The following is a 57,671-nucleotide window of genomic DNA, read 5'->3' as shown; positions in this document are numbered from 1 at the left end:
CCGGCCGGCGGTCCAAACCCGCGGACCGCCGGCCACCGATCCATCACCGTTGGTTGCTTCGAGCCGTTGGTCGACGAGCTTACGGAAAAGGCGAAAAGCCATCCGGCAGTAGCAACTCTCGTCGGCGAGCTTGAGGTTCTAGTCGCGTCTGGTTGTCTGCGCGATCTTTGCCGCACTGCACTAAGCTCCTGAAAGAAAATCTCGGGATTGAGGCGCGCACCCAGAGATATCGCTTACTATTTTCGACTCCAAAAGCCCTGCATTCATTAGCAACTCACGGCGGGTTCGCTCTCGCGGTTGGATGTTGCACGGCTTGTCAGCCTGTATGTGGGTACGAAGTGAGAGAGTGCGCCTTGTGCGACAACGATCCGTGCTCCGCTGTCGCAATAATGACAGTTTACCGTCAGGCGCTAGCAGCTCTATCAGATTGTCTATGGCGCGGATGTAAGTCGGAGGAGACGCCTCATTTTGGGGCGACCGGCAAGAGCGCCGGCGCTGGTCGGGAGGAATGTCAGCGCATACATGATCTTGCCGCCAATGCTTTGAAATGTCGACCCCATGAAGTCGACACTGGCACAGCATCCTTACAACCGCGCCGACAACGTCGGTGAGGATATATCGGAAAGAGACGTGACGCCAAACGGCGTGGGGTCAACTAATTACGTGCTCGTGTGCCGATTCTGGGGAGGCATGAAACGCGCACTCAACACATCGGAGGAGATATGAACAAGTTTAGCAAGATTGCGCTGCCATTGCTGCTGTCGTCGACCCTGGCGACTACCGCGATGGCGGGCTCGGATAACTTCTACACTGGCGCACCGCGCACTTACCTCTACAACCCGGCTGTCGATATCTGCTTCAAGGACACCAGCCAATACAAGAAGGAAGGCCCGTACACCATCGGCTTCTCGAACGCCGGCCTTGGTGACAGCTGGCGCGTCGTTGGTCTGCATTCGCTGATGAAGGCGGCAGCCGAGAACAAGGACAAGATCGCGCATCTCTACATCACCGATGCCGGTCATGACGACGCCAAGCAGGTCGCCGACATCCAGGATCTGGTTTCGCGCGGCATCGATCTGCTGCTCGTTTCCGCCAACACCGCCCAGGCCCTTGATCCGGCTGTGAGCCGCGTCATGGAGCAGGGCATCCCGGTTGTCATGGTCGACCGTCGCATCGAGTCTGACAACTTCGTCACCTTCGTGACGGCGTCGGATGCGATCTCGGGCCGCATCTACGCCCAGTGGATCGCCGAAAAGCTCCATGGCAAAGGCAATGTCATCATGCTGGCCGGTCAGGCCGGTTCCAGCCCGTCGGTGAATCGTGAGATTCCGGCTGAGGCCGTGTTCAAGCAGTATCCGGGCATCAAAGTGCTCGAGAAGGTCTATGCCGACTGGAGCCCAGTGAAGGCCAAGCAGATCATGCAGTCCATGATCCAGAAATACGGCAAGGATATCGACGCCGTATGGTCTGCCCACGGCCTGATGACCCCCGGCTCGATCGAAGCTTTCGTTGAGGCCGGCTGGGCCAACGGCGAAATTCCCCCGCACACCAACGCCGACGTCAATGGCGGTATGCAGCTTGCAATCAAGCACAAGGTCCCGCTTCTCGAAGTAGGCTATCCGCCGGCCATGATGGGCGAGTCGATCAAAACGGTTCTTTCGGTTCTCGCTGGCGCTCCGGTGCCCTGCATTTCCGAGATCAACAGCCAGATAGCGGTGACCGAAGGCGACAACACGCCGTCTGTGGACACCCGGCTGCGCATCACTGATTTGGTCCAGCTGGACGGGGCGCCGGATGCCCTGGTGACCGGTGGAATGGGTCCCGACTACGATCCCAAGAGCTACTCGGTCGACTACCCAAAGTGATCGCGAACTAGGTAGGCGCGCCGGGGGAGTTTACGCCCCGGCGGTCTCTCGGGGGAATTCATGCTGACGATTACAAATCTTTCGAAGGGCTTCCCTGGCGTTAAGGCGCTCGCAGGAGTGCAGTTCCAGGTTCAGGCCGGCGAGATTCATGCGCTTGTCGGGGAAAACGGCGCCGGAAAGTCAACCCTGACCAAGGTCATTGCCGGAGTCTACCAGCCCGACGAAGGCCAGATCGAATTCGACGGCGAGATCGTCCACTGGACCTCTCCCGCCGCTGCGAAGGTGGCCGGCATCCATGTCATCTACCAAGAATTTGTTCTCTTTCCGCATCTGTCGGTCGCCGAGAACATCTTCATCGGCCATGAGCGCCGAGGTGCGCTCGGATTGCTCGATCATCGCAAGACGCGTCAGGACGCAGTTGAGCTACTGAAGCGGCTTGGAGTTGAAATCGATCCGGATGCACGCGTCGCCGAGTTGAGCGTCGCCGACCAGCAGATGGTTGAGATCGCCAAGGCGTTGGTGCACAAGGTCAAGCTGCTTATCCTCGACGAGCCCACAGCTGTGATCGCCGGTAAGGAAGTCAATCTGCTCTTCGGTCGCCTCAGGGCGCTCAAGAAAGAAGGTGTGGCAATCATTTATATCTCGCACCGTCTGGAGGAGATCTTCGATCTGTGCGATCGCGTTACCGTGTTCAAGGACGGCCAGTTCGTTACCTCCAGACCAGTCAGCGAGGTTAATCGCGAACGCCTTGTTTCCTTCATGGTCGGACGCGACATGAGCGAGCTTTTCCCGACCAAGGCTGTAGCAGGGACCGATCGCCCGGTCGTGCTCAAGGCAACAAACGTGTCGGTCGTGGATCGCGTGAAAAATGCAAACCTTGAGCTGCGCGGCGGCGAGGTCACCGCTTTGGCCGGCATGGTTGGCGCCGGGCGCACTGAACTGGCGCTGGCTCTGTTCGGCGGCCTGCCTATGACGTCCGGTGAAATTTCGATCGGTGGGAATACGCATCGCAAGATGGTGCCTGCGCTGGCCATCAGTGAAGGGATCGGATTGCTGACCGAGGACCGCAAGGGTCAGGGTTTGGCGATGCTCATGGACGTCGCGGCCAATATCAGCGCCTCCGATTTGGCGTCCGTTAGCCGCTCAGGCCTGCTCGACCACGGTCGTGAGCACGAGATCGCGATATCCGAAATCGAAGCCTACCACATCGCCTGCCGCGGTCCTCAAGGCCCGGTCCTGACCATGTCGGGCGGCAACCAGCAGAAGGTGCTTGTGGCGCGCTGGGCGCGAACCTCGCGCAAGGTCATCATTATGGATGAACCGACACGTGGCGTTGACGTCGGCGCCAAGGCGGAAATCTACCGCATCATGCGCGGGTTGGCGGACAAAGGTCTCGCCGTTCTCATGATCAGTTCCGAAACCTCCGAGGTCATCGGTCTTGCCGACCGCGTTGTCGTGATGCGTGAGGGTGTGATCACCGGAGAATTGACGGGCGATCAGATCAATGAGCAACGGATCATCGAGCTCGCGACCCAAAAGCAGGCTGCCTGAGGAACCTGGTCATGACTGCAATCGCGAAATCCACATTCTTTTACCTGACGAAGCGCCAGGGTGGGCTGTTTACCGTGATCGGGCTGATGGTGGCTCTCGCCATCTTCGGGCTCATCGTCTCCGACCGTTTCGGTACGATCTCGAACGCTTCGAATATTCTGGAACAGTCGACCGCGCTCGCGCTGGTCAGCCTGGGTCAGACACTGGTGATCCTAACCGGCGGCATCGATCTGTCGGTAGGCTCGATGATCAGTCTCGCCAGCGTATTGCTTTCGGGCATCGCGAACGGCGATCCTGCCATGATGTATGTGGCCTTAGCCGTGGTAATAGGACTCGGGATCTTTGTCGGCCTCGTCAATGCCGGGCTCACCATCGGGCTTGGCGTGCATCCCCTGATCGTCACATTGGGAATGGGGGCCGCACTGCAGGGAATAACGCTGCTCTATACCCAGGGGCCAGCAGGCAAGATGCCGCTCGGCTTCGACTATCTGGCCTACGGTCGCCTCCTGGGAATACCGATCGGTGCCCTGTTCACCGTGGTGCTGTTTCTCATCATGGCGTGGTTCCTGCGCAAGGTGCCGTTTGGCCGCTACATCTTTGCCATTGGCGATGACGCAGTCGGCGCCAAGCTAATGGGTCTGCCGTGCAGATCAGTGTTATTCTTCGTCTACGCCTTCTGCGGTTTCACGGCCTCGCTCGCGGCGATCTTTCTCGTCGCACGGCTCGGCGTCGGTCAGCCCTATTTCGGGCAGAACTACACGCTCACCTCAATCACGCCGGTCGTGGTGGGCGGAACGCTGCTGAGCGGCGGCCGCGGCGGCGTCATCGGGACGCTCATGGGCGTCTATCTGGTCTCGCTTCTTAACAATCTGCTCAACTTCCTCGACCTATCGACCCACTACCAGCTGATCATTCAGGGTCTTATCGTGATCATCGCGGTATCGGTTTATGTCGAGAACAAGAGGAAAGTCTGATGTCACAGACGGTCGACGCAACCTCAATGACACCGGTTCGCTGGACTGAAAGAGCGCAGGAGATCATCCGCAACTACGGCATTCACATTGCCCTGGTCGTGCTTATCATCGTCTCGGCGTTGCTGTCGCCGCAGTTCCTCAGCAGCCGCAATATCTCCAACATGCTGCTGCAGGCCGCGCCCCTGGGGATAGTAGTGATCGGACAGGTGCTAGTCATCCTGGTGCGTGGGCTCGACCTGTCTGTGGCGTCCGTAATGGCGACCGCCGCTGTGGTCGCCACGAGCTTCAACGGACAAGACAGCGACGCGCTCGTGGTCTTCGCTGTCGCCATGGCAATCGGCCTGGCCACCGGGTGGGTCAACGGCCTTTTGATTACCAAGCGCAACGTGTCGCCGTTCCTTGCGACGCTTGCCACCATGATTGTGCTTCAAGGCATGCGCTTCGCCTACACGCAGGGTGCACCTTCAGGCAACGTGCCACCCTTCTACCGGATCCTGGGGTCGCAGACTTTCTACGGCGTGCCCTACAATCTGCTGATGCTGATCGTCCTGGCCGCCGTTTTCTCGATCGTGCTGCATCGCACAACATTCGGCCGCAGGATCTACATCACGGGTGGAAATCCAGTGGCAGCACGCCTGGTCGGCATCAATGCCGATCGCGTGACGATTGCCTGCTACGTGATTTCGGGAGGCCTTGCCGCGCTCGCGGGTCTCATCCTGTCGGGCTTTGTAGGCATCGTCGACAACTGGGTGGGTCGCGGTTTCGAGCTCGACTCGATCGTTGCTGCAGTCATGGGCGGCGTCGCCCTGTCCGGTGGCCGCGGGTCGATCGTTGGCGGACTCGTCGGCGCCGCCATCCTGGTGGTGGTGTTCAACGCCGTGCTGATGATTGGATTTCCGATCCAGTTCCAAATCATCATCAAGGGCCTGGTAATCGTGGTCGCCGCGGCGTTCTACGTGAGGCGGGTACAGTAATGCGCCCGACAAAAATCTCGGCGCGGGTATAGGTTTTCCGCGCCTGAACCGAAACGGGAAGGAGGGGTTCCCGTCGCAAACGCGAAGCAGCCGGATCTATTTTTCGGCAGCGTGTTTGGATTGACTGCGCTCTCCGATCCCAGTGTTCGAGAGCGCCCCCAAAAACGTGCCGTGCATAACGTCCAAGGCAGACCGTGCAGGAAACTGGAGCGGCTGCCATAACGGTTCAAGGGAGATCATCGATATGCTCAGACGCATAGCATCACTCGCACTCGCCGCCGGCCTAGTGGCCGCATCGGCATCTGCGCTTCTCGCGCAGGAAGCAAAGACAGGATATCAGGGTGCGTCCCGCACCCTGCTTTGGAGCACTACCAACATCCCGTTTGTCGATACGACAAAGTTCAAGAAAGATGGTCCATACGTCGTCGGGTTCTCAAACGCCTCCATCTCGAACAGTTGGCGCGTTGGCATGCTCCATTCGATCCAGCAGGCCGCGGCCGACAACAAAAACAAGATCAAGCAGCTATTGATTACTGATGCGAATGACGACCCGGCAAAGCAGGTTTCTGACGTCCAGGATCTCCTGGAGCGGGGCGTCGACATTCTGATCGTCTCTGCAGCGACGTCTGACGCCCTCAATGCGATTGTGACCAGGGCGACAGAACAGGGCGTTCCCGTGGTGATGGTTGACCGCCGCGTCACCAGTGACAACTTTGTCACCTTCGTCACTGCGTCCGATAACGTCTACGGTCACATGAGCGCGCAGTGGTTGACCGAAAAGCTCGGCGGCAAAGGCAATATCGTCATGCTGCCCGGCATGGCCGGCGTGAGCGTGGCCGAGACGCGTATCGCCACGGCCAGGCAAATCTTTGCAAACTATCCCGATATCAAGATACTCGATTTGCAATATACCGACTGGAGCCCGGCCAAGGGCAAGCAAGTGATGGCTGCGCTGTTGCAAAAGTACGGCGATCAGATCAACGGGGTGTGGGCAGACCACGGCCTGCAGGGTTCGGGTGCTCTGGAAGCCTTCGTCGAAGCCGGCTGGGCCAAGGGTACGATCCCGCCGATTACCTGCGCCGACCTCAATGGCTGCGTGAAGCTCGCCGTCGAGAACGAGGTTCCGGTATTCAACTACGACTATCCACCGGCCATGGGTGGTGTCGCGGTCAATGTTGCACTGGATGTGCTCGCTGGAAAGCCCGTGCCGCATCAGTATGAGATGAGCGTGGACATCGCCATAACCAAGGGTGATGAAACACCCTCCGTGAAGGCCGACAAATGGGTCCAGGACTATGCGCGCCTCGACAAACCGAACGATCTGATCTTGTCGACGGGTATTCTGGACTACGATCCGAACACCTTCAACGTCGACTATCCGAAGTGAAATACAGGCGCCGCAGCCAATGGCTGCGGCGCCTACTCGACGGCGAGCTTCTTGCAAACTCCGCCAGATTGTCAAATCCGGTGATCGCGCTCCTTGCCAAGTTCAGCCACCTTGATAAGGCCATAATGCAATATCGCGTCGACCGTCTCGTCCTTGAAACAATCAATGACGCCCGCACCGCCGCCCGCACCGACCATAGAAGATAGGCCGCCCCAAAAGGACAGCTGTAACCCTGGGATAAAGCCTAGACGCCATCGGTTCCGCGGCGGAGACACCATTGTCCAGGATCAAGGGCACACCGCCCTTCACCTCAGCAATCGACTAATAATCGTGTTACTCAAACACTCAAAGGCTGTGCTATGAGCCGGGCTACTCGTTGTTGGAGTAAGGCCGGAGGCCCCGACAGTACTGTGGCTAATCCAAAGATCGTGTCGCTTACTTCTTTACCGCTTCGACATCGATATCGAGCACAATGTCGGGACCAAGACCAAAGTCGGGCATCTTTACGATTCCGAAAGCGGGTCCGCTGAAGGAGCCGGTAGCGAAGAATCCGGTCTTGATCGTATTCGCATCCCAGGGAAGCGGCGACTCTCCATTCCATACGACGTCCAGGATTACAGGCTTGGTCGTGCCGAGCAAGGTCAGGTCGCCCGTCACCTTGGCAGTCTGATCGCCGGTCTTTTCAATTGCGGTACTTTTGAAGGTGATCTGCGGAAATTCCTCGGCATTCAGAAAATCCGGGCTCTTCAGATGCGTGTTGCGCTTTTCGTCATTCGTATCGATGCTCGCTGCCTCGATCGTGATCTCGACAGTGCTTTTCGTGACATCTTCCTTATCGAACAAGATGCTGCCGGATACGGTCTTGAACGCGCCGTGCGCTTTCGCCCAGCTTGCATGGTCGGTCTTGAAGCCAACCCATGCGTGCGTCGGATCGATATCGTAACTGTCAGCTGCGAAGACAGAACCGGTCATGGCTAGGCCGATCAGGGCAGTCGTAAGGCTCAAGAATTTCATGGATTCTCCTTTTGTTGATCCCGAACGGGAGGGGGGTCCGGAAGTCCGGACAGATAGCGGCCTCACGCTTGTACAATGGCCGCAATTAGAACAGCTACGGCTGCAGGAACCGCAACGAGTACGCCTGATGTCAAAGGTCGCAGGAAGCGTGGCTGGTGCGCGAAGGTGATTTGTCGCCAGGAAAGGACGGTGGACACTGCAATCGGTAGGACGGAAAGGACAAGTGTGGCCGGCACCGCACTTGGCGTAAAAAGCACTGTCATCGCAACAGCGATTGCCGCGGTCCAGACGAAGGCAAAGGCCGCCATGCCCTGCAGAGCAAAAGCATTATCTTTGCCACGCAAGTAGGCGATGTACCCGACAAGGAGCCAGCCGCCAAACAGGGCGGCAAGTGCTCCGCTCATCTGCGCCATTCCTATGTACCCGCCCAGGATAGCGGAAAGAGCGGTCGCGATTGCTGTTGCCATCAAGGATGCAGGCAACGCCGCTGACGGCAATCTTTGTGAACGGCCGCTCGAAACCAACGATTGCGCAATAGCTGCGAGCATCAGCACGACGCCGAGAGTGGTTGCTTTCGTCGAGTTGGCAATGATGATGTTACGTCCGAGCCACCATACGGGAACGGCAAGGGAGATGACACTGATGAGAATAGAAACGCCACGCTCAAGCGGCTGCTTGAGCCCCAGAGCAAGAAGCATGAAAACGATACCACCGCTGAGCAACAAAACCGGCAGTTTCTGTTTTGCAGCAATGGGAGGAAGCGTGGGAAATCCCTCTATCGATACGCTTGCGATAGCGGCGGCAATGGGGATGAGAAGCGCAGTCAACGCTATGCTTCTGGTGGAATTTTCCTTGCCGGCCACGGCGATCAAAATGCCGAGAATGAGCGGCAGCACGATCGTTGTCAGAAGTATGTGAGTAAGCATGATGTTAGGATCCCAAACGTTCACCGAATGGTAAAATGTGATCTTCACCCGACAATCGGGCGCTGGCTATTCAAGCCCGTATCGGCGCGATCTCTTTCGAAGCAGCGGTTCAAAATCGAGGGTTGGCCCGACAGGCACAATCCCTGTCGGATTCAAGCTCTGGATTGAGTAGTAACCACATTTGATATGATCGATATTGACCGTTTCGGCGATACCCGGAACGGACAACATCCGATGAAGGTACGCAGAAAGGTTCGGGTAATCTGCGATCCGGCGGAGATTACATTTGAAAAGGCCGTGATAGGCTGCGTCGAACCGGACAAGCGTCACAAACAGCCGGATATCGGTTTCCGTCAGTCGCTCCCCAAACAGGAAGGCACTTCCATCGAGCAGGATCTCCAACTTATCGAGCATCCCGAATACACCGGCGAAAGCCTCCTCATAGGCTTCCGGTGTGGTTGCAAAACCGGCACGGTAGACACCATTGTTGAGGCTTGGGTAAATTTCGTCGTTGAGTGCGTCTATGCGTGAACGCAAATCTTCCGGGTAGAGGTCGAAACTTTCATCAGCAAGTGAGCCGAAGCCACTGTTGAACATACGCACGATATCGGCCGACTCATTGTTGACGATCGAGCATCTCTTCTTGTCCCAGAGGACCGGTACCGTTGCGCGGCCAGTGATCTTAGGGTCAACCCGTGTGTAAATCTCGTGCAAGTACCGGGCACCGTTCACCTCATCCCGATCAGAGCCGGGATAGCTACCAAACCGCCAGCCTTCCTTTGTGAGCGCGGGCTCAACCGCTGCCAACGAGATCAGACCTTCAAGCTTCTTCAGTTTGCGTACAATCAGGGTCCGTGACGCCCATGGGCAGATCAGGGCGACATAGAGATGATAGCGCCCGGCCTCGGCTTCGAAGCCACCTTCGCCGGTTGGCCCGGCGCTTCCGTCGGGGGTAATCCAGTTTCGAAAGCTGGACGTCTGTCGTACAAATCCGCCCTTTGCATCTTTCGCCTGGACCGGTTGCCAGTCCGCTGTCCATTTGCCATTTACGAGCATCACGCTCTCCTTAACTGTTGAACTTCATGGCTGCGCGAGGCTGGGGTGACCAACGCGGCGGCAATAAAGCGCTGCGCCAAAAGAACACCCTCGCTTGAGATCGAGTGCCCGAGGGCCGGGAGGAGCCTAGCTTCGGTTTCATAACCTGAATCTTGCAAAGCCTTTTGTGCCCTGGATGTCTCATCGACCGGCACAACAGTGTCACTTGTTCCGTGGAGAAGCAGAAGTTTCGTTCCACTCGATGGTTGGAATGGCTGAGGAGACGCAAGACGGCCCGAGAATGCGACGCCAGCCGCGACGGGCCACCGCCCCGATGTCACGGCGTCGAGAAGCATCATCGAGCCTTGCGAAAAACCGACAAGAACGACTCGGTCCAGCCTGTCTGCAAAGCCGTGTCGCCGCAACTCGGCGCTGAGTACGGCATCGAAGGCGGGCCGCGCCTGGACTATTCTTTCAGGACGGTTTTCGGTCGTTACGCCAGCAACACTGAACCACTCCCTACCGCCAAAGTCCGAAGGAAACGGTGCGTCAGGTGCCACGAAAACCACATTCGAGAGTAAGCTGCGCCAGGCATCTGCGAGTCCCATCATATTGCGACCGTCGCTTCCGACGCCATGCAGCAGGACGATAAGGGTTTCTTGATCCGGTAGCGTTTTCATCAGTCTTTCGATCCTTTTTGGTAGTCCCGCCGGCGCTTCATCGCGCCGGCGAAACGCAGTGGTTACTTCACGATACCGAAGGGATCCGGCACGCTATGCTGGTTTGCATTATTCCAGAAGTTCTGGAGCACGAAGCCGTATTCGGACAGATTGCTGGTGAAGGGGGCCAACATCGCATTCGCCGTCGGCCGCTTCCAGTCAGCCTGAAGTTCGCAGGCAAGCGCAAAGGTGCTGACCAGCTCCGCGCCGGCGTTGCTCATGCGCGACATGGCTGCTTCTGCCTCGTAGCGATTCCAGGCGCCGCATGCATCGATGACAGGGAAAACCTTGTAGCCGTCGTTCAATAGGGAGAGCGTGGGGAACACGCAGCACGTCCCGATTGTCACACCGGCAAGGATAATGTGTCGGCGGCCCGTGGACTCGACCAGATCTTCGAACGCCTTACGGAAAGTCGGGTCCTCATACGCGTTGATGATCCCGGTTCGACGGTAAATCGGCTCTTGCGGAAAGAGTTCCTTGATCTCGGGTAGAGTGTCACCGTTTTGCCACTGCGCATTCGACGTGGTAATCAAGACCGGAATTTCGAGCGCCTTTGCAGCGCGTGCGAGGCCCACCACGTTGCTCTTGAACTCGGCCAGCGAGGTGAAGTCGCGAACACCCGTCATCAGGCCTATCTGGTGATCGATAAGCAGCACGATGCTGTTTTCCGGCGTCGGTTTGTCATGACCGAACCGACCGGCGGCGCGGGCTTCTTCGGCGGTAACCTTGTTCGGAAGAATGGCGTCGGCGGTCGGGCTGACAATGTCGGTCGGACGGGAGGTGTTGATCATGCGGTTCTCCTTGCTTAATATCTAGAGGGAAGTCAGCGCGCGGGCGGTGCCCACAAGCGTGGCGCACAGAAACTGCGCGGTATGTGCAGTAGTGCGATGCCTCAAGTGGATCGTAACTGCCGATCGCCTAGTAGCCCTGGTAATCGAGTTGCGGCCAGACCATCTCAGGAAGCTGCCTTGTCACGTCGGATAATCTCGGCCGCCCGATAGCCAATAAAGACGGATGGAGCCATAGTGTGCCCCCGGATCACTGTGGGCATAACCGAAGCATCAGCGACCCGTAGCCCCTCCACGCCTCTCACGCGCAATTCGGAATCTACGACAGCGTTTGCATCGTCGGCTGAGCCCATACGTGCGGTGCCCACTGGATGAAAGACCGTACCGACGTCTGCTCTGATATGCGCTGCCAGTTCCTCATCGGACGCATCCGGCGATGGATATATAGTCTCCGCCCAGGATGCGAGAACTGAGGAGGCCACCATCCGATGGGCAATGCGCAACCCGGAGACAAGTGTTTCCACATCTGCCTGCTCGCTCAAGTAGGAGGGGTCAATCAAGGGCTTTGCGAAAGGGTCTGCGGATGCCAGGCGAACGCTACCCCGGCTTCGCGGCTGCAGCAGAACCACGCCGATCGTAACGCCTGAGCGCTTGTCTGCGTCTGGGAACTGCGGGAAACTGGATGACGTAGTGTTATAGGAAAGGAGGAATTCAAAATCAGGCACCGCGTGGCCGTCCAGAGATGCCCACGCCACACCGTTCTCGGGGAAATAGCTGGCCGGCCCGTTATGCGTCTCCAACCAGCGTTGGACCGCCGCGTCGCCGAGATCTGGAGCGACGGATCCTTTGGCATCAGCGGTCCCTAGCGTATAGACGTGGGCGTATAAATGATCCTGGAGGTTCTGCCCGACACCGGGCAGATCGACGATGACATCCAGGCCAAGTTCCTCGATGTGCTCGCGTGGTCCGACACCCGAGAGCATTAGGATTTGGGGGGTGTTGAAGGCCCCGGCGGAGAGCACGACCTCTCGGCGCGCGCCGATGGTTCGCACCCCGTCGACGTCCCTGATCTCCACTCCGACCGCTTTATTTCCTTCAAAGACTACGCGAGTGACATGAGCGCCTGTCAGGATTGTGAGGTTGGCCCGCGCGCGCACACTTTCATCGAGGAAATCGTCCGCGATAGTGCGACGAACCCCGTCGACGAAGAGCGTTTGAAAGCGTTCTGCAACGAACGGGTCTGAACCGTTCGAATCGCCGCGTTTTCCTAACCCAGCGTTGACGTAGGCATCGAGAATTTTCTCAGACAGATCCGTCGGCGTTGTCAGATCGTTCATCACGACAATGCCGTCGTGACCGCGCGTGTCGGATGGTCCACGATCCGACGCTTCGATCTGCAGGAAAGCATCAACAGCGGTCTTGCCGTTCCAACCCTTCGCGCCCGCGGCCTCCCATGCGTCATAGTCTTCCGGCCGCCCGCGCAACCATGCACCAACGTTCAGCGTAGTCGATCCGCCAACGGCGCGCCCGCGCGGGTGCTGGATTATCCTGCCGTTGAGGAAGGGCTGTGATATGGTTTCATACGCCCAATTCTTGTCAGTGCCCCAAGTCAGAAAAAAAGCACCCTGGCTGCGGCCGATATCGTAAGGGTTCTCCTGCCCGGCCTCGATCAAAAGCACGTTGATATCCGGGTACTCACTCAATCTTGCCGCAAGCGCTGCACCGGCCGCGCCTGCGCCAACCACGACGATATCGTAAATGTTCATCTCAAATCTCCGGAATTGTGACTGAAGGATAGATTTCTCTTATCCAGTTGAAAGCGCCGGCAGCGTATTTTGCTGTGCGAATCTCGATCATCATTGATCACCGATTGCGATCCGCCAGGATAAATGCTTCCTATTCATCGGAAAGATAATCCCATGCTGAATAATATCAGTTCACACCATTAGAGTGAGGTGAGATGTTGGATCGAATCGCAGGCATGGAGGTCTTTGCAAAGGTTGCCACGTTAGGCGGCTTGTCCGCCGCCGCGCGGGCTTTGGGCATGTCGCAAACCATGGCCACAAAGCATATAGGAGCACTCGAGGGCCGGCTCGGGGTGAAGCTTCTCCACCGTACGACTCGTAAGACCACGCTCAGTGAGGCAGGACGACGCTACCTCGAAAGCGTGGAGCGTATTCTTTCCGAACTCGCTGAGGCTGATGCAGTAGCAGTTGCTGAACGGGTGGAGGTTACTGGAACCCTCCGGGTCAATGCGCCGGTCTCCTTCGGCGTACGCGAACTCGTGCCTCATCTGGCGGAGTTCTCCGGGTTGCACCCGGGACTGACTGTGGACCTCGGCCTTAACGATCGCGTTGTCGATCTTGTCGAGGAAGGATGGGACGTTGCCGTTCGGATAGGGCAAATTGAAGACGAGACCTTGATCGCCCGCAAGTTGGCACGTTGCCGGCTATTGGTGGCAGCGTCACCCGCATATCTGGCAAAACGCGGAACGCCCCGCACGATCTCGGACTTGGTTTCCCACGATTGCCTCGGATATACCTTGTCGACTGCTCTCGGCCCAAGTCGATGGTATTTCGGCGTCGATGGTTCTGTTAGTGCCCCCATCACCGGTAGGCTTCACGCGAACAACGGCGATGCACTCGTTGCCGCAGCCTTGGCCGGGCAAGGCTTGATCTATCAGCCGACCTTTCTTATCGGGGACTACATCCGTGCTGGAAAACTCACACCTCTCATGCTCGATCACCCGGCTACGGAATTGCCTGGTGTGTTCGCCATTTACGCAAGCAACCGACGCCCTCCAGCGAAGGTGCGCGCATTCATCGATTTTCTGGTAAGTCGCTTAGGGCCCGAACCGCATTGGGACCGAGAGCTTATGCAGCTTGCCAGCTAATGGACTTTGAAACGAGCATGAGAGCTGAAGGGCCAAAGTCATCATCGGCAGACTCCCTCATGGCGCGGGCGCATCCTTCAAGTCAACTTAAATGGTTATGGTGCAACGATCGAGCGGCGAATAGCAGAGCCTCCTGCCGCGCTCATATCTCGGCATCAGTCACCGAGGCGGTTTTCCTTCGGGAGGAGATTTGCATTTCCCGACGGTCCGAAGCTGGCGACCGAGAAATCTATGAAACTCCTAAGCTTGGGGGTCAAGCGGCGATCTGGGGCGTAGAGAATGTGCAAGGGGCGGGTTGGGACAGAGTAGGCAGGCAAAAGCGCCACAAGTCTCCCGTCAGCAAGGTAGTCTTTCACGAGCTCCATAGGTTGCAGCATGACGCCCAGCCCTTCGAGGGCGGCGCAAAGTAATGGCTCGCCATGATCGACCATGAGCCGGCTCGTCACGGGTACGACTTCCCGCCCGTCGGGCCCGTCAAAGGTCCAGTGCGTCCGCAGCTCGGTATATAAAAAACCAAGGCATTCATGTTTTTGCAGATCCCACGGCGATGCCAACGGATCGCGTTTTTCGAGATATGCAGGCGCGGCGCACAATACGAGGCGGTATGGGGCGAGTTGCCGGGCGATCAGCCCGCTGTCTGACAATTCCCCCACACGGAATACGGCATCGTAGCCTTCTTCGATAAGGTCGACGGCGCGATTGGCTAGAGTGAGTTCGACCGACACCTCAGGATACGCTTTCATATATTCAGGTAAGCGAGGAGAAAGGGTTTGCATGCCAAAGCTGACTGGAGCATTGATGCGTAAACGTCCACTTGGCACGGCACGCGTTTCTGCTGCCATGCTCTCCGCAGTTTCTACCTCCGACAGGATGAGCTTGGCTCTTTCGTAGAAAATTCGCCCGAAATCCGTCAGGCTCTGGCGACGAGTGGAGCGGTAAAGCAACTGGACGCCTAGGTGCTGCTCGAGTTTCTGGACATGCTTTCCGACCAGTTGAGACGACATTTGCATTGCCTCGCCCGCGGCACTGAATGAGCCGTACTCGACAGCTCTGACAAATACCTCCATCCCTGTCAGTCGATCCATTTGAAACGTTCCGTTTCAGGTAAAGCGATGCTAACGCGATTTATCTCATTTTATTTCATCGTCAATATCGGAGCTAATCGCAACAGAGGATAAGTCAATGAAAGTCGCAATTATCGGAACAGGAAATATGGGTTCCGGATTTGCTCGGGCATTTGCATCGCAAGGCATCGACATTGTACTTGGCCATCGCGACCCGGCCAAGGCCGCAGCACTGGCTGCTGAACTCGGTCCCAATGTTGAAGGCGGTGGGATCGCCGCAGCTGTAAAGTTCGCCGATGTCGTTTTACTGGCTCTACCATACCAGGCCGTCGCCTCTGTTCTTAGCGAAGCTGGAGACCTGCGCGGCAAAATTTTGATCGATATCAGCAATCCGGCCACCGCAGACTACAAAGAGCTTTTGCTGGGTCACACGACTTCCGCAGCTGAAGAGATCCAAAAAGCGGCGGATGGTGCCAGCGTGGTGAAAGCGTTCAACACGATTTTCGCCGGTCTGATCTCGCCTGAGACCCGTGCTGGCAAGGCTCTGCAAACCTTCATTGCCGGCGATGATGCTAGTGCTATCGCCAAAGTGCGCGAACTCGCGGAAAAACTCTCGTTTGAACCAATCAATGCCGGCCCGCTGAGCAACAGTCGCTTCCTCGAGCCTATTGGAGAGATGAACATCCACTTCGGTTTCTTCCTGGGCATGGGGGCGACGGTGGCGCCGGCCTGGGTTCGCGTTTGACGAAAAAAACGATAGCTAGACCGTGATCTTCGCCGTCCAGCTACGAATGGAGCAACGCATATGAACAACCTCGCACTCAGATCAGCTTGCGCAGCCCTTCTGATCTCATTCTCGTCTCAGGTTTTGGCTGCACCCGCAATCGAGGTGCTCGGCCGTGATTTCACCTTCCCCAACCAGATCGAAGGTGTTCCTGGCAAGCTTTCTGATTTCAGTGGCCTTGAGATCAACAGCTTTGAGACTAACGACGGAGTGAAGCTTTCCTACTGGGAAGCTGGGGAGGGTCGGCCGATCATCTTCGTTCCGGGTTGGGGAGCCAATGGTGCGGAGTACTTCAACGTCATGTCCCTGTTGAGCAAGAAGTATCGCGTTCTTGTGCTGGATCCACGCAATCAAGGTCTATCCGAAAACGTTGACCACGGGACGCGCATCGCGCGTTACGGCATGGACCTGAAAGAGTTTGTCGATCATCTCGGGCTGGAGCAGGCTGATCTCTGTGGATGGTCAATGGGTGCTTCTGTAGTCTGGAGCTACATCGATCTTTTCGGTACAAAGTCCATCCGCAAGGCTGCCTTTATCGATGAGCCGATTTCGATCTATACGCACGCGGACTGGACCGAAGAGGAGCGATTGAATGCCGGAGGAATGACGACGTCGCCGGAGCGAATGATCGCGGCCTTCGCCGGTGCTCCGACCAATAGCCAGATCGTGGATATGAACGTCTTACGCCGCGCTATGGAGAACGGTTCTCAGTACTTCCAGAACTCCGAAGCTTTTGCTCACGAGTTCATCAGAAACGACATGAAATACATGAGTCTCGTGCTGTTCGACCATGCAACCAATGACTGGCGCGACGTCGTGAGCCGCAAGATCGATGTACCGACTGCGATCTTCACTGGCGAGAATAGCAACAATGTGCCGAGCCAAAAGTGGATGCAGTCGCAGATCAAGGGATCGGAGCTCTTTATCTATTCCGCCAAGGACGAGGGCGACCACTTTCTCGCTTTCAAGAACCCTGTGAAATTCACGAACGAGCTCAGTTCGTTCCTGGAACGCTGAGCGCGCGGCGCAACGCGAATGCTCGACCCGAGGTTCTTTCCCAGATCATCATCATGGCGGCAGAAAGCCGCCGAACCCAAGGAGAAACAACATGCCTGTTGTACGCGTAAGCTGGTTCAGCGGCAAGGACACGAAAGCTAAAGCTGCCGTCGCAGCCGAAATCACGGAGAGCATCGTCAAAAATACAGGCACCGACGCCAGCTATATTTATGTGCTTTTTGAGGACATTGAGCCCTCGGACTGGGCCGGTGCTGGCAAGCTCTTCGGGGAGGCAACCGAGAAATCGTAGCCAAGGTGAGGACGGCAAGCATCATAATATGTCAAAAAGCGGGAGGAAGACATTGGATTTGATCCGCGCAATACCCAGAGCTGCCGGTATCGTCTTCGCGGCGGAAGGCCACTCAGCCGGTACGGCATCGGACGTCGCTATCAGCGACTTTCACCTGTCCGGCGTCTCGCTCGAACACAGCACTTACAAAGACGAGCGCGCATTCAAAATGACGATGCCGTCTGAGGCGATTCAGGATGCCCAGAAAGAGAAGCTCTCCGACCGAAATTTCATGGCCTGGCTGCCAATGGATTTCGGTGACGGTGTTGTAGAAGCCGAGATGGCGAGCGAACTTGCGGCTGATGCTCCGGCCTATGCCAGAGGTTTCATTGGCCTAACTTTCCGTATCGATAGCGAAGGTCGGTTTGAAAGCATCTACCTACGTCCGACAAACAGTGTCGCCGACGATCAGGTCCGTCGCAATCACAGCGTTCAGTATGTTGCCTACCCCGACTACAGATTCGACAGGCTCAGAAGCGAATCTCCAGAGAAGTACGAAAGCTATGCGGAGCTGGACCTAGGACGATGGATCCACATGAGGATCGTGGTGTCCGGCCAAAAGGCGGCGCTTTATCTCGACGGCAAGAGTCAACCCGCACTCATTGTAAACGACCTAAAATTTGGAACCAAACAACGTGGTGGTGTTGGTGTCTGGCTGGAATCTGGCACGATTGCATATTTTCGGAATTTGAAGGTGAAGCCCGCCTAGCTGGGCTATGCCTCCGAGGCCGCCTTCAGCAGTGCATTCAAAAAGGCCATGAAAGTAGCTCCTAAGTTTTATCGGGAAAACGTCGTTAAGCAGCAGCGCCAATAAGACGGCCTAACGCGGCTGGTATCTGCTGCTCTTGAATGGAGGTTGTCTCTTCCCGCTCTAGATTTCCGTCCTCGAGCACAGCCAACCAATTGGGAATGGCTTTGCTTCTGTGATGGTTTTGGTCTGTTCAAGTCGTCCTTCGGATCACGGTTTTTTCCGCATTGTAAAAGCCATTGCACAAAACAAAAACTTGTGTAGCGTGGATCCGTCAGTTTGGGAGGAGACGGGCGTAGATGTTGGTTCGACAATTATGCGCTCGTAGGGACTGCACTTCTCGTTGAGACGAGAGGCTTGGTGTACCAGCAGGTCAAGGCACGGAGGAATTTCTTGGACACGTATCTCTACATCGACAATCAAGAACGAAAGTCTGGAACAGGCGCGACGTTCGAACGGCGCAGCCCCGCGTCCGATGTCGTGGTTAGCCGTGGAGCCGCCGCCAACGTCGATGATGCTTTGCATGCGGTCGACTCCGCACAGAAGGCATTTATAGACTGGTCGAAATCCGGCCCCACCCAGCGACGGACGCTTCTGCTAAAAGCGGCAGACGAGATCGAGGCGAGGGCCGAAGACTTCGTAAGGGCAATGAGTCTCGAAGTTGGCGCGAACGAGCTTTGGGCGCGCTTCAATGTAATGCTCGCAGCAAACCTGTTTCGCGAAGCCGCCGGGCTTGCCACTCAATTGCAAGGCGAGACCATTCCGACTGACAAACCCGACACGCTTTCAATGACCATTCGTCAGCCGGTTGGGGTCATTCTCAGCATTGTGCCTTGGAACGGCCCGGTTGTCCTCGCCGCCCGCGCGATCGCATATCCCTTAGTATGCGGGAATACGGTTGTTTTTCGTGCTTCGGAAACCAGCCCGCGCACTCACGAACTCATGGCTCAGGCAGTGCACGCCGCCGGCTTCCCAGCAGGCACACTGAATTTCATCACGAACGATCCAAGCGATGCGCCCGCAGTCATCGACGCATTGATTTCACACCCCGCTGTCCGCCGGATTAACTTTACAGGATCGACCCACGTTGGTCGGATTATCGCGGAGAAGGCAGGCCGGCATCTCAAGCGATGCATCCTGGAACTGGGAGACAAGTCACCGCTCGTGGTCCTCGATGATGCAAATGTCGATGACGCGGTCGCTGCCGGAATATTCGGCGCGTTCCTGTATCAAGGCCAGATCTGCATGTCGACAGAACGCATCATCATCGATGAGAAGATCGCTGACGAGTTCGTTGCGAAATTCGCCGAACGCGCCAAGGCTTTGCCTGTCGGCGATCCCGCCTCTGGCGAATGTGTCCTCGGACCTGTGATCAGCAGGCCCGCGGCGACACGCCTTGCCGACCTTTTGCAAGATGCGATGTCGCAAGGGGCAAAGCTCGTGGCCGGTGGCCACTGGGACGGAACAATGATGCCGGCGACCGTTCTGGATGGCGTGACGCAAAGTATGCGCATCTACGCCGAGGAGACCTTCGGCCCAATCCTTTCGATCATTCGTGCGAAAGATACTGAAGACGCTATTCGCATCGCGAACGATACGGAATATGGCCTCTCTGCCGGCGTGTTTGGCGCAGACATCACCCGTGCGTTGGAGGTCGCCAAACGCATCGACACGGGATCTGTCCATATTAATGGCGCGACGGTGGCCAATGAGGCTCAGGCGCCATACGGAGGTACCAAGGCCAGCGGCTTCGGTCGCTTCGATGGTCGAGCGGTAATCGACGAGTTTACTGAACTGAAGTGGCTGACAATCGAGAATAGCCGCCAGCCATATCCGTTCTGACGCCGTCAATCCGGCGACATTACGGGGCAGTTCCTGGAGGGGTGCTGCTCCGAGGTGCGGTCTTCTTGGCCGCGTCAGCATAGGGAGCCCTCAGCCAGCTACCGTCCTGTTATACAGCTCCGTGTTTCGGACCTTGGTGACAGGTTACATTGCCAAACGGGAGGAACACGATGATACGGAATAGGCCCAAGCAATTCGAGCGACTGGAGCATTCGTTGATCACCGGTCGCATCAATCGTCGAAGATTCCTTCAAGCTGCGGCTGCGACGGGGTTCGTGATCGCAGGAGGCATTGAAGCTCTTGCAGACGAGCTCGATGCCATCCGGGCCAATCAGGACAAACGACGCGCATCCCTCGCAAGGGTTTACGACTACATCATTGTTGGGGCGGGTAGTGCCGGCTGCTCATTGGCAGGGACGCTGGCAAAGGAGACGTCGGCGCGAATCCTTGTTGTCGAGGCTGGCGACTGGGACACGGCCCCCTCGGTACAGGATCCTCGCTTATGGTTTACCAATCTGGGCACGGAGCGCGACTGGGGCGACATCTCGGTACCAAGCGCAAGCGTGAACAATCGCGGGATACCGGAGCACACAGGTCGTGTTGTCGGCGGAGGTAGCAGTATCAACGCCACTATTTGGTCTCGTCCCTTCAAGGCCGATCTCGATCATTGGGCGGATGTCTCGGGCGATCCGGCATGGAACTACGAAAATGGCCTAGAGATCTTCAAGCGTGTTGAAAACTGGCAAGGCAAACCGAACGCAAAGTATCGTGGCACCGGAGGACCTGTCTGGGTTCAGCCGGCTGCCGATCCTCTGCCACTGGCAATGAAAGCCCTCGATGGATGCCGGGAAGTCGGTCTGCCGGTCGTGGACGATTTGAACGGCGATCGTGAGGAGACAGGTAACGGCTTCGGTCTGATGAACCAGATCATCAAGGATGGCAGGCGGCAGAACATGGCACGAGCGTTTCTGTACCCCGTGCTCGCACAGGACAATGTCACACTTCTCGTCAACACCCCGGTCAATCGAGTGGTAATAGAGGGCGACCGTGCAGTCGGGATCGAATGTATCGTAGACGGGAAGCCAGTAACGATCTCGGCTGATCGCGAAATCGTATTGTCAGCCGGCGGCTTTAATACGCCAAAGATCCTTATGCTGAGCGGCATCGGGGATGAGGCAGGGCTCAAAGCAGTGGGAATAGCACCCATTGTGAACTCTCCCGAGGTAGGAAAGAACGTGCAGGATCATATTCTGCATGGCGGTTGTCTCTTCGAAGCGCCGGAGGCATTCGAATATCGGAATAGTGCCGCGAACGTATCGGGCTATTACAAGACGGACTCTTCTTTGGAGTTACCCGACGTAAGTATTGTTCAGATCGAACTGCCATACGCAAGCGAGGTCATCGGAAAGAAATATGCTCCACCACCTACCAGTTGGGCTCTCTGCGGCGGATTGGTCGCGCCAAAGAGCCGTGGAACGGTAAGGCTTAGATCGAACGACCCTACAGATCGCCCTATCGTCGACATGCAGTTTCTTAGCCATCCAGATGATGTGAAAGCATTGTCCAGGAGCGTTGAAATCGCCCGGTCGATTGCAAATTCCAAAGCGATGAAGGATTTCGTGGTTCGGGAAGTCGCACCAGGCAAGAAGCTCGAGGGGGAAGATCTGATAGACTTCGTTCGCGACGGGGCGACCACCTACTTCCATTCTGCTGGCGCCTGCCGCATGGGCAAGGACAACAAGGCAGTTGTTGATTCGAAGCTGCGAGTGAACGGGGTCCGAAACCTGCGCATCGCCGACAGCACGATCATGCCCCGGATAGTGGCGGTGCCGACTATGCCGGCCTGCGTGCTGATTGGTCAAAAGATGGCCATGATTCTCAAGGCCTAGCGCCGGCTTTCAAGCGTGAACGCCGATACTCCATGCGGCGTTCACGTTCGCCATTAGAATGAGTTCGTGCAGCAACGGCACTTTTGGATTTGTGGCGCCACAATTCGACTCACATCTAGGGCAATCGTCGTTTGCTCTAAATTGGTGGCAAGGGATCAGCTACAGCCAAACTTACGGACTTAAGCTGGGCCGGAATGTCAATTTGGCGACCGCCGGCATTTAAGTCTACTGCGCAGCGCCACAATCGACTTGCCCGAATGAACGGCGTTTCTCTTACGAACAGCCGTCGACCGCGATGGTCTTCGAACCAGTTGGTCCAACCCTCTCCGGACAAATCGCGCCATTCAACATTCAGATGGACCTCCGAATGTGCAAACAAGTTACGCAAAGCTTGGGACGGAAGCGTTGCCGCAAATGCTATTTCAGACGACCCTATCGAAAAATCAAAGGGCAGCGGTCGACAGGCATTACTTCGTACAAAGCTAATTGCTTGCGCCAGCATCCTGGCCTGCAGACTTATTGCTGCCACAAGCCAGCGGCGATTCTTGCCTTGCACAGAAGATGCCCCGAGAAGCCCTTCATCACTTAGATTGGTCAGAATTCGCGCGAAGTAAGCGGTTCCACGCCGTGCCAAATCCAATTCTTCTGCCGGGGCCGTGCCCGCATCGTATCGAGCTCCGGCACCTTGGCGCGCACGCAGGGCTGCGCGCGCTTCCTCTTGGCTGGGGCTCACCCGTCTTCCCCCTCTACCAGGGTGCGCGCGAAGTTCAGCCGCTCCATGATCGGGGCGTCAGAAAAGCGAAACAGGTCGAATTGCGTCTCTGCCTGTAGCGACCATTGGATCCAAGAGGGAACTACGAAGATGTCCCCGATATCGAGCTTACGCTCGTTGCCTTCGATGACGACGCTCCCGCGCCCATGGAAAACCTGGAAAATCGTCGAGCCGACCTCGCGCCGTGGCGCTGTAACGGCACCCTCGCGAAGGCGGTGAAATTCACAACGTATCGTCGACATAACGTCGCCGCCAGTTGTTGGATTCATGTACCGGATTGCCGCATGTCCCTGCTCGACGGTGGCGGCCTGGCCTTCTTCCTCGAGCAGAAGCTGCTCTGCCAGGGCTCGGTCGGTATGTTCCCACCGATATGCCCCGACCGGAGAGTTGACCGTATCTTGCAGACCGGATAGCGGGCGCAGGCCCGGATGGCCCCAGAGCCGCTCCGAACGTGAGAACCTTGGGGTAGCATAATCGGTAACACGCTCGGCACCGAACTCGAAGAAGCCAACGTCATTTTGATGGGAGAAGGGAATATCGAGCCCGTCGATCCAAGCCATCGGCTGATCAGTATCGTTATGATGCCCATGGAAGAACCAGCCGGGTGTCAGCAAAAGGTCGCCTCGGCTCATCCGAACAGGGTCACCGTTTACAACCGTCCAGACACCTTCTCCCTCGACGACAAATCTAAAGGCATTTTGCGAGTGCCGATGTTCAGGTGCGGTCTCACGTGGTCCGAGATACTGAATCGCGCACCAGAGAGTGGGGCTTATGTAGGCGTTGCCTCCCAAGCCGGGATTTGCCAACCCCAATGCTCGCCTCTCGCCGCCACGCCCGACTGGAACGAGATCTCCCGCCCTTTGGGCGAGGGGTAAAATATCAGCCCACTTCCAGACATAAGGTACGGCCTTGGACATTGGATGTCGGGGCATCAGGTTCCCGAGTTGCGTCCAAAGTGGCTTGATATGCTGCCGGTCGAAGCCAGCATAGAGTTCTCGAAGCTCGGGAGTGTCCTCGGGCTGCATCGCGTGGGATTTCTTGGTTGCAGTCGCGTTTTCCATAGAATTCTCCTGTTTCGCGAACTCGAGCTGTTAGGACGCGTCTGGCTGAAAAGGTGGCGCGGCTGAATGAAAGGCTGGGATTGCATCAAGAGCGTTGAAGATTCTTGTAATCGTCGGCCAACTCGAAAGGTCGATATCAAACCGCTTGTTATTCCAAACTTGAGCGTAGAGACACACGTCGGCGAGACTCGGCTCGCTGCCATGACAAAAGTCCCCGGTATCTTCGTCGCGTGCGAGAGTTGCTTCCAAGACGTCGAAGGTTTCACTGACCCAGTGAATGAACCACTTCCGCTGAAAGTCTTCGTCCGCCCCAAGACTGTCAGCCAGATATCCGAGCACCCTCAGGTTATTGAGAGGGTGTATCTCGCAAGCAACCATATAGGCCAGTGCACGCACACGAGCCCTGCCATCTGCATCACGGGGCAGGAGGGCTGGCCGCGGATATTCTTCGTCGAGCCATTCGATGATCGCGAGCGATTGGGTCATGGACGTCCCATCCTTTCTTTCAAGGACGGGAACCAGCCCGGCGGGATTCATCTGGAGATACGCCTCAGTGCGATTATCACCTCGACGAAGGACATACGATACGTAGTCATACGACAACCCTTTGAAATTCAAGGCGACGCGTAGCCGCGTTGACGTAGAGGATCGAAAGAAGTTGTGAAGCTTGAACACGGCTACTGCTTCGCTTTCTCAACGCGCGTGGACAACTGGCCAAGACCTTCAATGCTTACGATGCAGACATCGCCCGGCAACAACGGTCCAACACCTGCTGGCGTACCCGTCATGATGATGTCGCCGGGCTTGAGCGCGAACGAATGTGACAGGATGGATATGATCTCTGGCACAGACCAAATGAGATCTTTAAGGTCAGCGTCCTGCTTGGTATCACCGTTCACATTCAGGCTTATCGACCCGCTGCTGAGGTGACCAACAGCCGAAACCGGATGAAGTGGCCCGATCACTGCCGATCGATCAAACGCCTTGCCTTCGTCCCACGGACGTCCTTTGTCGCGAGCTTCCATCTGGATATCTCTCCGCGTGAGATCGTTTCCAATGGCATATCCCCAGACATGCTCCAGTGCCGACTCGACGGGTGTATCGATGGCTTCCTTGCCGATGGCGACCACCAGTTCCGCCTCGTATTGAAAATTGCTGGTACGAGGCGGGTATGTGACCATTTCGCCATCATCGACGACGGCATCTGTTGGCTTCATGAAGAAGAAGGGAAACTCGCGCTCAGGATCTTTGCCCATCTCGCGAGCGTGAGCTGCGTAGTTGCGGCCGACGCAGAATACGCGTCGCACCGGAAAACGCGAAGTTGAACCGGCAACGGCAACGGACGCCTGAGGCGGTGGTGGAAAAACAAAAGTCACGAACTATCTCCTCTCTTCGGCAGTTACTTTGGGCAAGACGCCTGTGTCGACTGGCTGCCTGTCGATGGGTATGGTCAGATCTGAGCCGGCGTCTTCAAAAGCGCTTGCCGGTGGATCTTGCCAGTCCCGGTTTTTGGAATTTCCGCAACATACTCGATGATAAGGGGGCATTTCTGCGGCAGCAGCTTTGACTTGACCAAGCTGCAGAGGATCTTCGATCGTGCTTGTCGCCAGCTATGCACGTCCGAAGCTTCGCCACTGCCCTGCCAGTTTCATTTTCGGCCGAGCTGCGCACAAGAGAATTGAAATCGGCCGTGTAAAAGCCAGCCGGACCGCCTCCAAGGATATGGATGCTGGTAAGTCGTGCCATCTCTCCTCCCTTTAGATCACTTGAGATATGACGCAGGTCAACCTAGTATCTTTTCCAATATGCGCAATCAATTTTTTAATACAGAAAACGCGAAAGTGAACTGATGACCCATATCGAAGTTAGTTTCGGCGATTGCGATCCGGCAGGAATCGCCTTCTATCCTAATATTTTCCGCTGGTTAGATAAGGCATTCCATGACTGGTTGCGTCCGCGGGGAGGGCATGCCCACTTATGTGTAGAGCTTGACGCACTCGGCATCGGCCTGATCGACGCGAAGGCACAGTTCCGTCGGCCGATCGTCGATGGCGACGCCCTCGTGATAGGCCTCACCATCAAGGAATGGAGCCGAAAGACCGTGACGATCGAATACGAAGGCCGAATCGGAAACGCTCTCGCGTTTCAGGCGCAAGAGGTGAGGGGGCTTTTCAAACGGGAGAACGGTGATACGTTCGCTGCGGAGATTACGGCACTCAAGGAACTGGTAGAGACAATTGGCGAAAAGTGAAGTTGGATCACGTCAGAGTAGTGGAATTCAGTCGCTTGACGCGGCGTTACGGGTGCTGAGTAGTGTCGTTGAGTTTCGGGAGCCGGTAACATTGTCCGATCTGGCTAGGAAGTGCCAGATGCCTCCGAGCAAGGTACATCGATATCTTTCTTCCTTTCTGACGGCTGGCTTGATCTCTCAGACCGGCCGCTCGGGCAAGTATCTTCTAGGGCCAGGAGCGTTGCAGCTTGGACTGGCAGCGATTGGCAGACATGACTTCGTGAACTACGCCGCGGACGGCCTGGCAGAACTATGCGCCGATACAGGTATGACTGCCCTTCTTTCGGTCTGGGGAAATGGCGGAGCGACCGTTGTTCGGTGGGAGAGAGCGGAATCCCCTACCGTCACATCGATGGGCCTCGGCACCACTCTTCCATTGCTGAATTCGGCATCAGGGCGCGCCTTCTTGGCGTGGGCACCTGCTGCGGCAACCAAGGCCGCACGCGACGCTGAGCTTCGTCGCGTCAAGAAAAATCCGTCTATTGCGCCTGATCTGACGCCGACGGCCAGCGGAATAGACGAGTTGGTTCGCAAGACCAAGAGTCAGGGGTATGCTTCCGTCGAAGGCAAGTTCATCCCTGGACTCGTTGCGATCGCAGCGCCGGTTCTCGACTGGCAGAGCGAAGCCCAGGCCGTGGTCACTCTGATTGGAACTGACCCCGAAGCCGTCCAACCCGGTTCGAAGCCAGTGCGCCAACTCATCGCTTTTTGCAAAGAAAAATCTGTAGTTTCCAGTTTGTCGAAGACATCTACGTCGCGCAAGGTCTGAGACCGGTCCCGGTGGTGCGTTCGCGGCCAGCGACAGCTAGACACGACGCATAACCGCACGGCACGGTGATGCACGAAACACGCGACCACTCTTCAGAACCGGGCGGTGGTTTCCTAAACTGTCTACAGGCTATTCGCCTTGGGCCGCGAGTTTTCGCCTCATACGCAGTTACGTCGCCAACGTCATTGAAGGTCGATGAAGATCCCCGCCGTTGAACTCTTCGCTTGCCGACTTATGAAGTGAAGTTCTGATCTATCCTGCGGATTGGCCGCCGATAGCAACAACTGTCTCATTTGAGACAGTTGTTTGGCCCTCTCGCGTCTCACAGTCGCTATGGGTCGCTGGCAACAACTGATATAAATGTCGATGACATCTTCATACAAGGATGTCGGGCTAAAACGGAGACGTATAATGGCCGCGAGGCATTTGCCTTTCGACAAGGCGCTTCCAAATTCTCCAGAAAAGTCGGGATGATAGTGCGTGTTACTGCGATGCGCTTTTCATTGCTGGCAAATAGCGACGAGCCCATCTGGCTTGGTAATCACAACCCCTCTGAGAGCATTACTCTCGATGTTAGTGGTGGTCACCAGCTGCTGCACACCTTTTTATTTCCTCATAGATCCTATCCGGGAGCGGCAGCAACAAGCCAACTTTCTGGATCGTTGGATCGCATGAATACGCAGACCAGATCATCTTCAGGGTCGGAACAGTTGATTATGCTGCAAGCAAGACATTGCCCCACGAACTTCTGGGTGGATGGTGGGTCCGTTCGACTAGCCAGACGAAGAATGTTATAAAAAGTTTAAAGAACGAAGCCGTCTCAGTGTTGCTTTGGGAGGAGCAAGATGTTGGAGTATGATTTTTGGGGAGATGACACTTTAGCGCGCGAACCGCTTTTTGACGAAATCGAGCGTTTGCGGAGGTCTCGAGACCATGAGTCGAGTAAGCCTTTGCCCGGCATTGTCGCCGAATCCTGGAAGCGTTGTCTGGCGGACTATAATCTCGCACCTGATAATGTTCCGCGCGCGGAGGTTCTGACCCACTACGAGTTCCGCAGCATCGCACAGGACCACGAGGATCTCCTAGCTGTCGCGGAGGCAGAAGTAGAGAAATTGTTCCTGCGTCTGGTGGACAGCGAGTATCTCGTATCCCTTGCCTCCGCGAATGGTGTGATGATGCTTTTTCGCTGCGATCATCAGTTATTGGGTGACATGTCGAGGCTGGGTGTGTTGCCAGGCTCGGTGTGGGCGGAAGACAGGCAAGGAACAAATGGCGTTGGAACATGTCTTAGGGCAGGGCGGTCTGTCGTCATTGCCGGGAAGCAACACTATGGGCTGGCGACGCAGGCATTGTCGTGCATCACTGCTCCTGTGGTCGGGCGACGGCAGGCCTTGCAAAGTGTTATCAACGTAACCACAGCGCGCGTCAGTGACGATAGGACCAATCGCGTCGTACTCGATATCGTTGAAAGGTCTGCACGGCGAATAGAGAACCGCTACTTTGCCCGACTGCATCGTCATAGCAATCTGCTAAGGCTTTTTCACGATACGGAGAGCACAGACCTCGCTGAAGAGGGGCGTGTGGCTATTGACGACAACGGGCTTGTTGTCGATGCGAGTTCGCAGGTAACAACGCTTACGGGCTTGCCTACCGACGAAATAATAGGGCGGCCCGCCGATGAGGTTTTCTGCATGGACTTGTCGCTCGCCGACATACGCCCTGACAGGGCCTATCCGATTCCTTTTTCTGGTAAGAACCTGCAAGTGGTTTTTAACCAACCCGAGGCTAGAAGGTCACGTTCGGTCACGGCGCATAATGCCGATATGGCAACCAGCATGTTACCAGCCATGTTCGTGTCGCCTCTGCAAGGCTTAGGTCTGGCCGAAAAGGATTTCCGCGTTGACCCAATGATCTCACTTTTGCTTGAGAGAGCGGAAAAGCTGTATAACGCCGGCATGCCGCTGATTGTGGGGGGAGAAACCGGCAGCGGCAAGACTGCCTTTGCGCAGATGATCGCGCGCCGCTGCTTGGAGGGAGAAACGGAAACGCTTTTTATCGACTGTGCGGCAGTGTCCAGCCAACGAGCAGGAGTTGCAGTTTTTTGCTCGCAGCCACTGCTTCGCCGGAAAATTTGCCTTGTACTGGAGCGCCTCGATGAACTCGATGAAAGCGGACAGATCGCTCTCCAGACACTGCTGGAAAACCGCGACCGGCGAGCGACCGAACGCATTGGAATTATTGGACTTATTGGCTCAGATTTCGCCCAATTTGCCAAGAGTGGTAAGCTTAGAAGCGGCCTGTTGCACCGGTTGAATGGTGGAACGGTCTTCCTTCCACCTTTGAGAAGCCACCCAGATCTAGCAGGTGTAGTCAACGATCTTTTCAAACTCGAAAGTCACCACTTAGGACAGCCGGAATTGCGGTTGAGTGACGAGGCCCGGCTCGTGATGCTGAATTATCATTGGCCGGGTAACTTACGAGAGCTTCGCAATGCCCTCCGGCATGCGGTTGTGCTCGCCGAATCTGACAGAATCGGCCTCGAGCATTTACCTGAAGATATAGTGTCGGAGATTGCGCGAACGGATTTGACAGCGCGCTCGAAATCACAAACATCTCGGATCGAAGCTGCGCTCCGCCACAATGGAGGGAACGTTTCACTGACCGCGCGATACTTAGGTGTTTCGCGCGCGACACTCTACAGAAAAATACAGATTCAGAAGTCTCGTGAGAAGACTTCTGAGGTAGAGTCGACTGGACGCGAATCAAAGACGAAAGCTTCAGGATGCGCGCTTTTCGGATGAAAGGACTCGGTTAATGCTATGGTTGGATCTTAGCCCGACTGAGTTCTTTTGCCACTCCTCGTGGTAGAAGACCGCCGCACCTTGCGGCGGTCTCAGTTCAAATGCTTTAAAGCGAGAAACCACCGTCTACTGCGAATGCCTGCCCTGTCACATGTTCCGCCGAAACCAGATATACTACCATTTGGCCCATATCATCGGGGGTTTGAGCAACGCCCTGGGGTAGGAAAAGCTGCTGATGTCGCGTCCAGGACTGCTCCTCGGACTCACCCGGCTGGGCCCACAAAGCCGAAAGCCCTTTTTCGCCTCGCCACATACCTGTTCCCACAATACCCGGGCACAAAGCATTCACCGTAATTCCGTCCTTCGCAACTTCCTTGGCGATTGCGTTGGTCAGGCCGATTACCCCGAACTTCGAAGCGCTGTAGTGCGATAGGTTGGGAAAGCCGACCTTCCCGGCAATTGATGACGTATTGATGATGCGGCCGAATTGGGCCTTTCTCATCAGTTTGATCTCAACCTGACAGCATAGAAACACGCCTCGAAGATTAACATCAATGACTTCATTCCATTGCTCCAGGGTGAGCTCTTCGATCCCACCCAAACTTACCACTCCAGCATTGTTCATCGCGATGTCAAGTCGTCCATACTCTTTCTCGATGGTGTCGACCATTGCGGCAATGCTATCCGGCTTGCGAACATCCACTTGAATAGCCATGGTGCGACGACCAAGCGCGGAGATTGCAGACGCTCCTTCTTCGGCGAGTTCTTTTGTGTAATCCGCGATTAATACGTCGGCGCCGGCTCGAGCGAGGCCGACTGCAATCCCAGCGCCAATGCCGCGACCACCGCCAGTGACCAACGCTACTTTCCCTTCGAGCGAAAAATGCGTATCTCTCATGTGACTCCCTCTTGATTCAAGCTCTCAGCGCCATCGCCGTGACCAGCGAGGGCGTAGCTGAGCATCCGGAGAGGCGTTCAGGCAATTGACTAAGATGCGCCGTCGCAACGCATCGACTTGTCGCGGCTGAGAATACGGTAATGTGGCACAGGCAACTGGGCAGTCTGAACCTCGCTCACCGATCGCTATGCGGGGTCAAGTTTATCGCGACTGGCTCAAGTCGAGCACTTGGCGGTGTCGGGAGCCCGTCGAGCGTGACCTTCGGAGTAGTCCTCACGGACCGACCCAGCTAAGATCTGTGGCGATGCACAAAAATCAAAACTGGAATAGCCGTGTTCGTTTTTGCGGACGGACAAGTCGAAGTTGCGGATCAAGGTCCGGGTATACCCCCGAACCAGCAGGAGTTGGTCTTCGAATCCCTCTATCGTATCACCCCACGAACCACCGCGGCCAGGTTCTGCTTGATAGCGGGACGGCCGGAACGAAGCTGACAATCCAGATTTGATTAATCAGGGAGTGATGGAGCGGTCTGCGCCGTGAGTGTTGTAACCGGCTTCTTGCCGGATTTGTCGGTCCAGGTAGGTGGAGCGCCGAACTTGTCCGCCACCATTCCGGCTATCCCGGGGGATCGCCCGAAAGCCTCACAGGCGGCATATTTCGGTTTGCCGCCAAGCATAGATTTCATTTTCTGACCCGAAGGAATTGATATCTGAAACCCGGAGGCGTCCTTGCCCGTGACAAGCATTTTGGAAAAATCATTCCCGAATGTAGTGGCCAGGCTGTAGGCGTCGCCAACTTCGGAGACCCTGGGATTGTTCGTGATGGAATTCGCTCCACGCGACCAGACGATCGCAGCGCGCTGGATACCGTTACGGTCAAGCGCCTCGGCTTCAACCGCGAGGCCTCCCAGGCCCATCGGCAGGCGAGGGATGCTGACCGGCAATACGGCGCCGCTGCCCAGCGTTACGGCTGTCGAAACGCCTGCCATCGTCTTATCAGTCGGCACCAGGTCGGCAACCACTGCTCGCACGGTCAAGTCGGCGGGCTGCCCCGTTGGCACGACCTGGTACTTATCGCTCAGAGCCACACACATCGCCCGATCCAGAGCATTCGCAACCAATGCCCGGTCTTCCCTCTGCTTTACCCGGGCAAAGGCGCCGGGCGAATATGAAGTCGGTGAAATACTGACAGTTTTCACGCCCGCCAAGGCCGGCCCGTCCACGAAGGAGCGCGACTTGCTGAGCTTGCCTTTGATCGCACCAAGGCTGCCATAGGATGTCAACGTTCCCGCTTCCTTGAGCGGAACTGTGCTGCAACCCGCCACGACCAGCGTCAAAGGCAATGCGATAAACGCGATCTTCAAGTGGGACAGGTGGACGTGCCCGATCGCCAGCTTGCGAGGCTCGGATATTGCGGTGCTACGCATAGGTATAGAGGTTCCTTTGAAAGAGGTGTCCGAAGATAGTGAAGGTGCAACATTGCCGCATCATTACGGGCGAATGGACAGTGCCACGAGATCGTCATGCTTCGCCGCTTCGGTGATGACACCTCCAGTGTCCCGATAGTTTGGCGAGACTGGGACGTTGTTCGGATCAATGATTTTCAAGCTTTTCGGCGAGTAGGTTCCGGCGGCCAGAGCGCTGCAAATTGATTTGCGCTGCCGGCGCTGACATCAAAGCTGCGCCCGCTCCGGGACGTCGTATGCGTCACTCTCAGCCCAAAGACCGGGAACGGCACTTTCCAGTCGGGCAATACGTGAAGTTGCCCACACCTTCAAAATAGATACTAGATGAGGTCTCCCGATCATTCAGCCATAAGGTGGCTCTGCTCCACGATCGACGAAAGCTCGCCATCCTCATATTTCAAAAGAATAATGGCGCCGGGCCCCGCCAGGAGTGAAATAATAAGTATCAGTGAAGAGGCGTATCTTACGAATCTCCCGGTTAGAATATGTAATAGCCGCATCTGAGCATGGCTCCTCGTCCGATTGACCTCATGTCATGGAACATCGGCGGACGTTGAGCCCTCACAATTACCGGAGCATTACGCCTAGACGACTGTTGCCCGCCTCACAGCTCGCCCCTCATGGCTGTGTGCGAGTGTCGCATGGAACGGTGAGAAGAGAACAAAGAGGCGGAAGAAGTTTCACGCTGACTGCGTGTCCAAACGCCTCCCGGTCCTTTTGTCGAACAGGTGAACGTGGGTAACTTCCGGCTCGATTGAGAGGCATTCGCCCGACCTGGCCGAAATGCGCTCGCGAAAGACACCGGCAAGAGGGATGCCTTCGATGGAACCGTAGACCTGGGTTTCGGAGCCGGTTGGCTCAAGAAGATCAATCTTGAGTTGCAAGCGACCGGGCCGCAATGCGATATGCTCCGGCCGAATGCCGTATATCACCGCCTCGTTGTTATGCTCGACCCGACCTGGGATCGGCCATCGCGTCGCTCCCGTGACGAAATCTCCACCTTCAATCTGACCTTCGACGAAATTCATGGAAGGCGAGCCGATGAAGCCGGCAACGAAAAGGTTGATTGGCCGATCGTAGAGTTCCAGCGGCGATCCGATCTGCTCGATTTTGCCTGCGTTCATTACAACAATCTTATCGGCCATGGTCATCGCCTCGATCTGGTCGTGCGTGACATAGATCATGGTGGCACGAAGGCGCTGATGCAAAGACTTGATCTCGGCCCTCATCTGTATGCGCAGCTTTGCATCGAGGTTTGACAGCGGCTCGTCGAACAGGAAAACCTGGGGTGCGCGAACGATCGCTCGCCCCATCGCGACACGTTGGCGCTGGCCGCCCGATAGCTGGCGCGGATAGCGGTCGAGAAGCGGCGTCAGTCCAAGGATATCGGCTGCCCGCCGTACACGCGCGTTGCGCTGCGCCCGCGCTACGCCTGCCAGCCTGAGCGCAAATTCCATATTCTTGGCAACTGTCATGTGCGGATAGAGCGCGTAGTTCTGAAAAACCATCGCGATGTTACGGTTCTTCGGCGCGATTTCGTTGACGACCTTCCCGCCGATCAGAATCTCGCCACCAGTGATCTCCTCAAGCCCTGCCACCATCCGCAGCAGTGTCGACTTTCCACACCCCGACGGTCCGACCAGGATCACGAACTCGCCATCCTCGACGTCGACATTCAGACCGTGGATCACACCAAGCGACCCATAACTCTTCCTCACATCCGAGATAACAACCGAAGCCATGCATAGTCTCCCAAATAGTCGGCAGGAAGGCCCCTGGCCTGCAGGACGCGCGACAAAAACATCATGCCCTTTAACAATGAAGCCGAGCGAACGCCCATAACACTTCACCGGCCCGGCGTAGTCCCGCCTGAGCTGCCGCTGGCCTCAACCAAGACGGTCATTGTTCCTGTTTATTGCCGATCGTTGTAGCAAACTCGCTGAGAACTATCTCAGCGAGCCTCAGAATCTTCGTTTGACCAAATGACTTCGGCAACTAATTGCTGCGCTTCACCGTATGGGGAATGCCTCCGCTTGGAGGCATTCCTAAAGTTGATACGGTCTCCAGCGCTACGACGCTCTTCCTAACCGTTTCTGCATCCAGTCGGATGACTTCTTTCGCGGATGCGGCGGGATATCGAACATCGACTTTACGGACTCGTCATGGGGAATCCCCAGCGTGTCGAAAAGAATCCGGCGATCGTACCGGTCGTTCTCCGCCTCCTGCATGGCGTATTTCAAGACATCGTCGATCAGATCGATCGGAACGACGATCGCACCGTCACCATCCGCCACGACCAGATCGCCGGGTCGGACATGTGCTCCGCCAATCTCGACCGGCGAATTTTCTCCGCCAAACTCAACGCGACCCTGATACATCGGCTGGACGACCCAACGGTGCCATACCGGAATTGCTTTTTGGTAGAGTTGCTCGTCGGTGTCGCGGGCGCCGCCATTGGTCAGAACCCCCTTAACTCCCCTTGCCGCCCACACCATCGAGTCCATGCTGCCAACTGCCGGCGTCTTCTGCCCCATCGTGTCGATCACCAGGAAATCACCTTCACCGATCTGCTCGCGGAAGTCGCCCATATCCCAGAGCTTACCGTACCAGTAGTCGTATGCCCATTTGGTATAGTCTTCCGGGCTTAACTCGGGCACCCGCTGCTTGGTCGGAAGGTGCCTATAGGTTTGAGCAAAACCAGCAGCCTTGGCCCGATAGAGAGGCCTTATCTCTGGATTCACGGTGCCAACGTGGTGCAGGCCCATCCAATCCATCCCGTCACGAATATCTGTTACCCTCAGCTTCGCGACTGTATCCAATATCTGCTTGCGTTTGCCATTATTCATTTTCGTCTCTCCTCTCTATCAAGTGAACTACCATCGTATTTTGCTTGGCAGTTGCGCCGCTTCGGCTAACTGCGCCGAGGCAATGCAACGGCCTCGCGTTCCAGCGCGCTCAGCTTTTCAACCCGACGCCTGAAATGCTCTTCAGTGCTGAACTGGGCCGCCAGGAAAGCGCGGATCACGTCAGCGGCGATTTGTTGCCCAATAATCCAGGCGCCGACGCACAGTACGTTGACGTCATCGTGTTCCACGGCCTGGCGAGCCACATAAGTGTCATGGCAAACTGCAGCACGAATCCCGGGGGACTTGTTTGCAGCGATGCACGCTCCCGCACCAGTACCGCAGACAAGGATCACACGCTCGACCTGCCCCTCGAGAATGAGTGATACAGCGCGCCTTGTGATATCCGGGAAGTCGACTGGCTCGTACGAGTTTGTTCCGACATCAATTACGCGGTCGCAATGTTCTGCAAGGAGACTGGCAACGAACCCCTTGAGCAGAAAGCCTGCATGGTCATTGGCGAGCCCGATAACCGATCGGTGCGGCACGGCAATAGTATTAGGCGAGCGGGCTTCGTCTCTGGTCACAGTGTCAGCCTTTCAATCCAGTGGTTGCGATGCCCTCCACGAGTAGGCGCTGGAAGGCGATAAAGACTCCGATGACGGGCAGGAGCGAGAGGACAGACATCGCGAACAGGGCACCGAAAGCGGATTCGGCTGAAGCATCGCCTATAGCGCGCAGCGCCAGCGGCAGCGTGAAGTTCGCGGTACGGGTGAGGTAGACAAGCGGAGCAAAGAAGTCATTCCAGCTATGTATGAAGGAGAAGATTGCTGCCGTTGCCAGAGCAGGAACCGAGAGTGGCAATATAATCGCACAGAAGATGCGTACGTGCCCGGCGCCGTCAATGCGCGCGGCCTCATCTATCTCGCGTGGAATTGACCGAAAGAACTGCGTGAGTAAGAAGATGAAGAAAGCGTCCGTCGCGAGTAGCTTCGGAATGACGAGTGGCAGGAACGTGTTCAGCCAGCCGAACTCCCGAAACATGAGGTACTGTGGGATGAGCACGGCGTGGTATGGGATCATCAAAGTGATCAGCATCACAGCAAAGAGCGTTTGGCGAAAAGCGAAGTTGATGCGCGCGAACGCATAAGCCGCCATAGCGCAGGAGACCACGTTCCCGATTACTGTCGCGACCGCGACGATAAGGGAATTGAGGAAGAACTTGGCGAAGCCGATTCCCCCCACCCCCTGCCAAGCGCGGACATAGTTTTCGACGGTGAAGTCGCGCCCAGGCCAAAGCGAATAGTTGTTGATCGCCACATCCGGCCGAAGGGATGCGCTCACCATCCATGCAAGAGGGTAAAACATCACCGATGCGAGGCCGATCAGCACCAGATGCTTGAAGAAAGGATGCGCCAAGTTTACGCCTTTTCCCGCCTCTGGACTTTTCCCATACCATGCAGAGGAGGCTATAAGACTGTCCCTGAGGGTCATGCATCCTCTCCATAGTGAATCCATCGCCGCGTGACGATCAGAAGGACTGCGGTGGCGGTGGCAACGACGAGGATTAGAAGCCAGCCGAGCGCCGATGCGTAGCCGAAGTCGAAGTTCACAAAACCCTGCTGGTAGAGATAGAGCGTGAAAAACAGGGTGGAGTCGGCAGGCCCGCCCGAACCGGAGCTTATGATGTAGGCGGAGTTGAATGCTTGGAATGCCCCAATCATCGACATGACGGTGTTGAACAGTATGACGGGGGCCAGCATGGGCAGCGTGACGTAAAAGAACTGCTGAATGCCGTTTGCCCCGTCAATTCTTGCTGCCTCGTAGTAGCTCTGGGGTATCTGACGCAGTCCTGCGAGGAAAATGATCATCGCCGATCCGAATTGCCAGGCCTGTAGGATGACCAAGGTAGAAAGAGCGGTATCCGGCGATCCGATCCAAGAAATCCGGTGATCGATCCCGATTGCCTGAAGCGTGTAGTTGAGAAGCCCTTCCGCGCCAAAGATTTGCCGCCATAGAAGCGCAACTGCCACGCTTCCACCAATAAGCGACGGTATATAGAAGATGGCTCGATAGACCGCCAGAAACTGGATACCTCGATTGAGGAACACCGCCAAGAGAAGCGCAACAACAACAACTGTGGGAACCGCCGTCAGGACATAAGTGGTCGTCACACTTGCCGCCGCCCACATGCGCGGATCGCTGAAGGCGCGCATGTAGTTGTCGAAGCCTATCCATTGCGGATCGCCAAACGCGGCATAGTTCGTGAAGGACATATAAAGGGAACTCACCAACGGACCGGCGATAATAGCGGCAAGACCGAGAAGGAAGGGCATTAAAAAGAGATAACCCGCGATGTTTTCGCGCAGACGAAGCCTTTGTCCTCCCGCAGCTTGGCGGATAGCCCGCAATGCTAGCCCCTTGGTGTGTCTCTCTATGGTCATGTCACTGTTCATCCTCGACCGCGCTAACGGAGTGTGCGCGAAGCTTCGTCGAAGAAGCGTTTGGCAGCCTCTGCCGGGCTTTGACCTTTAAGGGCGACGTCTTCGTAGATACGCCGAAGAAGGTTTGGAAGTGTCTGATATCCTGATGGATACGAGGCCGGCGTGATATCACCGTCGGCAACAATGGCGGAAAGTGTTTCCAGTGATTCCCGTACGTTTTCGGGTGTGCTTTTGCTGTCCAACAAGGCCTTCTGGCCCGCCTGACTGACGATGACACCATTCGCGGACTTGAATGCGACCGCAGCTCTCGGATCGTTGCCGAAGAAGTTCAAATAAGCTGCCGCGGTTGCGATATTGTCGCAATTTGCCGAGATCGAAAGCCCATTCGTTCCGGGCACATTCCCCGACTTTGCCCCTGTTGCCACGGGGTTGCGCGCGAACTCTATTTCGCTCGGAAGGTTAGCGGTTGCGAGAGTCTGCTCGGCTTGAAAGATTTGCGGGATATCACGCGTCGCGCTCAATACATGACCGCGAGACAGCGGGGTTACTTCAACTGCGCCGAATTGCTCATCGAGCCGATCTGCAGGAACAACGGCACCCGCTTTACGCAACCCCTCCCAGAATTCAAAATATTGCGTTAGCAGAGCGGGTTCGAAACCGAGCGCTCCCTTTTCGAAAAATTTCTGCCCGTGTCCGGCGATCCAGGAATAGAAAGTGAAGAGATTCGCCCCTTCGTTCTCTGCTGCATAGACACCCTGAGGCAGCTTCTTCTGAGAGGTAAGGAGCCACTGCTTGTATTCATCAAATGTTCCCCGCTTGGGTGGAGCCGCTATCCCATACAGCTCAGCCATGGCGGCATTGTAGGCCACTAGCCGTAGAAACGTGCCCGTGGGGAGCATAAAGAGTTTTCCGCCGATACGCCCCGTTGCGAGGATCTCATCGGGAATGCCGGAGACATCGATCCCGCCGGATTGCACGAGATCGTCCAGGGGCATCAGCACGCCACGCGTTGCATAGGTGGCGAGAAAGGTGCTTTGGGTTTGCGTTACGCATGGGAGCTCCCCTGCGGCGGCTTGAACCGTTAGACGTTCGACATACGCCGCGTATTCGGCGACGATCCCTTGTACCTTTGCACCCGGGTGGGCCGTCTCGAACGCTCGCGAGACAGCTTCCGTAAGGCCTGCTCTCCTTGCGTTGCCCCAATAGCCATATTCGATTGTCCCATCGACTGGCCCCAACTGATTTTGTGCGAGAGCGGCTTCCGATACCAACCCGCTGAGAGTGATTGCTATCACTGCGCAATTGGAGCGAAGCAAGGCTCTACGCAGAAGGCTATTGAACAATTGCGCGGTCATCATTTTCCTCCCTGTTCTACTGCCCCGATGACGCCGAAATCTCCTCCACCTGGCTATGTCAGCCACGGTCGCCGGGTAACCATGCATTTGCGAACATGTCATTCCGTGGTATTACCATTGGTATTCATCTTGTCATGCCGGTGTCAAGGGGTTAAATAGCTGAATGAACGTTGTCGTTGCGCTGGCCGTGGCGGCTGGATAGCGGACAAGGCAAAAAAACCGCGATAGGATTAGTTATGACTGATGAGATCACAATCACGCGATATCAGGGCGCGCCAGCAAGCGGATATGACCGTGTACTTGCCTTCATGCGCGATCAGCTGCTTTCGGGCCGGCTAAAGACGGGCGATCGGCTGCTTTCTGAGCGCGATCTCGCTGGTGCTCTCGGGGTGAGCCGACCAGTTGTTCGCGAAGCCCTGCGTGCGCTGGCCGCGATTGGCGCCGTGGAAGTCCAGCGAGGGCAAGGCACTGTAGTGCGGAAGCCGGATTTCACTGCGCTCGCTGATTTCTTCAGCTTTGTCCTCGCCCAACAGCGAGATGCAGTCGACGATGTGATGGAAGTTCGCATTGCTATCGAGCGGCATGCTATCCGCTTGGCTTGCAAGCGTGCGCTTGCCAATGATATTGAAACCGTTGCACGCGCATTTCAACGTATTGTAGAAACTATGGATGATCCTGAGGCAGGGGGTGCTGCGGATTTCCACTTCCATACAACAATCGTGGAGGCTGCGCGTTCGCCAACGCTATCCAGCGTCTATGCAGCCATCGCCAACCTCCTGCAGCGTTCCCACTTGGAGCGACGTGAGCAAATCATGAATGTGGAAGGTATCGACACCTTTCTTATTGATCACCACGCCGCGATCCTTAAAGCGCTCGAGGAGCGTGACGCCGACCGCGCTGACACGCTGTTAGCAGATCATTTTCAGATCGGAGCGGACTTCCGGCGCCGGGCTAATCTTTTGAAGACCGCCGCACTTTAGACAGTCAAGCCCGTGAAGCGATCGAAAGATGCGTTGCGTTCGGCAAGGGATCGTAGGCGGTGTAGCCAGCGCGAGCCCCGCCATCTGCTTTCGGAAGGGAGCGCTACCTAAGCGGGCCAATCCCATCGCCATGATAGCGCCAGTTCGGACGCTATTGAGATACCTCCGGCACACGTCATAGGGAACTCGACATTAGCGAAGGCTAAAGCGGCACTCGGGCTAATTCACCCTTTATCGGAGGGCATTCCAGTGATCATCGCTTGATACGTTCGTCTCTGTTGACGGGCGCGCGAACCCCGCTCAAGCGGCGGCCTTCGCGTCACGGATCATGTTGCGTGCTATGACCAATTGTTGGATTTGGGACGTCCCTTCGTAGATCCGAAACAGTCGTACATCACGATAGAACCGCTCAATTCCATATTCGGACATGTACCCCGCCCCTCCAAATATCTGGACCGCGCGATCTGCAACCCGTCCAACCATTTCGCTGGCAAACAGCTTGCAAGCCGCGGCCTCGGTCGCGACGGTCACGCCTGTGTCCTTCGCCCGCGCAGTTTCCATCACCATACAGCGCGCTGCGTAAGCTTCTGTTTTGCTGTCCGCTAACATGGCTTGTATGAGTTGGAACTCGGCGATCGGCTGTCCAAACTGGTTCCGCTCCATTGCGTAGGCGAGACTATCGGCAATCAAGCGCTCCGCCATGCCAACACAGACAGCTGAAATGTGAAGTCGGCCGCGGTCCAACACCTTCATCGCTGTCCGAAACCCGACACCTTCCGCCCCGCCTAGCAAAGCAGTAGCGGGAACACGGCAATTCTCGAAAATGACATCACACGTATGCGATCCGCTTTGTCCCATCTTCTTGTCTTTCGGCCCCAGGGATAGACCGGGCATCGGAGCCTCGACCAAGAATGCGCTGATTTTATCCTTCGAGGATGCTGGATCAGATGTTCGAGCAAACACGGTGAACAGACCCGCGTGGGGGGCGTTGGTGATGAAGCGCTTCGTCCCGTTGAGCACATACTCGGCACCATCCTTTTTAGCGATAGTTCGCATTGATGATGCATCGGATCCAGCGTCTGGTTCAGTCAAGGCGAAGGAACTGATAAGCTCCCCAAGCGCTAGCCGAGGCAAGTATTTCTGTTTCTGATCCTCGGTCCCGTCCATGACAATGCCCTGTGATCCGATGCCATTGTTTGTGCCAATCAGGGACCGAAAGCACGGCGAGGTACGTCCGAGTTCAATTGCAATACGAACTTCCTCCTCCATGTTAAGGCCAAGGCCGCCGTATTCTTCAGGAATGGCTAGGCCAAAGAGGCCGAGATCACGAAACTGCTGTTTGATCCCTTCCGGAATAGCATCGTCGCGAGCAACCTGCGCCTCAAGCGGCACCAGTCTTTCGCGAACAAAGCGAGCTGTGGTGTCAATGAGGTGATCCAAGGTCTCCGAATCGAGTGCCATCTTGTTCTCCAGTAGTTTTTATTGAGCTTCAAGCCGCCGGACGAAATCGACAAGGCGCGGAGCGATGTCCTCCACCAGACGATTACGATCAACCAAGAAAGACGGACCACCGCAGTTGAAAGCCAGCACCGGCGTTCCATCGCGGGGGCGGTAAGGAACGCCGACAGAGTTCACGTCGTGCTTCCATTGGCCAATGGACAAGCAGTAGCCAAATTTCTTGTAACTCTCGACGGAGACAAGAATTTGTTCTTCGATTGGGGGCCAGTTCTCCCCCTCGTGAACTTCGAGGGCGTCGAGCAGCACAGTCTGGGCAGCGTCACTAAGGCCAGCTATATAAGCTCGACCTAGCGAACTGTTTGCAATTTTGATATGGGCGCCCACCTCGATCGAGAGTGTAATTGCATCCGAGCTCCTGCAGCATTCCAGGTAAACCATTGAGAATTGATCTCTAGCACCGAGTGCGACCGGCAGTCCGGAATAGTCGGCCAGCTCTTGCATCATCGGCTTTGCAAGACGACGAACACCGAGATCCGACAGATAAGCATAACCCAAGGACATCGCGGCCGCATCCAGGCGATAACGTCCCGTGGAGTAATTGTAGGACAGATAGCCCAAGCTGACGAGAGTGTAAGTTAGCCTTGAAATCGTAGCTTTTGCCAGGCCAGTACGCTCCGCAAAGTCCTGATTGGACAATTCCAAATCCCCGCGCCGAAACGCGCGCAACACTTCCAGCCCGCGTGCCAAGGATTCAACAATGCGGCGATCCGTAACTTTCTCCCGACCTTCGGCACTCTCTTCAACCTTACGCTTCTTCATTCCATCATCCGAGTAAATACCCTTGTTAGACTGGATAGCGCAGTGCGAGACTCTGGTCAAGTTTCAGAATTTAATTCCACTATGCAGAATTACACTCGAGCATCTCTGGCTCGGATAGCGCTTCCGGGCAATAAGGCGCGGCCATGAATCAACTTTTCCGCAAGCGATGGATAAGGGCAAGCGGTGGATCGAGGCTCTATCAACGCAGTTGATCAAGCCACACAAGGGTAAAGGTCGCATAGGCACTGGCCGACTTGATGCAGGCAATCAACAACGAGCTAACGATAATCGGCACGTGAAAAGTGGCCGTACGGATATGATGCAGAACTTACAGGCGCGATGCCTCAATGATGTGCGCGGTTTCTTCCAAGCAGGATCGCAAACATCGAATGGACACCAAACGGCAAGATCACAGGGGTCAACCGACCACGATGCCAACCATGCTCTTGGTTTAGGAGCAAGGGCTTTAAGTTATTGCCTTTTGAGCAATAGAAACTTCCTCAGATCGCAGACAAAGCTCACCGAAGCCGTGTGATAAGGCTGGACGTGTCCCAACGGCCGCCTCCGGCCTTCTGAACGTCGGCATAGAACTGGTCGACGAGTGAGGTTACGGGAAGGCTCGCACCGTTGCGGCGGCTCTCTGTGAGACACATCGAAAGATCCTTGCGCATCCAGTCCACGGCAAACCCGAAATCGAACCTGCCTTCACTCATCGTCTTGCCTCGATTTTCCATCTGCCAGGACCCGGCCGCTCCCTTCGAAATGACCTCCAGTACGGCCTCGACATCCAGCCCGGCTTTCTGTGCAAAGTGGACACCCTCTGAAAGGCCCTGCACGAGGCCGGCGATGCAGATCTGGTTCACCATCTTGGCAAGCTGTCCGCTGCCTGCGGATCCTATCAGGCGAACCGACCGCGCATAAGCTGGAATGACACCGCTTACCGCGTTAAATGTCTGTTGATCTCCTCCGCACATTACGGTCAGCGTGCCGTTCTCGGCCCCGGCCTGGCCGCCAGAAACCGGAGCGTCGATGAAGCCAACGCCGTTTGCGTCCGCCGCAGCGAAAAGCTCGCAGGCAACCTCGGCGGAGGCCGTCGTGTGGTCAACGAAGATGGCGCCCTTCCGCATCCCATGAAACGCGCCGGATTCACCGATCGTCACCTGGCGGAGGTCGTCGTCATTGCCGACACAGCAGAAAACAATATCCTGGTCGCGTGATGCTTCGGCAGGGGTTTCGGCCGCGTTTCCACCGTTGTCCTCGACCCATTTTTTCGCCTTGGCCGATGTGCGATTGTACACCGTCACGGAATGACCACGACGAGCAAGATGCCGCGCCATTGGATAGCCCATGACGCCAAGTCCCAGGAATCCAACCTTTGACATGTAATTCTCCCTTCGCTCAGATTCTCCGCAACCAGGAGCGTTTTGTTGCCGGGCCTGTCGACTGCCGCTCAACCAAGTGAGGCACCAAGCTGATGCGCTGTGGCGGAAGATCGTTGAGCTGGCCATTCTGACCCAAGCGTGAAAGCAGCTGTCGAACCGCGGCGATGCCCATCTGCTTGTGCGGCATGTGGATGGTGGTGAGGTTTGGCGAGACCTGCGTGGCAATGGGATAGTCCGCATGTCCAACAACCGAAACATCTTCGGGAACGGATATACCCATCCGCATCAGCTCGGAGACGACAGTAACTGCAACGCCATCGCTGCCACAGAAGAAAGCCGTAGCTTCGAAGCAGTCATCGGCCATGGCTTTCAGGGCGTTGCGGAAGTCGGTTGCCTGATAATCCTCCTTGAACGAGATTTCATGGAGCATTGCGCCATCCAGTGCGGCGATTGCTTTGGAAAATCCGCGCAGGCGGGCATCGCGTCCCGGATAACCCAGTTGTCCATGAACATATACGAGGCGCCGGTGTCCGAGTCCGTAGAGGTATTTGGCGACGCAAACTCCCGCTTCCACATCGGTCGCCGTAATCTGGTCCATTTCGTAGAGCTCAGGCACGATATGCGCGACGACGACCGACGGGAGCGCACTGTCGCGGGCCGCGTCGAACATTCGCTGTTCCTGTGGACCGACGAGGATGAAGCCGATCGTCGAAGCCTCGAGCCGCTCGATGATCCGATGGTCGTCGGTCCACCGCACCGCCATGGAGCACCCAAAGCGTGTGGATTCCATTTCGATGCCATGCTGGACGTCGATCCAGAGTTCCCGATTGGCAACCGTTCGGTCATGGAAGATCACCTCGATCGAAGACGGCGCGGATAGTCTGTTTCGACGGGCCGTATAGCCAAACTCTTCGGCAGCCGAGAGGACGTTGCGGCGCGTGTCGTCGCTGACGCCTGGCTTGCCCGTAAGAGCGCGTGAGACCGCGAATTTGGAAATTCCCAGATGATCTGCAATTTCTTGAAGGGTAACTCGGCTCATGTAGGATCAACGCCTGAGGCAGGAATGCAAAAAACGACTCTGCATGTTTGTTAGGCTAATTTTATGTGCCTTACAACAGCATTTTATGTTGCATTGCCGCAATCTTCGAGGTTTGGCGGCGCCAATCTTGGGTAGAAAGCGTTGAAATTCATTGATTTCTACGGAATTAGCGACTGCGATATGCCTTCTGGTCACTAACAATTACAAACTTTTAGTGCTGTTAATGACTTGACGGTATGTGAAATTGCGTACAGTTTAGGCTAACAAATGACAAATAGTTATGCTCTCGTCAGGGAGTTGCAAGCTACGGGAGGAGCTAGCATGCACTCGTTGTCCAGCCGATTGGCATTGGAACTATGGTTGCTGACGGCTCGTAGGAGCGCGTGCTCGTGAGCTCTTCGTCCGCAACTATCGATGTCAAGGATACGAGCAACACCGTTGCGCTCGGCCTGGCCAGCCAGCGCCAGCTGATCTGGCTGAAGTTCAAGGAGCATAAGCTCGCCTATTGGAGCGGGATCGTCATCGCATTCATCTATCTGGTGGCGCTGTTTGCCGAACCTATCGCAACCCGATCGGCCGACTACTACGACCCGGCATTCACCCTTCTGCCTCCGCAGGGCATCAAACTGTTCTATGTCGATGAGGCCGGTAATTCCCGTTTTGGGCCTCATGTCACCGGCTTCAGCTCAAAACGCGATCCGCAAACATTTCGCAGGGTCTTTGCGCCTGATCCCAATGTCCGTATTCCAATCAGTTTTTTCGTCCAGGGAGATCCCTACAGACTTTGGGGGCTGATCCCGCTGAGCACCCACCTAATCGGCCCCAAGGATCCGAAACAGCCATTTTACCTTCTGGGCTCGGATCGGCTCGGCCGCGACGTATTCAGCCGGCTCGTCCATGGCACGAGAGTTTCGACATCGGTCGGGCTGATCGGCGTCGCGATAAGTCTCGTACTCGGCGTCTGCCTCGGTGGTATATCAGGTTATGTCGGCGGCAAGGTCGACACATCTATTCAGCGTATCATCGAATTCATAATGTCGGTTCCAACGATCCCACTCTGGATGGGACTTGCGGCCGCAATCCCGGTCACCTGGTCTCCAATCCTGGTCTATTTCATCATCACGATCATCATTTCCCTGATCGGATGGACATCCCTAGCCCGCGAGGTGAGGGGGCGTTTCATGTCCTGGAGAAACGAAGCCTTCGTCCTCGCGGCGCGCCTCGACGGTACTCCCGAGATGAAGATCATGACGCGTCACCTTGTGCCGGGCTTTATTAGCCACATCATCGCGGCGACTACGCTTGCCATTCCCGCGATGATCATAGCCGAGACCTCCCTGTCTTTCCTGGGCATCGGCCTTCGGCCTCCCGTCGTCAGTTGGGGCGTGCTCCTGCAGGAGGCGCAGAACATCCGTTCACTGGCGGAAGCTCCCTGGCTGCTGGCGCCCGGTGTCCTGGTCATCATCACCGTCCTTTCCCTGAATTTCCTTGGAGACGGTCTTCGAGATGCCGCGGATCCCTACTCATGACCGACGCTCCCAACCATCAACTCCTCTCCGTTCGCGGACTCAAGACGCAATTCGACCTGCGCGAAGGCCTGATCAAGGCGGTCGATGGTATCGATCTCGATGTGCACAAGGGAAAGACGCTGTGCATCGTCGGCGAGTCCGGTTCCGGCAAATCCATGATGGCACGCTCCGTCCTGCAGATCGTGACGGCGCCGGGCCGCGTGGTTGGCGGCAGTATGGTCTTCAGCCGCGACGGCAAGACAAGCGTGGACATCGCCAGGCTTGATCCGAAAGGGCGCGAGATCAGGTCCATCAGGGGACGTGATATTGCGATGATCTTTCAGGAGCCGATGAACTCGCTCAGCCCGGTTCATACGATCGGGGATCAACTGGTCGAAAAGGTCCTGCTTCATCACCGTATTGGGGTCAAGGCGGCTGTCGATCGGGCGGTCGAGGCGCTGGATCGGGTCGGCATTCCCGATCCGAGACGCCGCCTGGCCTCATATCCGTTCCAACTCTCCGGCGGCATGCGGCAGCGGGTGATGATTGCGATGGCGCTCTCATGCCGCCCGGCCATTCTTATAGCTGACGAGCCGACAACGGCGCTCGACGTCACGACCCAAGCCAACATCCTCGAACTTATCCGAACCCTGCAACTGGAGACGGGGATGGGCGTGATGTTCATCACCCATGACCTCGGTGTCGTGGCAGAGATCGCCGACGAGGTCGCGGTCATGTATCTCGGTCGTGTCGTCGAGCGTGGCAGTGTCGAAGACATTTTCTATCGCCCGCAACATCCTTACACGCTGGCTCTGCTGGATTCGATTCCGAAGCCCGGCACCCGTCATACGTCCGGGCAACGGCTCAAGGCGATCGAAGGAATGGTGCCGCACCCACTGAACCGGCCAGACGGCTGTCCGTTCAACACGCGCTGTCCGGAAGCGGTCAAGGGATTGTGCGAACGCCTCGAGCCGGCGCTGCGTGAATTGGGTACGCAACATCATGCGGCCTGTCATATGCGTGACCCCGCATATGCCGACACGAGAACTGTGGTCGAGGCAAGAGCATGAACATGGTCCAGAGCCAATTGCACCGAGCACAGCAGGGTACCGACCGGCCGCTTATGGTAGCCGATAACGTCAAGGTCCATTTTCCGATCGTGTCGGGCTTCTTCAAGAAGACGGTGCGATATATCAAGGCAGTCGACGGTATCAGTCTGAGCGTCAGGCCCGGAGAGACGCTGAGCATTGTCGGAGAGTCCGGATGCGGAAAGACCACGCTTGGTCAGGCGCTTGTGCGCGTCATCGAACCGACCGAAGGGCGCATCATTTATAGCGGCAATGGTCAAGACACCGACATCGCGCATCTGAATCCGGCGGAGCTGCGGCCATTTCGCGCCGATATCCGCATGATCTTTCAGGATCCGTTTGCTTCGCTCAATCCGCGTCGGCGGGTCATTGATATCATTGGCGAGCCACTGCGGAATTTCGGGATGACCGATAAGGCTGAGGTTAAGGCAACGGTCGCCGACCTGCTGCGTCGCGTCGGTCTTCAGCCGGAATACATGGCGCGCTATCCCTATGCCTTTTCGGGTGGAGAGCGTCAGCGTATCGGGATCGCGCGCGCTCTTTCGGTCCGGCCGAAGCTGGTTGTAGCCGACGAATGCATTTCCGCGCTCGACGTGTCCATCCAGGCGCAGACGCTCAACCTGCTGCAGGATCTGCAGGAAGAATTCGACCTGACCTACGTGTTCATTTCGCATGATCTGAGTGTCGTCGAATATATTTCGGACCGTGTGGCGGTGATGTATGCGGGGCGGATTGTCGAACTCGCGACAACGGACAAGCTGTTCTCGCGCCCGCGCCATCCTTACACGGCAGCGCTGATGGCCTCCGTGCCGCGACCCGATCCGCGCCTTGCGCGATCCGAGAAACGCATGCGGCTGAAGGGCGAAGTTGCCGATCCCGCCAACCGGCCCAGGGGCTGCGCCTTTCACCCCCGATGCCCTTTCGCTGTCGACCAATGCCGCAACGAAGATCCCTTGCTTCGCCGCGTGGGTGGCGGTGAGGTCGCATGCCACCGTGCTGAAGAAATGGAACTGGAGGGAGTGAGAAAGAATGATGCCTGAAACGATGGAGAAGCGAGCCGACACCCATATTGCGGCGCCAGTCTGGTGGAAGCGGCCGTACAGGATGGTTCAGACCAACCTCAGGCAACCAGATGCGCTCTATGACCAGCGCAAGCTCGCAAAGGAAGTGAAGGCGTTCGGCGCCGATGTACTCCTTTACAACATCGGCGGCATTTATGCCTTCTATCCGACCAAGCTGGCACTTCACGCCGTCAACCCATACATGAAGGGCGATGCGCTGGGGGACGCGATCGAGGCGGCTCATTCGGAGGGCCTGTCGCTGGTCGGTCGTTTCGACATGTCCAAGGCAACACGCATCGCCTACGAAGCCCACCCTGACTGGTTTGTTCACAACATCAAGGGCAACGCGCTCGAGTACAATAGAACTTACCAGGCGTGCGTCAACGGCGGCTGGTATCAGGATTACGCCCTCGAGATCATCTCGGAGTCACTCAGCGAATACGACCTCGATGGCGTCTTCTTCAACATGTTCGGCTACACGAACTTCACCTATTCCGGCGACTATTTCGGCATCTGCGTCTGCGACAATTGCCGTCGCCGCTTTCGCGTCATGTACAGCCGTGAGCTGCCCCTCAAGGAGGATTTCTCCGATCCGGCCTACGCTGACTATCTCGCCTTTAAGGAGAGGACCTCTCTAGACCTGAGGTCGAAGGTCTACAAGCACATCAAGCAGATAAACCCGAAGGTTGCGATGACCGGACATCGCGGGGACTCGGATCTGATCCGGATGGAGGTGCAACGGGCCGTTGATCGCCCGCAACCCGAATGGCCCTATCAGGCGGGAGAACAGGCCCGATGGGCCGCCGCATACGGGCGCGGGAAGGCTTTTTCTTCGACGTCCACGAATTTCGTCGATTACGCCTGGCGGTTCCACTCGGAAACAGGCGGGTATCACATGCTGCGCTTTGCCCAGCAGCTCGCGAGCGGGGCTGCGCTTGACTATTACCTTCTGGGCGTCATGGACCAGGACGACAAAACGCCCTTTGACGACATCTCGCGCCTGTTCAAGTGGCATCAACGCAACCAGGCGCATTACACGGGCCTTCGCTCGGCGGCCCGGATCGGGCTCTACGATTCCCACCGAAATACGGTTTATGGAAAGCGCACCACCAGTGGCGACATGGGCAACAAGGCCTTTCGCGGCGCCTACCGGATTCTCGTCGAATCGCACCTGCCGTTCGACTTCGTCACCGACGATGTCGCTGAGGGAGAAAAGGGCGTGGACATGCTATCGCGTTATGCAGCCATCCTGCTTCCCAATGTCTCGTGTCTGAGCGAGGAGGAGGCGACTGCGCTCGACGCATATGTCCGTCAGGGCGGCGTTTTGGTGGCTACCGGTGACACCGGCTTCTACGATCAGTCCGGGACCGCGCGCAACAAGCTCGTTCTTGACTGCCTTCCGGTCGAAGACAAGCCGATGGAGCGCAACCACATGCGCGGCTCATATTTCAGGATAGGTGAGGGCGAAATTCCGACTCCGCAAAGCTCGCTCGTCATGCTGGACGGGCGATACTTCGTGGCGCGGCCAAAGGACGGCGCCGAAACGCTTTTGAAACTGCTTCCGCCGCAGCCCTTCGGCCCGCCGGAACTCTGCTTTCCGGATATCGAGAGCGAACAGCCGGGTGTCATCTCGCGTCATTATGGGGAAGGCAAGGCTATCTACGTGCCATGGAACCCGGAATGGCAATACTACCGCGACAGCCTTCCGACCCATCGCGTTCTGATTGCCGACCTTATCGCCCGCAACATCGAACCTGCGCCGGTGAAGCTTGAGGGCAAGGGGTCACTGGAGGTCACCGTTCAGGTCCAGGACAGCACCAACAGTCTGCTCGTGCATGTCGTGAACTACGGTGGACAACGCAACAACCTCTACGAGGATGCACCGGCGGTGCATGGTCTGCGCCTGGGCGTTAGGGGTGTTGGACGAACCGCGCGTACCCTCATGGCTGGTCAGGCTCTCAAAGCGACCTCCGGCGCTCCCGACAGGGATGGCTATGTCTGGTTCGACCTGCCGCCCGTCGAGGCCTTCGAAGCCGTTTTGCTGGACAGAAAATAATCCGCCAAATGAGGTGGCAAATGGAGGAGATGATGACAATTCGCTTATCACGAACCGTCGGACGGTCGCTGGCCGCCCTCGCCGTGGCCGTCTTCACGGCGAGCTTCGCCTATGCCCAGGACTACAAGGAAGCGCCGGCGCTGTCCGAGCAGGTTAAGGCAGGAAAGCTTCCTCCCGTTGCGGAGCGTCTGCCGGCTAAGCCGATGGTGATCAAACCTTTTGAAAAGGTAGGTCAATATGGAGGAACGTGGCGTCTGACGATGAACTCGGCCAGCGATATTTTTACACTGGTGCGAACCATCGGCTACGAGAATCTTACGCGCTGGGAGATGTGGCAGCCGGGGATGAAGCAGGAGGACATCTTTCCGAAAGTCGAATTGAACGTCGCGGAATCCGTCGACGTCAATCCGGATGCCACCGAATACACGTTCAAGCTCAGGCAGGGGATGAAGTGGTCCGACGGGCAACCCTTTACGGCCGACGACGTCGTGTTCTGGTATGAAGACGTCTATTCCAACAGCGAGGTGATGCCGACGAAGCCGACCTGGTCTGTCCGCGATGGCAAGCCCGTAGTAGTCGAGAAGATCGACGACTACACTGTGAAGTTCAAATTCGCGTCTTCAAACGCTCTTCTGCTGCAGTCGCTCGCCGATTCCGCCAGGCTTCCCGAGCCGAATGTGCCGACCGCGTATCCACGGCACTATCTCGAAAAATTCCATGCGAAATACAACAAGAACGTCGAGGCCGAGGCGAGGGCGGCCGGCGCCCAGAACTGGGTCTCCCAGTTCAACTCCAAGGCGGATGCGTGGCGGAACCCTGAAGTGCCTCGCCTCAACCCCTGGATCGTTTCGGTTGGCATAGGGCAAGGCAGCGGCAGCCAGGTCTTAGCAAAGCGCAATCCATACTACTTCAAGGTCGATACCGAAGGAAACCAGCTTCCTTATATTGACACCACCACGATCGAAATCATCCCGGATCCCGAGGTTACCTTGCTCAAAGCGGCGAATGGTGACTTCGACATGGTAGACAGCTACATCGGTTTCGTCACCACGCCCGAGAATAAGGGTACGTTCTTCGACAATCAGGAGCGTGGGAACTACGACTTCTACGAGGTCATCCCCAATCGTGCGAACCTGATGATCATCTCGCTGAACATGACATCGAAGGATCCGGCCAAACGCAAGATATTCGGAAGCAAGCAGTTCCGAGCTGCCCTTTCTACGGCGATCAATCGCAACGAGATCATCGAACTCGTCTGGCTCGGGCAGGGGCTTCCCTACCAGACCGTCGAGCGCCCGGAATCGCCGCTGTTCGACAAGGAGATGGCGACGCAGTTCACGAACTATGACTCTGCCGAGGCGAACAGGATGCTGGACGAGGCGGGTTTCGACAAGAAGAACGCCGAGGGGATACGGCTGGACCCTGACGGCAGGCCGATTACTTTCACAATCGACGTCTCGGTCCTTCGCAAACCCTGGATCGACGCCGCGGAACTGATCAAGAAGTACTGGCGCGATGTCGGCGTCAATCTGCTGATCAACACCAGCGACAATACGGCGCTCAACCAGCGGGTCTATGCCAACGACCATGATGCGGCCGTATGGTCGGCGTCCGGCGGCGCGGACACGATCTTCGATCCGAAATACTACCTCCCGTTTTCGCGCGACTCTTTCTACGCCACCACCTGGGGGCAGTGGTACTCGAAGGGAGCGAACCCGGAAGAGCCGCCTGCGGAAATCAAGAAGCAGATGGAGATCTACAGTCGGATCGTCTCGACGACAGATGCAGCCAAGCGTCTGGAGCTGATGCGACAGGTCATGCAGATTTCCAAGGAGCAATTCTACACAATTGGAATCATGCAGCCGACGTCCGACTACGGGATCATCAACAAACGGCTGAAGAATGTTCCGAAAACGGTCATGGCGAGCACCGTCTACACTCATCCCGGTTCCGCCAATCCCGAGCAATTTTTCTTTTCGGCCGAGTGAGCGGTGTCTCCGTGTCTACTAAGGGCACGGGGATACTCTCTTGCGATACTCCACCAGAGGAGCAAGTCCATGGCTGCCTTCATAGCCCGACGCATGGTCTACATGGTCGTGACCCTGTTTGCGATCTCGGTGATGACTTTCATAATCATCCAGTTGCCGCCGGGTGATTTCGTTACCTCGATGGTCGCACAGCTCAACCTGCAGGGCACGGCGATCGACGAACCGGCGATGCAGGCGCTGCGTGCGCGATACGGCTTGGATGACCCGCTCCATGTGCAATACTGGAAATGGATAACGAGTATTCTGCTTCACGGCGATTTCGGCTATTCGCTGGAGTGGCGCCGCCCGGTTTCGGAGCTTCTGTGGGGACGCTTGGGCCTGACCTTCGTGCTGGCGTTCCTTACCCTTCTCCTCATCTGGGCAGTGTCGCTGCCGATCGGCATCTACACGGCCGTAAGACGCAAAACGGTGGGTGATTACTGCGCGACGTTTCTTGGAGTGATCGGGCTCGCAATTCCGAATTTTCTCTTTGCCCTGGTGCTCATGTACATTTCCTTCCGCTATTTCGGCACGGGAATCGGGGGGCTGTTTTCACCGGAATATGAGACGGCGCCCTGGAGTCTGGCAAAGGTCTGGGATCTCCTCAAGCATCTGATCATTCCCATGATCGTCCTCGGCTTGGGCGGCACAGCGGCACTTATTCGCATCTTGCGTGCGAACCTGCTCGACGAGCTTAACAAGCCCTATGTCGTGACAGCTCGCGCCTACGGTCTTTCCGAGCGCCGGTTGCTGATGAAGTATCCTGTTCGTATCGCGCTCAATCCCTTCATTTCCACGGTGGGCTGGGTGCTTCCCACGCTCGTCTCAGGAGCCACGATCACGGCGGTTGTTCTCAATCTTCCAATGACGGGACCGCTGCTGCTGCAATCCTTGATGTCGCAGGACATGTATCTCGCGGGAAGCTTCATCATGATGCTGAGCTGCCTGACGGTGATCGGCACCCTGCTGTCCGACCTCCTTCTGGCCTGGCTCGACCCGCGAATCCGTTACGAGTAAGGAGAGAACCATTGAACCCTACGCCATCCAGCCGTCGGATCCTGGTCGTCGGCGCCTTCGCCGAAGAACAATTGGCACTTATCAAACAAGCCGCGCCCGAATGGGAGGTTGGTCAGGTTGCGTCCATCTCGGACCCGTCTGAGGATCTAGCGAACGTTGAGGTCGTGGCCGGTCCATTGCCAGCCGAACTGCTCTCCCGCGCACAAAGCCTCCGTTGGGTGCACAGCTGGGCTGCTGGTCCAGACACCCAGCTCTACACCGAATTTGTCATTCATTCAGCGACGCTGACTTGCTCGAAGGGCAACGGCGCCATTCCGCTCGCCGAGCACGCGATGATGTTGATGTTGCTTCTAAACCGTAATGCAATGCGTTGGATCGATGCCCAGCGGGAGCGCCGCTGGGACCCATTCATGCACGGGGAGCTGAACGGAAAGACGGTCGGGATAATCGGGACCGGCCACTCCGGGACCGATCTTGCGCGCAAGGCGCGCGCTTTCCACATGAAGGTGCTTGGACTTCGAAGGACGAGGGCCGAGGCGCCCGAGTTCGATCGAGTGTACTCCCGGGAGGCGTTGCATGAGTTTCTGGGGGAATGCGACTTCGTTGTCGTCACGACTCCCTTCACACCCGATACCGAGAATATGCTCGGCGAAGCCGAGTTCCGCGCCATGAAGGATACCGCCTTCTACATCTGCTTTTCTCGTGGCGGAATCGCGAATGACGAAGCGTTGCTGCGTGCTTTGAAGGAGCAGTGGATTGCCGGCGCGGGCCTCGATGCGCATGGGCAGGAGCCGCTTTCGAAAGACAGTCCGTTCTGGGACGTGCCCAACACGATTATAACGCCACACAATGGAGCAACAACGGCGGCTACCAAGGCTCGCGGCTTCGAGATTTTCATCGACAACCTGCACCGATACCACCGAGGCGAGCGGCTGATGAACGTCGTCGACAAGCAGGCGGGATACTAGCAGGCCGTAAGCTCCTCGTCACGTGCAGCTCTGGATCCACCGGCCGCGGAGCCGGAGGGCGAAACTATGCGCAATATTTGGAAAAAGATGGAGGATTTGATGCTGGAAACCAGGCGTCGACAGGACGAAAGCAAGCTGAGGACACCGGATTGGTTCAAGACCGCAACGCGGTGGACCCAGCTTACATTCGTGGAAGATGATCCGGAAAAATGCGATCCCGCCTTTTGGATAGACGTTTTCAAGCGGACAAAGTCGAATGCCGTTTGCCTCAGTGCCGGAGGCTACATTGCGTTCTATCCCAGCCAGGTACCCTATCATTATATCAGCAAGTATCTTGGAGACCAGGATATTTTCGGCGCTCTCGTCGATGCCGCGCGCCGGCTGGACATGCATGTCATGGCGCGGGTCGATCCGCACGCCATTCATGATGATGCCGCAAAAGCTCATCCGGAATGGGTGCAGATAACGGCAGACGGCACGCCCTTTCGCCATTGGGCATATCCGGATGTCTGGGTCGCCAATGCCTATGGCGAATACAACACCGTCTTCATGCCTGAGGTGGTGAAGGAGATCGTGAGTACATACGATATCGACGCGATCTTCGCCAATCGCTGGCAGGGCCACGGAGTTGACTATAGCGAGGACAGTGCCCGCAGGTTCAAGGACGCATTCGGGCACGACCTGCCCATCAAACAGGATGCGTCGGATCCGGCGTGGCAGGCCTGGCTTCAATGGCGGCGACGCGTTCTGGCTGACGTCATTGCACAATGGGACGATGAGGTTAAGGCGATCCGCCCGCATGCGAGCTTCATTCCCAATATGGCGGGCGCGTCGTTGATGGAGTTCGACCTTTCCGTCATCGAAGAGCATTGTCCGTTTCTCGTCGTCGACCATCAGGGGCGGCGAGGGGTCGAATGCGGTTGGTCCGCGGGCCGGAACGGAAAGCGTATTCGAGCGAGTTTCCCGGATCGCCCGGTCGTCCTGATTACGTCGATCGGCTTGGAGGAAGAGTACCGCTGGAAGGATTCCGTCAATACGCCGGAGGAAATGCAGCTCTGGATCAACGATGGCACGGCCCATGGCTTGAATGCATGGTTCACCAAATTCAACGGCGTCGTACCCGATCGCCGCTGGGTGGAGCCCGTATCGGAAGCCTTCGAACTTCATACACTTGTAGAGCCTGTCCTGCTCGAGACGCAGCCGACCGCGGAAATCGCCATTATCGATCCCTCCACGACATTGCGGTATTGGTCCTCCGAAGAGCGCATCCTGGCAGAAAGGCATGAGCTTGGTTTCTACCAAGCTCTTGTCGAAGCGCGGTTGCCTTTCGAGATGCTGTCCGACCAGATGATGTCTGAAGACAAGCTAGACCGTTTCAAGGTCATCGTGCTTGCAAATGCCTCCTGCCTTTCCGACGCGCAATGCGCGGCTATCCGGTCCTATGTCGAGCGCGGAGGAAGTGTTGTCGCAGCCTACGAGACCTCGTTGCGCGATGAGAACGGGCAACCGCGCGCCGACTTCGGGCTTGGCGACGTGTTCGGCGTCAAGCGTGCGTCAGGCCCGCGTGGAATGGTGAAGAATACCTATATTGCTTTGACGGAAGATCACCCAGTCTCTCACGGCTACGACGGTGCGTCGCGGATCATCGGAGGTACGCGCCTTATCGACGTGGAAGCCGAAGCCGGCACACAGGCACCATTCCTCTATATCCCCGATTTTCCCGATCTGCCTATGGAAGAGGTCTATCCTCGAAGCGAGCCGCATGTTCCTGCCGTAATCACGCGTGAGACATCTTCTGGCAGCCGGGTTGTCTTCATTCCATGGAATCTCGGCGAGATTTTCTGGGAGGTACTCGCCCCAGATCACGCGAGACTGATTTCCAATGCCGTACGGTGGGCGTTGAAGGATGTGCCGAACGTCATCGTGGAAGGTCCTGGGATACTTGATCTTGCAGTGCGCGAGAGTAAATCTTGCATCGCGTTGAGCCTCTTGAACCTTACCAATCCGATGATGATGAAGGGGCCGGTTCGCGAAAGCATCCCATTGCCAACACAAACCGTATCGATCAAGATCCCGGCCGGGCGGCAAGTGGAGAAAGCACGTCTCGTGGTGGCGTGCCAAGAGCTTAAAATGACGGTCAAAGAGGGCAGGGTGAACGTTCGAGTTAACGAGGTAGATCGTCTGGAGATGGTTCACATTACCTGGAAGTGAAGTCGAACATTTTTGAACGTCCAGTTCCTGCCGAGTTCATGATTTTCGGGACTACCAGACGCCGCGCAAACGCGATGGACCGGATCAGGTCGGGCGAATACGCAACCTAACTATCACCGTGCCGGATCAATAGTATTATCTGTATTAGGTGAGGAAGTAATGCTTCAGAACCTGGATGAGCCCTGCGACTGCAGTTGGCTTCCGCGTTTTTGGAGAATTGGAGAATTTTTTTGGTGTGGAGTCATGCTGAGATGCGACTTGCGGGTCGGTTCAAGCTAGCCGGCATGCCTCATCTGGGCGAGCAGTTTCTTTCGAAAGACCTCCGCTGGCGTTCGGTAGCCGAGGCATTTGCGCGGCGTCGCATTCAGCCGATTGCAGATCTCGATCAGGTCGGCATCGGTTACAGATAATGGATCGACCTCTCTCGAAAGCCATTTGCGCACCCGGCCGTTGGTGTTTTCGACGGTGCCTTTTTGCCAGGGTGATTGTGGGTCGCAGAACCACGTTTGGGTGCCTATGCTTGCCTGAAGGTAGGGCCAGTCGGTGAACTCCGTGCCACGGTCGAATGTGATCGAACGGCGGGCGAGGTGGGGTAGGGCCTGTAGCGCCTGTATGACGCCATCCATCACGGGCCGGGACTGTCGATCATTGTTGCGCAGGAAGATGGCGAAGCGACTGACCCGTTCGACCAGCGATGTGACGTTGGCCTTGCCGAACTTCTTGCGGAACTGGATCAGGTCGCATTCCCAGTGTCCGAACTGCTTACGGTCGGCAACGACGTCCGGGCGGCGCAGGATGTTCAGTTCCGGGCTGAAGCGCCGGCCATGTCTGCGCCTTGCATGCCGGGGGCGGCGCCTGGCCCGATGCTCCGGCAGATGCCGCCACAGCTTGATGGCCTGGCCATCGGCCGAATATGCAAACTTGTAGATCGTCTCGTGGCTGACCGAGATCGGATGACGCTCCAGGCGCATACGACCGGCGATCTGCTGTGGTGACCAGCCGTGCATGATCCGGTCGACAACGGACTGCCGGACGTGTGAGAAACGCGCCAGCTTGCGCAGCTTGGCGCGGCGCTCGCAAGCCATGCCGTGGGCCGTCACGCAATAGTAGCCGTTGAGATCCGGAACGACCTTGTCGACGAACATATTGCGCTTGATCTCGCGAAAGATCGTCGAGCGATGCCGTCCAAGCTTTTCTGCGATGATCTCGATGCTCAGGCCGGCCATCCGCCAGCGAGCAATCTTACGACGTTCATCCAGGCCGATATGGGAGTAGGTGCGTCTCATTGCATCTTCCTTGCGTATGATAACTCATTGGTATCATTCGCAAGTCGCACTTCATCCTTGAACCCACCCCGCTACATAGATTTGCGGGATAATAAACATTATGGAACTCGAACTCCGCGAACACCGGGGTGTGACGAATTGAATCTGAGCAACCTCAACTCTGGCTCCCTGTGCAAAGCTCTAGGGTTCAGACTCAATCATAGCCAGAACGCGACGAGGGTAGCCAAGGCGACCGCAGATAAGAAGTTTCTGGCAAGCTTGTCGTAACGCGTTGC

General features: G+C 56.7%; 49 protein-coding genes and 1 pseudogene. 24 read left to right on the top strand and 26 right to left on the bottom strand.

What is annotated here, in order from left to right:
- Positions 1–722 precede the first annotated feature (722 nt).
- The 5 genes from BM413_RS28515 to BM413_RS28495 all read left to right on the top strand — a co-directional run bounded on the left by BM413_RS28515 (position 723) and on the right by BM413_RS28495 (position 6,751).
- Entirely contained in the window at positions 723–1,865 is a 1,143-nt protein-coding gene (locus BM413_RS28515; RefSeq protein WP_091918231.1) for an ABC transporter substrate-binding protein, read from the top strand.
- A gap of 60 nt (positions 1,866–1,925) precedes the next feature.
- Positions 1,926–3,416 carry a sugar ABC transporter ATP-binding protein gene (locus tag BM413_RS28510; protein ID WP_091918230.1) on the top strand — a complete coding sequence of 497 codons (1,491 nt, stop codon included), beginning with the start codon at positions 1,926–1,928 and terminating at the stop codon, positions 3,414–3,416.
- Between the two features lie 11 nt (positions 3,417–3,427).
- Positions 3,428–4,390, top strand: a complete 963-nt coding sequence (locus BM413_RS28505; RefSeq protein WP_091918229.1) for an ABC transporter permease — start codon at positions 3,428–3,430, stop codon at positions 4,388–4,390.
- The gene (locus tag BM413_RS28500; protein ID WP_244538074.1) at positions 4,390–5,364 is read left to right on the top strand and encodes an ABC transporter permease; all 975 of its coding nucleotides are present in this window, start codon (positions 4,390–4,392) and stop codon (positions 5,362–5,364) included. Before BM413_RS28505 ends, BM413_RS28500 begins: the two co-directional genes overlap by 1 nt.
- 286 nt (positions 5,365–5,650) lie before the next feature.
- The gene (locus BM413_RS28495; RefSeq protein ID WP_244538073.1) at positions 5,651–6,751 is read left to right on the top strand and encodes an ABC transporter substrate-binding protein; all 1,101 of its coding nucleotides are present in this window, start codon (positions 5,651–5,653) and stop codon (positions 6,749–6,751) included.
- A 71-nt stretch (positions 6,752–6,822) separates the two neighbouring features.
- On the opposite strand, the gene BM413_RS34065 is transcribed toward BM413_RS28495, so the two are convergent.
- The 7 genes from BM413_RS34065 to BM413_RS28465 all read right to left on the bottom strand — a co-directional run bounded on the left by BM413_RS34065 (position 6,823) and on the right by BM413_RS28465 (position 12,999).
- Positions 6,823–6,948, bottom strand: a complete 126-nt coding sequence (locus BM413_RS34065; RefSeq protein WP_280141869.1) for a hypothetical protein — start codon at positions 6,946–6,948, stop codon at positions 6,823–6,825.
- Positions 6,949–7,186: 238 nt separating this feature from the next.
- Positions 7,187–7,765, bottom strand: coding sequence for a YceI family protein (locus BM413_RS28490; protein WP_091918228.1), 579 nt, complete (start codon positions 7,763–7,765; stop codon positions 7,187–7,189).
- Positions 7,766–7,827: 62 nt separating this feature from the next.
- Positions 7,828–8,739, bottom strand: a complete 912-nt coding sequence (locus tag BM413_RS28485) for a hypothetical protein (protein WP_091918227.1) — start codon at positions 8,737–8,739, stop codon at positions 7,828–7,830.
- A gap of 18 nt (positions 8,740–8,757) precedes the next feature.
- Positions 8,758–9,747, bottom strand: coding sequence for a glutathione S-transferase family protein (locus tag BM413_RS28480; RefSeq protein WP_091918226.1), 990 nt, complete (start codon positions 9,745–9,747; stop codon positions 8,758–8,760).
- The gene (locus BM413_RS28475; RefSeq protein WP_091918225.1) at positions 9,747–10,406 is read right to left on the bottom strand and encodes an alpha/beta hydrolase; all 660 of its coding nucleotides are present in this window, start codon (positions 10,404–10,406) and stop codon (positions 9,747–9,749) included. Before BM413_RS28475 ends, BM413_RS28480 begins: the two co-directional genes overlap by 1 nt.
- Before the next feature lie 62 nt (positions 10,407–10,468).
- Positions 10,469–11,236 (bottom strand): isochorismatase family protein, encoded by a 768-nt coding sequence (locus BM413_RS28470; RefSeq protein WP_091918224.1) that lies wholly within the window; start codon positions 11,234–11,236, stop codon positions 10,469–10,471.
- 164 nt (positions 11,237–11,400) lie between these two features.
- The gene (locus BM413_RS28465) at positions 11,401–12,999 is read right to left on the bottom strand and encodes a GMC family oxidoreductase (protein ID WP_091918223.1); all 1,599 of its coding nucleotides are present in this window, start codon (positions 12,997–12,999) and stop codon (positions 11,401–11,403) included.
- 194 nt (positions 13,000–13,193) lie between these two features.
- Between BM413_RS28465 and BM413_RS28460 the strand changes: the two genes are divergently transcribed.
- A complete protein-coding gene (locus tag BM413_RS28460; protein WP_091918222.1) occupies positions 13,194–14,126 on the top strand; it encodes a LysR family transcriptional regulator in 933 nt (310 codons plus the stop codon).
- A gap of 155 nt (positions 14,127–14,281) precedes the next feature.
- On the opposite strand, the gene BM413_RS28455 is transcribed toward BM413_RS28460, so the two are convergent.
- Positions 14,282–15,211, bottom strand: coding sequence for a LysR family transcriptional regulator (locus BM413_RS28455; RefSeq protein ID WP_091918221.1), 930 nt, complete (start codon positions 15,209–15,211; stop codon positions 14,282–14,284).
- Positions 15,212–15,308: 97 nt separating this feature from the next.
- Here BM413_RS28455 and BM413_RS28450 point away from each other — a divergent pair, with 97 nt between their 5' ends.
- The 6 genes from BM413_RS28450 to BM413_RS28425 all read left to right on the top strand — a co-directional run bounded on the left by BM413_RS28450 (position 15,309) and on the right by BM413_RS28425 (position 21,798).
- Complete coding sequence (locus BM413_RS28450; protein ID WP_091918220.1) at positions 15,309–15,935, top strand: NADPH-dependent F420 reductase; 627 nt, start codon at positions 15,309–15,311, stop codon at positions 15,933–15,935.
- A 60-nt stretch (positions 15,936–15,995) separates the two neighbouring features.
- Positions 15,996–16,991 carry an alpha/beta fold hydrolase gene (locus BM413_RS28445; protein ID WP_091918219.1) on the top strand — a complete coding sequence of 332 codons (996 nt, stop codon included), beginning with the start codon at positions 15,996–15,998 and terminating at the stop codon, positions 16,989–16,991.
- A gap of 91 nt (positions 16,992–17,082) precedes the next feature.
- Entirely contained in the window at positions 17,083–17,280 is a 198-nt protein-coding gene (locus BM413_RS28440; protein ID WP_037168173.1) for a tautomerase family protein, read from the top strand.
- 52 nt (positions 17,281–17,332) lie between these two features.
- Positions 17,333–18,028 (top strand): LamG domain-containing protein, encoded by a 696-nt coding sequence (locus BM413_RS28435; RefSeq protein WP_210188995.1) that lies wholly within the window; start codon positions 17,333–17,335, stop codon positions 18,026–18,028.
- Between the two features lie 432 nt (positions 18,029–18,460).
- Positions 18,461–19,909, top strand: a complete 1,449-nt coding sequence (locus BM413_RS28430) for an aldehyde dehydrogenase (protein WP_091918218.1) — start codon at positions 18,461–18,463, stop codon at positions 19,907–19,909.
- Between the two features lie 215 nt (positions 19,910–20,124).
- Entirely contained in the window at positions 20,125–21,798 is a 1,674-nt protein-coding gene (locus tag BM413_RS28425) for a GMC family oxidoreductase (RefSeq protein ID WP_210188994.1), read from the top strand.
- A gap of 136 nt (positions 21,799–21,934) precedes the next feature.
- Here the strand turns inward: BM413_RS28425 and BM413_RS32820 are convergent, their stop codons facing one another.
- The 4 genes from BM413_RS32820 to BM413_RS28410 are packed head-to-tail and all read right to left on the bottom strand — an operon-like array spanning position 21,935 to position 25,007.
- Entirely contained in the window at positions 21,935–22,531 is a 597-nt protein-coding gene (locus BM413_RS32820; protein WP_139238681.1) for a DinB family protein, read from the bottom strand.
- Positions 22,528–23,631 (bottom strand): cupin domain-containing protein, encoded by a 1,104-nt coding sequence (locus BM413_RS28420; RefSeq protein WP_244538072.1) that lies wholly within the window; start codon positions 23,629–23,631, stop codon positions 22,528–22,530. Before BM413_RS28420 ends, BM413_RS32820 begins: the two co-directional genes overlap by 4 nt.
- A 30-nt stretch (positions 23,632–23,661) precedes the next feature.
- Entirely contained in the window at positions 23,662–24,306 is a 645-nt protein-coding gene (gene maiA / locus BM413_RS28415) for a maleylacetoacetate isomerase (RefSeq protein WP_091918216.1), read from the bottom strand.
- Positions 24,307–24,308: 2 nt separating this feature from the next.
- A complete protein-coding gene (locus BM413_RS28410; protein WP_091918215.1) occupies positions 24,309–25,007 on the bottom strand; it encodes a fumarylacetoacetate hydrolase family protein in 699 nt (232 codons plus the stop codon).
- Between the two features lie 473 nt (positions 25,008–25,480).
- Here BM413_RS28410 and BM413_RS28405 point away from each other — a divergent pair, with 473 nt between their 5' ends.
- The 3 genes from BM413_RS28405 to BM413_RS28395 all read left to right on the top strand — a co-directional run bounded on the left by BM413_RS28405 (position 25,481) and on the right by BM413_RS28395 (position 29,491).
- A complete protein-coding gene (locus BM413_RS28405) occupies positions 25,481–25,882 on the top strand; it encodes an acyl-CoA thioesterase (protein WP_091918214.1) in 402 nt (133 codons plus the stop codon).
- Positions 25,869–26,690 carry an IclR family transcriptional regulator gene (locus BM413_RS28400; RefSeq protein WP_091918213.1) on the top strand — a complete coding sequence of 274 codons (822 nt, stop codon included), beginning with the start codon at positions 25,869–25,871 and terminating at the stop codon, positions 26,688–26,690. The genes BM413_RS28405 and BM413_RS28400 overlap by 14 nt, the downstream gene beginning before the upstream one ends.
- Before the next feature lie 845 nt (positions 26,691–27,535).
- Positions 27,536–29,491 (top strand): sigma-54-dependent Fis family transcriptional regulator, encoded by a 1,956-nt coding sequence (locus BM413_RS28395; protein WP_091918212.1) that lies wholly within the window; start codon positions 27,536–27,538, stop codon positions 29,489–29,491.
- Positions 29,492–29,597: 106 nt separating this feature from the next.
- Here BM413_RS28395 and BM413_RS28390 read toward each other — a convergent pair whose 3' ends face one another.
- The 8 genes from BM413_RS28390 to BM413_RS28355 form a co-directional block, all read right to left on the bottom strand.
- Entirely contained in the window at positions 29,598–30,389 is a 792-nt protein-coding gene (locus BM413_RS28390) for an SDR family NAD(P)-dependent oxidoreductase (protein WP_091918211.1), read from the bottom strand.
- Between the two features lie 505 nt (positions 30,390–30,894).
- A complete protein-coding gene (locus BM413_RS28385) occupies positions 30,895–31,815 on the bottom strand; it encodes a DUF3313 domain-containing protein (RefSeq protein ID WP_091918210.1) in 921 nt (306 codons plus the stop codon).
- A 719-nt stretch (positions 31,816–32,534) separates the two neighbouring features.
- Positions 32,535–33,596: an ABC transporter ATP-binding protein gene (gene ugpC / locus BM413_RS28380; RefSeq protein ID WP_091918209.1), complete on the bottom strand. Its 1,062-nt coding sequence runs from the start codon at positions 33,594–33,596 to the stop codon at positions 32,535–32,537.
- 327 nt (positions 33,597–33,923) lie between these two features.
- Positions 33,924–34,700, bottom strand: a complete 777-nt coding sequence (locus BM413_RS28375) for an RraA family protein (RefSeq protein ID WP_091918208.1) — start codon at positions 34,698–34,700, stop codon at positions 33,924–33,926.
- Between the two features lie 65 nt (positions 34,701–34,765).
- Positions 34,766–35,284, bottom strand: a complete 519-nt coding sequence (locus BM413_RS28370) for an RpiB/LacA/LacB family sugar-phosphate isomerase (protein ID WP_244538071.1) — start codon at positions 35,282–35,284, stop codon at positions 34,766–34,768.
- 4 nt (positions 35,285–35,288) lie between these two features.
- Positions 35,289–36,065 (bottom strand): carbohydrate ABC transporter permease, encoded by a 777-nt coding sequence (locus BM413_RS28365; protein ID WP_210188997.1) that lies wholly within the window; start codon positions 36,063–36,065, stop codon positions 35,289–35,291.
- Positions 36,066–36,187: 122 nt separating this feature from the next.
- Positions 36,188–37,141, bottom strand: coding sequence for a carbohydrate ABC transporter permease (locus BM413_RS28360; protein WP_244538070.1), 954 nt, complete (start codon positions 37,139–37,141; stop codon positions 36,188–36,190).
- Between the two features lie 23 nt (positions 37,142–37,164).
- On the bottom strand, positions 37,165–38,496 hold the full coding sequence (locus tag BM413_RS28355; RefSeq protein ID WP_210188993.1) for an ABC transporter substrate-binding protein: 1,332 nt from the start codon (positions 38,494–38,496) through the stop codon (positions 37,165–37,167).
- A 236-nt stretch (positions 38,497–38,732) separates the two neighbouring features.
- Here BM413_RS28355 and BM413_RS28350 point away from each other — a divergent pair, with 236 nt between their 5' ends.
- Complete coding sequence (locus BM413_RS28350) at positions 38,733–39,476, top strand: FadR/GntR family transcriptional regulator (protein ID WP_091918204.1); 744 nt, start codon at positions 38,733–38,735, stop codon at positions 39,474–39,476.
- A 300-nt stretch (positions 39,477–39,776) separates the two neighbouring features.
- On the opposite strand, the gene BM413_RS28345 is transcribed toward BM413_RS28350, so the two are convergent.
- From BM413_RS28345 to BM413_RS28330, 4 genes are all read right to left on the bottom strand, one after another.
- Positions 39,777–40,937, bottom strand: coding sequence for an acyl-CoA dehydrogenase family protein (locus tag BM413_RS28345; RefSeq protein WP_091918203.1), 1,161 nt, complete (start codon positions 40,935–40,937; stop codon positions 39,777–39,779).
- 18 nt (positions 40,938–40,955) lie between these two features.
- Entirely contained in the window at positions 40,956–41,753 is a 798-nt protein-coding gene (locus BM413_RS28340; RefSeq protein ID WP_091918202.1) for an IclR family transcriptional regulator, read from the bottom strand.
- 518 nt (positions 41,754–42,271) lie between these two features.
- Positions 42,272–43,135 (bottom strand): NAD(P)-dependent oxidoreductase, encoded by an 864-nt coding sequence (locus BM413_RS28335; protein WP_244538069.1) that lies wholly within the window; start codon positions 43,133–43,135, stop codon positions 42,272–42,274.
- Between the two features lie 16 nt (positions 43,136–43,151).
- Positions 43,152–44,174: a LacI family DNA-binding transcriptional regulator gene (locus tag BM413_RS28330; RefSeq protein ID WP_091918200.1), complete on the bottom strand. Its 1,023-nt coding sequence runs from the start codon at positions 44,172–44,174 to the stop codon at positions 43,152–43,154.
- A gap of 449 nt (positions 44,175–44,623) precedes the next feature.
- Here BM413_RS28330 and BM413_RS28325 point away from each other — a divergent pair, with 449 nt between their 5' ends.
- The 8 genes from BM413_RS28325 (at position 44,624) to BM413_RS28290 (ending at position 56,110) form a co-directional block, all read left to right on the top strand.
- Positions 44,624–45,703: an ABC transporter permease gene (locus tag BM413_RS28325; protein ID WP_244538075.1), complete on the top strand. Its 1,080-nt coding sequence runs from the start codon at positions 44,624–44,626 to the stop codon at positions 45,701–45,703.
- Positions 45,700–46,752, top strand: coding sequence for an ABC transporter ATP-binding protein (locus BM413_RS28320; protein ID WP_091918199.1), 1,053 nt, complete (start codon positions 45,700–45,702; stop codon positions 46,750–46,752). Before BM413_RS28325 ends, BM413_RS28320 begins: the two co-directional genes overlap by 4 nt.
- Before the next feature lie 2 nt (positions 46,753–46,754).
- A complete protein-coding gene (locus tag BM413_RS28315; RefSeq protein ID WP_091918237.1) occupies positions 46,755–47,810 on the top strand; it encodes an ABC transporter ATP-binding protein in 1,056 nt (351 codons plus the stop codon).
- Positions 47,800–49,887, top strand: coding sequence for an alpha-amylase family protein (locus BM413_RS28310; RefSeq protein WP_091918198.1), 2,088 nt, complete (start codon positions 47,800–47,802; stop codon positions 49,885–49,887). Before BM413_RS28315 ends, BM413_RS28310 begins: the two co-directional genes overlap by 11 nt.
- A gap of 32 nt (positions 49,888–49,919) precedes the next feature.
- Entirely contained in the window at positions 49,920–51,875 is a 1,956-nt protein-coding gene (locus tag BM413_RS28305) for an ABC transporter substrate-binding protein (protein ID WP_175544477.1), read from the top strand.
- A gap of 69 nt (positions 51,876–51,944) precedes the next feature.
- Positions 51,945–52,931: an ABC transporter permease gene (locus tag BM413_RS28300; RefSeq protein ID WP_091918196.1), complete on the top strand. Its 987-nt coding sequence runs from the start codon at positions 51,945–51,947 to the stop codon at positions 52,929–52,931.
- An 11-nt stretch (positions 52,932–52,942) separates the two neighbouring features.
- Complete coding sequence (locus BM413_RS28295) at positions 52,943–53,899, top strand: D-2-hydroxyacid dehydrogenase (protein ID WP_091918195.1); 957 nt, start codon at positions 52,943–52,945, stop codon at positions 53,897–53,899.
- A gap of 99 nt (positions 53,900–53,998) precedes the next feature.
- On the top strand, positions 53,999–56,110 hold the full coding sequence (locus BM413_RS28290) for a family 10 glycosylhydrolase (protein WP_091918236.1): 2,112 nt from the start codon (positions 53,999–54,001) through the stop codon (positions 56,108–56,110).
- A gap of 275 nt (positions 56,111–56,385) precedes the next feature.
- Here BM413_RS28290 and BM413_RS28285 read toward each other — a convergent pair whose 3' ends face one another.
- A complete protein-coding gene (locus tag BM413_RS28285) occupies positions 56,386–57,396 on the bottom strand; it encodes an IS30 family transposase (RefSeq protein WP_091918194.1) in 1,011 nt (336 codons plus the stop codon).
- 197 nt (positions 57,397–57,593) lie between these two features.
- Positions 57,594–57,671: pseudogene (locus tag BM413_RS32815) on the bottom strand (IS5/IS1182 family transposase); the annotation flags it as partial.

Origin of the sequence: Mesorhizobium sp. YR577, assembly GCF_900116595.1 — a bacterium.
Lineage (GTDB): Bacteria > Pseudomonadota > Alphaproteobacteria > Rhizobiales > Rhizobiaceae > Mesorhizobium_M.
This window is presented reverse-complemented; position numbering and strand designations above follow the sequence as displayed.

Bases quoted from the DNA above. Each gene is read 5' to 3' on its own strand.
- BM413_RS28515 (WP_091918231.1), top strand. From the start codon at position 723: ATGAACAAGTTTAGCAAGATTGCGCTGCCATTGCTGCTGTCGTCGACC.
- BM413_RS28510 (WP_091918230.1), top strand. From the start codon at position 1,926: ATGCTGACGATTACAAATCTTTCGAAGGGCTTCCCTGGCGTTAAGGCG.
- BM413_RS28505 (WP_091918229.1), top strand. From the start codon at position 3,428: ATGACTGCAATCGCGAAATCCACATTCTTTTACCTGACGAAGCGCCAG.
- BM413_RS28500 (WP_244538074.1), top strand. From the start codon at position 4,390: ATGTCACAGACGGTCGACGCAACCTCAATGACACCGGTTCGCTGGACT.
- BM413_RS34065 (WP_280141869.1), bottom strand. From the start codon at position 6,948: ATGGTCGGTGCGGGCGGCGGTGCGGGCGTCATTGATTGTTTCAAGGAC.
- BM413_RS28490 (WP_091918228.1), bottom strand. From the start codon at position 7,765: ATGAAATTCTTGAGCCTTACGACTGCCCTGATCGGCCTAGCCATGACC.
- BM413_RS28480 (WP_091918226.1), bottom strand. From the start codon at position 9,747: ATGCTCGTAAATGGCAAATGGACAGCGGACTGGCAACCGGTCCAGGCG.
- BM413_RS28475 (WP_091918225.1), bottom strand. From the start codon at position 10,406: ATGAAAACGCTACCGGATCAAGAAACCCTTATCGTCCTGCTGCATGGC.
- BM413_RS28470 (WP_091918224.1), bottom strand. From the start codon at position 11,236: ATGATCAACACCTCCCGTCCGACCGACATTGTCAGCCCGACCGCCGAC.
- BM413_RS28465 (WP_091918223.1), bottom strand. From the start codon at position 12,999: ATGAACATTTACGATATCGTCGTGGTTGGCGCAGGCGCGGCCGGTGCA.
- BM413_RS28460 (WP_091918222.1), top strand. From the start codon at position 13,194: ATGTTGGATCGAATCGCAGGCATGGAGGTCTTTGCAAAGGTTGCCACG.
- BM413_RS28455 (WP_091918221.1), bottom strand. From the start codon at position 15,211: ATGGATCGACTGACAGGGATGGAGGTATTTGTCAGAGCTGTCGAGTAC.
- BM413_RS28450 (WP_091918220.1), top strand. From the start codon at position 15,309: ATGAAAGTCGCAATTATCGGAACAGGAAATATGGGTTCCGGATTTGCT.
- BM413_RS28445 (WP_091918219.1), top strand. From the start codon at position 15,996: ATGAACAACCTCGCACTCAGATCAGCTTGCGCAGCCCTTCTGATCTCA.
- BM413_RS28440 (WP_037168173.1), top strand. From the start codon at position 17,083: ATGCCTGTTGTACGCGTAAGCTGGTTCAGCGGCAAGGACACGAAAGCT.
- BM413_RS28420 (WP_244538072.1), bottom strand. From the start codon at position 23,631: ATGGAAAACGCGACTGCAACCAAGAAATCCCACGCGATGCAGCCCGAG.
- BM413_RS28405 (WP_091918214.1), top strand. From the start codon at position 25,481: ATGACCCATATCGAAGTTAGTTTCGGCGATTGCGATCCGGCAGGAATC.
- BM413_RS28395 (WP_091918212.1), top strand. From the start codon at position 27,536: ATGTTGGAGTATGATTTTTGGGGAGATGACACTTTAGCGCGCGAACCG.
- BM413_RS28390 (WP_091918211.1), bottom strand. From the start codon at position 30,389: ATGAGAGATACGCATTTTTCGCTCGAAGGGAAAGTAGCGTTGGTCACT.
- BM413_RS28385 (WP_091918210.1), bottom strand. From the start codon at position 31,815: ATGCGTAGCACCGCAATATCCGAGCCTCGCAAGCTGGCGATCGGGCAC.
- ugpC (WP_091918209.1), bottom strand. From the start codon at position 33,596: ATGGCTTCGGTTGTTATCTCGGATGTGAGGAAGAGTTATGGGTCGCTT.
- BM413_RS28375 (WP_091918208.1), bottom strand. From the start codon at position 34,700: ATGAATAATGGCAAACGCAAGCAGATATTGGATACAGTCGCGAAGCTG.
- BM413_RS28365 (WP_210188997.1), bottom strand. From the start codon at position 36,065: ATGTTTTACCCTCTTGCATGGATGGTGAGCGCATCCCTTCGGCCGGAT.
- BM413_RS28360 (WP_244538070.1), bottom strand. From the start codon at position 37,141: ATGACCATAGAGAGACACACCAAGGGGCTAGCATTGCGGGCTATCCGC.
- BM413_RS28355 (WP_210188993.1), bottom strand. From the start codon at position 38,496: ATGACCGCGCAATTGTTCAATAGCCTTCTGCGTAGAGCCTTGCTTCGC.
- BM413_RS28350 (WP_091918204.1), top strand. From the start codon at position 38,733: ATGACTGATGAGATCACAATCACGCGATATCAGGGCGCGCCAGCAAGC.
- BM413_RS28345 (WP_091918203.1), bottom strand. From the start codon at position 40,937: ATGGCACTCGATTCGGAGACCTTGGATCACCTCATTGACACCACAGCT.
- BM413_RS28340 (WP_091918202.1), bottom strand. From the start codon at position 41,753: ATGAAGAAGCGTAAGGTTGAAGAGAGTGCCGAAGGTCGGGAGAAAGTT.
- BM413_RS28335 (WP_244538069.1), bottom strand. From the start codon at position 43,135: ATGTCAAAGGTTGGATTCCTGGGACTTGGCGTCATGGGCTATCCAATG.
- BM413_RS28330 (WP_091918200.1), bottom strand. From the start codon at position 44,174: ATGAGCCGAGTTACCCTTCAAGAAATTGCAGATCATCTGGGAATTTCC.
- BM413_RS28320 (WP_091918199.1), top strand. From the start codon at position 45,700: ATGACCGACGCTCCCAACCATCAACTCCTCTCCGTTCGCGGACTCAAG.
- BM413_RS28315 (WP_091918237.1), top strand. From the start codon at position 46,755: ATGGTCCAGAGCCAATTGCACCGAGCACAGCAGGGTACCGACCGGCCG.
- BM413_RS28310 (WP_091918198.1), top strand. From the start codon at position 47,800: ATGATGCCTGAAACGATGGAGAAGCGAGCCGACACCCATATTGCGGCG.
- BM413_RS28305 (WP_175544477.1), top strand. From the start codon at position 49,920: ATGACAATTCGCTTATCACGAACCGTCGGACGGTCGCTGGCCGCCCTC.
- BM413_RS28300 (WP_091918196.1), top strand. From the start codon at position 51,945: ATGGCTGCCTTCATAGCCCGACGCATGGTCTACATGGTCGTGACCCTG.
- BM413_RS28290 (WP_091918236.1), top strand. From the start codon at position 53,999: ATGCTGGAAACCAGGCGTCGACAGGACGAAAGCAAGCTGAGGACACCG.
- BM413_RS28285 (WP_091918194.1), bottom strand. From the start codon at position 57,396: ATGAGACGCACCTACTCCCATATCGGCCTGGATGAACGTCGTAAGATT.